The organism is Amycolatopsis sp. NPDC006125 (assembly GCF_040614195.1).
Classification (GTDB): domain Bacteria; phylum Actinomycetota; class Actinomycetes; order Mycobacteriales; family Pseudonocardiaceae; genus Amycolatopsis_E; species Amycolatopsis_E tucumanensis.
Genome location: NZ_JBEXTZ010000057.1, coordinates 1 through 53,195, shown reverse-complemented (window position 1 = coordinate 53,195; position 53,195 = coordinate 1). Strand labels below are relative to the sequence as shown.

Here is a 53,195-nt window from a genome sequence, read left to right as displayed (position 1 = left end):
CGAGCAGGCGTGTCAAGGCGGGAAAGAGTACCTTGACACGCCTGATCGGCGACTAAAGATCGGCTGTGGATCGGGGGCGGGGGAGGTCTGGTTGGAGTGGTCGGCTGCTTTGCGTTGCCGGGCGGCGGTTTGCTACGAGTAGATGGCTCGATGTGCTGCTTGGATCGCACTTCCGTATAGGCCGCCGGTGATTCTGTTGCGCGCCAAGGCTGCTCGTGCTGCGTTGGCTCCTGGGGCGCCGTGCACCGCGCCTCCCGGGTGGGCCGAAGCTCCGGCCAGGTAGAGCCTGTCGATGGGGGTGTCGGCCCGCGACAGGCCTGGCACTGGGCGGAACACGAACTGCTGGTGGATCGCCGCTGTACCGGCGTTGATCGCGCCCTGCACGAGGCTCGGGTTGAGCGCCTCCAGCTCCGCCGGCCCCTGCGGGCACCGCGCCTTGATCAGGCTCCGGAAGCCGGGTGCGCGGCGCTCGATGACCTCTTCCATCCGGTCGGCGTAGCGCTCCAGCCGGTCCCTGTCCCAACGCTCGCCGCGCGGGACGTGCGTGTACGCCCACACCGACTCGGTGCCCGCCGGGGAGCGGGACGGGTCCGTCGTCGTCATCTGGCCCAGCAACAGGAACGGCCGCTCGGGCACCCGGCTGCACGCCAGGTCCGCGCCGTACGCGGTCAGTCCATCGAGGTCCGCGTCCAGGTGCACCACGCCCGACCGGCGCGCCTCTTCGGCCGTCCACGGGATCTTCCCATCCAACGCCCAGTCGACCTTGATCGTCGCGTTGTCCCAGTGGAAACGGTCCAGGTCGGACACCAACCTGGCGGGCAGGTGTTCCTCCCCGACCAGCTCCCGGTACAGCGCCGGGGCGGGCACGTCCGCCAGCACCGCCCGCTTGGCCCGCACCAGTTCACCGTGCTCGTCCCGCACACCCATCGCCCGGTTGCCCGCGATCAACACGTCCCGCACCCGGCGGTTGCACTCGACCCGGCCACCACGATCCGCGAGACGACGCACCAGCGCGGTGATGATCCGGTCCGCGCCGCCCTCAGGCACCGGGAAACCCACGTCCTGCCCGGCCATCCCCAGCAGCCACCCGAACACACCGCTGCCCGCGTTGTCCGGACCGAGATCCGTGTGCAGGGCGTTGCCGGCGAACAACAACCGCGCGCCCTCGCCGTCGAACAGCTCCTCGCCCAGCCGCCGCACCGGCAGCGTCACCATCCGCACCAGCCGCAGGGTCTCCGCGACCCCGATCCGGCGCACCAGCCTCGCCGCCGACCGCACCGGCGGGAACGGGCGCAGCACCGATTCCAGCAGGTCGTCCCGCACCCTCTGCCACTGCGCGAACGCGTCACGCCAGGCGTCGCCGTCCTTGGCGGCGAACGTGGACACCGAGGCGGCCGTCTCGTCGAGATCCCGCGACAACGCCACGCACCGGTCGTCGTGCAGGACGTGGGCCAGCACCAGCGGCGCGTGCTTCCACACCAGGCCGTAGGAGTCCAGCCCCAGCTCACGCAGCACCGGCGACGCGTAACCGAGCGGGTAGAACGCGCTGCACAGGTCGCTGCGGAACCCGGGCGCGGTGACCTCGGCACTGCGCACCGCGCCGCCGGGCTCCGGCGCGGCTTCGAGCACGAGCACGCTCCACCCGGCGTCGGCGAGCACGTTCGCCGCCACGAGGCCGTTCTGGCCCGCCCCCACGACGACCGCGTCGACAGTTTCGGTCACGACGCTCCCTTCTAGGCCTGCGTCTGACGACTGGGCCGCCCCAGCCTGATCCCAGCCAACCGCTCCAGCCACGATTCCGCACCCCGCGGCGCGAGCGGTCCACTGCCCGTGCCGCTGCCGTCGCGCATCCCGGCGACCAGTTCGGCCAGCGCCTCCTTCGCGTCGTACCGCGGTTCCCAGCCGAGGTGGGCGCGGGCGCGAGTGGTGTCGATCAGCGGGGCCTTGTCGGCGAGGCTGAGCCAGCCCGGGTGCATCGGCTGCAACCCGAGCCGCCACGTCGGCAGGGCCAGGGTGGTGACCAGCCGCCGCGGCACCGGGACGCGGAAACCGCCGAACAGTTCGGCGAGGTCGTTGACGCCGAGCACCGGTTCGGAAGCGAGGTTGAAGGCACCCTCCGCGCGCTGGTCGAGCATGCGGCAGATCGCGTCGGCGACGTCGTCGGCGTGCACGACCTGGCCACGCAGACCACTCCACAGCGGCACCGGCAGCAGGCGGTTGCCGATCAACGCGGTCGGCAGGAGCGGGCTCAGCGTCCACCGCGCGAGCTGCGCACCGGAGTCGTACTGGGCGACGGCGCACGGCCGGAACACCGCGACCCGCACGTCCGGGTGCTGCCGGGCGAACAGTTCGACGAGGCGTTCCAGGCGCGCCTTGTCGCGGCTGTAGGCGCTGCCCGGGACGCCGGTGCGCGGCCAGTCCTCGTCGACGCGGGTCCAGCGCGGGGCCGGAGTGTAGGCGGCGACGGAGGACGCGCAGACCAGCTGCGGCACCCCGGCCTCGGCGACGGCGGCCAGGACCTCCTGCGAACCCTCGATGTTGGTCCGGTTGCGGGGCGGCTCGTCGACACCCGGGTGGATGGCCCAGGCGAGGTGGACGACGGCGTCCGCGCCCGCGAAGACCTTCGGCAGGACGTCCGGGGCGGAGTCGGAGTCGAGGTCGCAGTCGACCCACTGGGCGCTGTCATACGGTGGACGAGCGTCCGGAATCCGCCGCGCCAGCCCCACGACCTCCCAGCCCGGCCTGCGCGCGGCCGCGCGCAGGAACGCGGTGCCGATGCTGCCGGACGCCCCGGTGACCACGACCTTCATGCCGGACGTGTTCCACCGGGGCGGGTTCGCTAACCGCCGGGCACGGAACTTCTCAGTCCACCGGCAGGGCGGGCGCGTCCGGCGTCGCCACCGCCGCCAGCCGCGCGCGGACCGCCGTGCGGGCGTAGTCGTAGCGGGACGGGTCGTCGTGCAGGAGGGCGTCCTCGGCGGCGGCCCTGGTGAGCGCGTCCAGCTCGAAGGCCAGCTGCGCCGGGTCCACGTCCGGGTCGATCTCGCCGAGCTCCTGCGCCTCGGCGATCGTCGTGCGGTACAGCGTCTGCCAGTCCCGCCGACCGGCGGCTATCGCGTCGCGCACGCGGCCGGGGCGCGCGTCGAACTCGGCCGCGGTCGCGACGAAGAAACACCCGCCCGCGAACACCGGCTGCCGCACGTACGCCAGCCACGACTCGGCCAGCGCCCACACCCGCCGCAGCCCCGCCGGCGCCTTCCGCGCGGGCTTCACGACCTTGCCGACGAACACCTCGACGGCCGCGCGCACCGTCGCCAGCTGCAGCTCCTCCTTCGAGCCGAACTGGGCGAACACCCCGCTCTTGCTCACGTCCAGCTCGGTCGCCAGCCGGCGCACGGACAGGCTCTCCAGCCCCTCCACGGACGCGATGTCCATCGCCCGGTCCAGGATCGCGCGCCGCGAGCGCAGCCCGCGCTGCACCCGCTTGTCCACGTGCACGTCAGCCACCCGGCCAGTCTATCCCGGACAGCCGTCCACCGCCTGCTCGATTCCCTGCGGAGAATTGCCGCCTACAACCGCGCGAACTTACCGTACGGGTGTCCACCAACTTGGAGGAGACGACATGCGAGCGGTACTGCAGCGGGCGTGGGGCGACCCGCTCGAAGTGGCCGAGGTGCCCGCACCGCGGCCCGCCCCCGGCGACGTCCTGGTCCGGGTCTTCGCGGCGGGCGTCAACCCCGTCGACCACTACACCGCGATCGGCCAGGCCTACAACATGGTCCTGTCGCTGCCCCACACCCACGGCTGGGACGTCACGGGGGCGGTCGAGCAGGTCGGCTACGGCGTGACGCGGTTCGCGCCCGGCGACCGCGTCTACGGCATGCCGTGGTTCCCGCGCGCGGCGGGCGCGTTCGCCGACTACCTGACCGCCCCGGCCCGCCACCTCGCGCCGATGCCGGAGGGGCTCGGCTTCACCGACGCCGCCGCCCTGCCGCTCGCCGGGCTGACGGCGTGGCAGATCCTCACCGAAGTGGCCGGCGTGTCGGCCGGGCAACGTGTCCTGGTCTCGGGCGCGGCCGGCGGCGTCGGGCATCTCGCCGTGCAGATCGCCAAGGCCCGCGGCGCGTACGTGATCGGCACGGCGAGCCCGCCGAAGCACGAGTTCGTACGCGCGCTGGGCGCCGACGAGGTGACCGACCACCGGACCGGGCCGCCCGCGCGGGACGTGGACGTGGTGGTCCAGATGTTCGGCGGCGAGCACGGCCTGACCGCGCTGCGCGCCCTCCGGCCGGGCGGACTGCTGGTCAGCGGCCAGTCCGCGTGGACGCCGGGCCTGCACGAGCGGGCCGCGGAACTCGGCGTGCGCGCGGTCGGCTACCTCGTCGACCCGGACGCGGCCGGGCTCGCCGCGCTCACCGATCTGGTCCACAAGGGACAGTTGTCGCCGCACGTCAGCGAAACCTTGCCGCTTGCCGAGGCCCAGCGCGCCTTGAACCTGCTCGCCGAGGGTCGCACCACCGGCAAGCTCGTCCTGACCGTCACCGACTGAGGAGGAACCGTGGAAAGCACAGTCCGCACCTACGCCGAAGCCAAGAGCCGCGCCGACACCGGCGCCGCGCTCGCCCAGTGCCACCCCGGCGTGGTCATCGAAACCGTCCCCTTCCGGGCCGTCGCGCACGGCACCGCGGAGGCCGAGCGCCAGTTCGCCGGGTTCTTCCGCGCGTTCCCCGACTACCGCGTGCGCGCCGACTACCTGCGCACGGCCGGGGGCCTCGTGGTCGGCTCGGGCACGATCAGCGCCACGATGCGCGGCGCGCTGGCCGGGATCGAACCGACCGGGAAGTCGTTCGAGCTGCCGTTCGCCTGCCACTGGCAGGTGCGTGGCGGCCTGATCGCCCACGAGCGGTTCTTCTTCGACTTCCACTGGATGTGCGAGCAGCTGGGCCTGTCCACCGACGAGGCGGGCAAGCGGTTCACCGAGTGGCGGGAGGCGGCATGAGCACGTACGTCCTCGTGGCCGGCGCGTGGCACGGCGGCTGGTGCTGGGACCGCGTGGCGGCCCGGCTGCGCGAACGGGGTCACCGCGTGATCGCCCCGGACCTGCCGATGGACGCCGGCGCCGGCCTGCACACGCACGCCGCCGAGGTGGCCGCCCTGCTGACGGACCTGGACGACGTCGTGCTCGTCGGGCACAGCTACGCCGGTTTCGTCGTGCGGGAGGCCGCCGACCGCGTGCCGGAACGCGTCGCGCGGCTGGTGCTCGTCGACGCGTGGTTCGGCGGGGACGGCGAGTCGCTGGACAGCCGCGCGCCGGGGTGGTTCACCGAGTGGGTGGACTCGATGACGGTCGACGGGCTGATCGGCGTGCCACCCGCGGCGGCCGTCGGCGTCACCGACCCCGCCGACGTGAAGTGGCTGGAGGCGAACATGGCCCCGCACCCGCGCCGGTCGTTCGCCGAGCCGACGACGCTGACCGGCGCGGTCGAGTCCATCCCCTGCCACGCCGTGGTGTGCCTGGACAACGAGCGGATGCCGCTGGCCCGCCTGGCGCGGGAAGCCGGGTGGCCGGTCACCGGGCTGCGCACCGGCCACGAGTGCATGGTCACCGCGCCGGACGAGCTCGCCGGGGTGCTCCTGGAGGCGTCCACTCAGGACTGACCGGCGGAACCCGGTTCAGCCATCCGGCGGTGCATCGCCGCCTTCACCGTGTCCGGCACAGCCCGCGCCGCCGCGGCCTGGACCTTGTTGCGCGCCGAACCGGCGACCACCTTGTCCTTGCCTGCCATCATCGCGGCGAACCCCTGCTCGGCGACCTCCGCGGGATCGTCCTTGGGGCCCTGGGCGATCTTGGTGTCGGTCATCCCGGCCCGCTCGAAGAACTCGGTGTCCGTCGGCCCCGGCAGCAGGGCGGTGACCGTCACACCGCTGTCCTTCAGCTCCTCGCGCAACGCCTCGGCGAACGAGGCCAGGAACGCCTTGCTCGCACCGTAGACGGCCTGGAACGGCCCGGGGGTCATCGCCGCGACCGAGGACGTGAACAACACCCGGCCCGCCGCCTGCTCCACCATTCCCGGCAGCAGGCGGCGGGTCAGGTGCACGGCAGAGGTGACGTTCAGGTGGACCACGTTCAGCTCGTCACGCAGCGAGCCGTCCACGAACGCGCCGCCGACCCCGACCCCGGCGTTGACGGCCAGCGCGGCCAGCGGCCGGTCCACCGACGCGACCGCGGCGACCAGGTTCTCCACCCCGTCGTAACTCGCGAGATCGCCCCGCACGGCCAGGACCTGCGCGCCGAGCGCCAGCAACTCGCGCTGCGCGTCGTCCAGTTCCGCGTTCTCCGCGGCGATCACGAGGTCGTAGCCGTGCGAGGCGAACTGTTTCGCCAGCTCGCGCCCGATCCCGGTGGAGGCACCGGTGACGACCGCGAGCGGTCTGGTTCCTGTGTTCGTCATGGCGGGCGGTTACCCCGATCCGGGCCGCCCACTCGGGCTACGCGTTGCCGCGCGCCGCGCTGATGTCGCCGAGCGCCGACGACGGGTCGCGCTCGATCGCGGCGTCCCCGACCGACACGACGCCGACCGGCTGGTCGTGGTCGACCACCGCGATTCGCCGCACGGCGTGCTGCCGCATCCGCTGGATGGCGGCGTCCGCGGGCTCTTCCGGGCGCGCGGTGACCAGTTCGCCGCTGCACACCTCGCCGAGCGTGCAGCTCCGTGGGTCGTCCTTCTCCGCCAGCGCACGCACCACCAGGTCCCGGTCGGTGACGATTCCGGCCAGGCGGTCGCCGTCGCGCACCAGCACGTTCCCGATGTCCTTCTCCCGCATCGCCTGCGCGGCCTGCCGCACCGGGGTGTCCGCGGACAGCGTCACCGGGTTGCGGGTCATCACGTCGCGCACGAGCTGCGCCATCGGTTTCCGACCTCCTCGCAGTCGTTGTCACACCTTCACCACAGGCCGTTCCCCGATCGGGGCCGCCGAAACCGGCTACCGTGTGACGGAGAGCTCCACCGGATCGGAAGGACGTCCCGTGACCGAGGCCTGGCACCGCCCGTTGCGGCACATCAAGGGCGGCGAGCTGACCGGCGACACCGCGCAGACCAGCGGCATGCGGCGGCTGGAGGCGGTGTCCGGCAAGACAGCAGGCTCGGAGAAAGTCTGGATGGGCGAGACGCACGTCGGCCCGCACACCAATTCGGGTGACCACCACCACGGCGAAGCCGAGACGGCGATCTACGTCAAGTCCGGGCACCCGGTGTTCGTGTTCGCCGACGGCGACGAGGAGATCCGGCTGGAGACCGAGCCGGGCGACTACATCTTCGTGCCGCCCTGGGTTCCGCACCGCGAGGAGAACCCCGGCGACGAAGACGCGGTCGTGATCATCGCGCGCAGCAGCCAGGAAGGCATCGTGGTCAACCTGCCGAGCCTGTGGGCGCAGGTGGACCGGCCGGATTCCTGACCGCGAGCCCGATCCCCACTTCTCCGGGCTCTGTTTGTCGCCGTCGCGGGGGCACGTATGATCCTGGCCAGCGTCAAGCAGCCGGCGCCCAACGCCGTCCGAACGGCGGACGGCACCACGAGGCGAAGGGCTTGACGATGAACGACCCCAGGCGGATACGTCCGCATTCATCCCCGCCGTGCTCGAACGTGCTGGGGGGCAGGCTCCGGTTCTGATCCATCCCGGATCCCGGATCACCCACCACATCACGGCACCCGTACACCGCCCGCGTTCCGCGCGGCGGTCCGGCGGTGTGCCCGGCAGCGCACTCGCGGAGAGAACCCACACATGACCAGATCCGAGCGGCCCGAGCCACTGGCCAGACTCGACGACGTCACCCTCGCACTGGAGAACCTGCGGCTCGGCATCGACGAAGAGGAGCCACTCGACGCGGTGCTGCGGCGGCTCGCGGAGACCGCCGTGAACGCGATCGCGGACGCCGACGCCGTCAGCGTCACGCTGCTCGACGACACCGGGCCGCGCACCGCGGCCACCACCGACAACCAGCTGACCGGGATCGACCAGGCCCAGTACGACGCGGGCGACGGCCCCTGCCTGCTGGCCGTCCGCACGCGCGAACCGGTCCGCGCGGTGTCCAAACCGGACAATGGGACCTGGCCCGAGTTCGCCGCCGCCGCGCAGGACCGCGGTGTCCTTGCGTTCCTGGCCGTGCCGCTGATGCTCGGCGCGGGCCGCGACGGCGACGAGCTCGTCGGCTCGCTGAACCTGTACAGCCGGGTGGATGGCGCGTTCGACCCGTTCGACCAGAAGCTGATGCGGTTGTTCACCGGCGCCGCCTCCGCGGCGATCAGCAACGCGCGCCGCTGGTACCACGCGCGCCAGCAGATCCGGCACCTGGAGAGCGCGCTCACCTCGCGCGCCGAGATCGACCAGGCGAAGGGGGTGCTGATGGCGGTGCACGGCATCAGCGCGAGCGAAGCCTTCGACCGGCTGGTGGACCAGTCGCAGCGGCAGAACATCAAACTCCGCCAGGTCGCCATCGACCTGCTGGAGTCCGTGCGCGCACGCTGACGCGCGGGCGGGTTCAGGCGCGGCGCATCGCGACCCGGGGCCAGCGGTCGAGTCCCCGCGCCGCCTCCGCCGCGCGGATCCGGCGCAGCCCGGGCGTCAGCTCGTCCCCGGCCAGGCGGACGAAGCCGCACCGCTCGTAGTACGGCGCGTTCCACGGCACGTCGGCGAACGTGGTCAGCGTCAGCGCCGGGAAACCCGCCCGCGCGGCCTCCTCGATCAGCGCCCGCCCGATCCCGCGCCGCGCCCGGGAGGCGTGCACCGACACCTGCTCGATGTGCAGGGCACCGTCCACCGGCGCCGCGACCAGGTACGCCACCGGTTCCGGGTCGTCGGCCACCCACGCGAAGGGGTAGCTCGCGAGCTCCACGGGTGTCGGCAGCACGTCGTCGGCGATTTCGGGCATCCCGATGTCCCGGAAGCACTCGCCCGCCGACCGTTCGACCTCCGGCAGCCGGTCGAAATCGGCCGCGGTCGCAGTCCTGATGCGCATGCCGGACAGTGTGACCGGGTACCGCCACATCGATGGCACGAATTTTGTCCCCCTGGTGCTGGTTGCGGCGGGCCGCGCGCTTCCCCGGACGGGAGCGCGAGGCCGTGCTGCAGGCGGTCAAGATGGCGCTCGCCGCGGTGCTCGCCTGGCTCGCCGCGCGCGTGGTCATCCCGTCGCCGCAGTCGTTCATGGCGCCGTACGCCGCCGTGTTCCTGATGACCGCGACGGTCTACCGCTCGCTCACCAACGCCGCGCAGCAGACCGCGGCGCTGCTGCTCGGGCTGGCCCTCGCCTACGCCGCCGCCCACCTGATCCCGCAGCCGGCGCTGGCGCTCGCGGCCGCGGTGTTCGTCGGGATGCTGCTCGGCCAGTGGCACCGGTTCGGCGGCAGCGGCATCTGGGTCGGGGTGACCGCGCTGCTGATGATCTCCTACGGCACCGCAGGCAACCTGCTCTACCTGGCCGAACGCATGGGTGAGAGCCTGCTCGGCGCCGCGATCGGGGTGGTGGTGAACACGGTGATCCTGCCGCCGGTGCACCTGCGCCACACACGCGACGCGGTGACCGCGCTCGCGGCCGAGGTGCGCGACCTGTTGCAGTCGATCGCCGGCGACCTGCGCGACGACTGGGACACCGACACCGCCACCCGCTGGCTGCGGCACGCCCGCCGCCTCGATTCGACGGTGGTGCGGGCCGACGAGGCGGTCAGCTGGGGGCGCGAGAGCGTGCGGTTCAACATCCGGTGGCTGGTGCACCGCCGCCGCGGGAGCCTGCCGCTGCCGTCGGCCTTCGAATCGCCGCTGAGCGTGCTCAAGGAGGTCTCCGAGCAGGTCAAGCGCATCACGGAGGCGCTGGTGACCGCCGCCCAGCAGGACGAGGCCGACCCGGAGTTCACCGCGGAGTACGCGCGGTTGCTCGACCAGCTGGCGGGCGCGGTCGCGTGCCTGGACCAGAGCGACGACCGGCTCGCCGACCTGCCCGGCTACCTGGACGAACTGTCCGCACACCACCGTGAGCTGGACGGCAGGCTGCGGTTCGACCGGGTCACGACGGTGATGCGGCAAGCCGAGGACGCGGCGCTGCTCGCGGTGGCCCGCTCGGTGCGGGTGCTGGAGACGGCCGCGCCGCGCTGATCTGTTTGGGCTCGCCGCGGGCGGCAAGCCCACAGGCGGGAAAGGAGGGACGACGATGAACCGCACCACGACCCGGGAGAGCCTGGAGGCCGCGCTGCAGGACCTGGATTTCCCGGCGGAGAAGCCGCGGATCCTGGAGTGCGCGGAACGCAACGGCGCCGACGACGACACGGCCGCCGCGCTGCGCGCGATCCCGCCGGTGAGCTACGGCAGCTGGACCGAGCTGATCTCGGCCGCCCGCGTGGAGTCCGACGACGACCGGAGCTGACGTCGCGGTGGCGCGGCCGCGCGCCGCGCCACGGCGCAGCACCCCGGACGGCGGTGCACAGGCTCACCGGTCGGCGAATGCGCGGCCCACCGCCCGGCCACCGCGCCGAGGCACCGCCCGCTGAGCACCCCGGCTCACCGGCCCGCGAACCCTCGGCCCAACGCCCCACGCGCGCCCCGGCTCACCACCCGGCCGCCACGCCGACGCACCGCCCGGCCGCCGCGCCGACTCGCCGCCCAGGCAAGCGCCCTGGCCCAACCCCCACGCGCGCGCCAGCACACCACCCGGCCCCCGCACCGAGGCACCGCCCCGCGAGCGTGCCGGCTCACCACCGGCCACCGCCTCGGCTCGCCGCCCTGCCAGCACCCCGGCTCCCCGCCCAGCGAGTGCGCCCAGGCCCAACCCCCATGAGCGCCGGCTCACCACCCGGCCACCGCGCCGGCTCCTCGCCCCGCGAGCACCCCGGCTCACCGGCCGGCGAGCAGCTCCTCCAGCTCCCCCAGCACGTCTTCGACCGGGACCGTCGCTACAAACGAGTCGTCGTGCTCGCAGCGGGGCAGGTCCTCCCGCGTGCAGTCGACGCCGCACACCGGGCAGTTCGCCGTCCACGAGATCAGCACCCGGTGCCGCGACCGGCCGAGCGGCCCCGCGTTCACCACGTTGCCCATCCAGTAGACGCTGACCGTCGGCGCGCCGACCGCCGCCGCCAGGTGCCGCGGGCCGCTGTCGTTGCCGGCGAACGCCGAGCACCGGTCCAGCACCCCCACCAGCGCGGACATGCTCAGCGACGTCAGCGCGCGCACCGGCGGCCCGGCAAGTCCGGCCACCCGCTCGACCAGTTCACGTTCGTCCGGCGCCCCGATCACCACCACACCGCGCCCGCCCGCCGCGAGCTTGGCCGCGATCTCGGCGAACCGCTCCGCGGGCCAGCGGCGGCGCGGGTCGCCGGCGCCGGGGTGCACCACGACCAGCGGCTCCGGCAGTCCCTCCAGCACCTGGTCCGCCGCCGCGCGATCGGCGTCGGTCACCGTGATGGACGGTTCCAGCTCCACCGGCCGCGCCCCGGCCAGCCCGGCGACCTCCAGCGCGCGCAGCACCTCGTGCTGGTAGTACCGGAACGGTAGCCACCGGTCGGCCTCCCCGGCGTCCGGCGTCCGCGCGCCGACCAGGTACCGCGGTTCCAGCCTGCGCAGGAACGGGTTGGAGTTGCGCCCGCCGCCGTGCAGCTGCACGGCCAGGTCGACCGGCTTCAGCGCGTCGAACCAGGCCTGCTGCTCCGCCGCGTCGAACGGCTTCCCGGCCGGCTCGTGCACGTTCTCGTACGGCGGCATCGGACGCACCTCGGTCACCGGCGACGGGCGCCCGGCGAACAGCTCACGGTGCAGTTCCGTGCCCAGCAACACGATCTCGGCGTCCGGGTAGGCCGCCCGCAGCGCGGCCATCGCCGGCACCGCGAACAGCAGATCCCCCAGACCACCACCGCGCAGCACGGCGATCCTGCGCACGTCCGGCCACTTCGCTTCGATCGGGCCGACCGCGGGCCCTGCGTCGGAATTCACCACGCGCTCAAGGTGCCCGTTTCCGCAGGCAGCAAACGGAAATGTTTGTTCGCCCAAGATCCGGCTACTGGTGGAGCAGGAGAAGGAGTGGAGGTGGACATGGCAGGCGAGACCAAGGACGTGGCCCCCATCACGCCGGACCTCGTCCGGCTGCTGTCGGAGACCGCGCCCACGGTCGTGGTGCTCGGCGACGCGATCCTCGACGTGTGGCTGTCCGGCCACTGCGAGCGAATCTGCCGCGAGGCCCCGGCGCCCGTCGTCGACGTGGGCGCGCGCGCCCTGTCGCCCGGCGGGGCGGCGAACACCGCGGCGAACCTCGCCGCGCTCGGCGCGCGGGCCCGGTTCGTCAGCGTCGTCGGCGACGACGAACCCGGCCGGGAACTGGCCGCGCTGCTGGACTCCCACGGCGTCGACACCGAGAACCTGCTCACCGCGCCGTCGCGGCGCAGCACCAGCAAGCAGCGCGTGGTCGCCGACGACCAGGTGCTGCTGCGGTTCGACGAGGGCGACCGCGACGACCTGCCCGCGGTGCAGACCAACCGCCTCACCAAGGCACTGGAAAAGGCGCTCGCCGGCGCGGACGCGCTGATGGTGTGCGACTACGGCAACGGCCTCCTCGGCAAACCGCTGCGGGACGCGGTGGCGCGGCTGCGGACGGACATCCCGCTGCTGGTCGTCGACGCGCACGACTTCGAGCACTGGCAGCAGGCCCGGCCCGACCTCGTCACCCCGAACGCCGCGGAGGCGGCGAACCTGCTCGGCGCCGACCTGCCGGAGCCGGGCGAGGAACGCGCGCGCCTGTTCGAGGACGAGCGGCGGACACTGCTGGACAAGACCGGCGCCGCGGCCGCGGTCGTGACGATGGACCGGCACGGCGCGATGCTGCTCACCGGCGAGGGCCGCGGCTACCGCACGTGGGCCGATCCCGCGCCGGAGAGCCAGGCCAGCGGCGCCGGCGACACGTTCGCGGCGGCGCTCGTGCTGGCGCGGGCCGCCGGCCTGCCGACCACGAGCTGCATGGAGCTGGCGCAGGCGGCGGCGAACGTCGTGGTGCACCAGGACGGCACCGCGATCTGCACCCAGGCGCAGCTGTCCCTGGCGCTGAGCCGGGAACGCGAGGCCGCGGTGCCCGCCGCCGAACTCGCCCGCGCGGTCGCCGCGCACCGCGAGGCCGGGCGACGGGTGGTGTTCACCAACGGCTGCTTCGACGTGCTGCACCGCGGGCACATCACCTACCTCAACGAAGCCAAGCGGCTCGGCGACGTGCTGATCGTCGCCGTCAACTCCGACGAGAGCGTGCGACGGCTGAAGGGCCCGGACCGGCCGGTGAACACCGCGCAGGACCGCGCCGCCGTGCTGTCCGCGCTCAGCTGCGTGGACCACGTGGCGGTGTTCGACGAGGACACCCCGGTCGAACTGCTCAAGCTGCTGGAGCCGCAGCTCTACGTCAAGGGCGGCGACTACACCGAGAACATGCTGCCGGAGGCGCCGACCGTGCGTTCCTACGGCGGCGAGGTCCGCGTGCTCGGGTACGTCGCCGACCACTCGACGACGTCGGTGATCGAGAAGATCCGCACTTCCGCGCCGGTCGGGGAGGGCGCGTGAGGGTCGACGTCCTCATCCCCACCCGCAACCGTCCCGCCGAACTCGCCGTTACCCTGTCCAGCCTGGCCGCGCAGGACTTCCCGGACTTCGCGGTGCACGTGGCCGACCAGTCCGACGGGGACGCGTCCTACGAGTCTCCGGCCGCCGAGGCGATGGTCCGGGTGCTGCGGCACCAGGGCCACCCGGTCCAGCTGAGCCGGAACCTGCCCCGGCGCGGGCTGGCGCAGCAGCGCAACCACCTGCTGGACCAATCCAAAGCGGACTACGTCTTGTTCCTCGACGACGACGTGTGGCTCGAACCCGGCGCGATCACCCGCCTGCACTCGGCGATCAGCGAGCTGGGCTGCGGGATGGTCGGCAACGCCGTCACCGGACTGTCCTATCTGGACGACCGGCGGCCGCACGAGCTGGAGCCGTACGAAGAGTGGGAGGACAGGCCGGAGCCGGAGCAGATCACGCCCGGCACGCGTGAGTGGCGGCGCTGGACCCTGCACAACGCGGCCAACCCGACGCACCTGTCGGAGCGGGTCCGGCACCGTCCGAAGTGGACCGCGTACAAGGTCGCCTGGGTCGGCGGTTGCGTGATGTTCGACCGCGAGGCGCTGGTCAACGTCGGCGGGTTCGAGTTCTGGCAGGAACTGCCGCCGGAGCACTGCGGCGAGGACGTGCTGGCGCAGATGAAGGTCGCCGCCAAGTACGGCGCGGCGGGCATCCTGCCCACCGGGGCCGTGCACCTGGAGTCACCGACTACGGTGGTGAACCGGGACACCGAAGCCTACGACGTCGTTCCCCCGTGAGGATCATGACCGAGCCCGTTTCCCAGCAGCGCCTCCGGCTCCGGGACGAGTTCCTGGGCCGGGCGGCGGACGAGTTGTTCAAGTACGACGAGCGGTTGCGTGGACTCGACCTGGAGGTCCGCTTCGACCGCGGCGTCGCGCACCTGACCGGCGAGGTCGGCGAGCGGGCGCACCTGGACACCGCGCGTGATCTGATCGGGCGGCTGGACGGGGTGTTCGGCGTGTGGGACCGCGTCCGGGTCGGCGGGCGGGACCCGCTGATCCTCGACCTCGGCTGCGGCGGCCAGAAGCAGTACCCGGGCAACCTCGGCGTGGACCTGATGACCACCGGCGAGGTGGACGTGGTCGCCGACCTGTCCGGGCCGCTGCCGTTCGCGGACTCGTGCGCGGACCGGGTGTTCCTGGTGCACATCCTGGAGCACCTGATCGACTTCCTGCCGCTGGTGGACGAGGTGCACCGGGTGCTGCGCCCGGACGGCATCGCCTACGTGCTGTCACCGTGGTGGCGCTACGTGAACGCGGTGGCCGACCCGACGCACGTGCGGATGCTGGACGTGCAGACGATCAAGGGCATCTGCCGCAGGCCCGGCTCGCCGCGCACCTGGTTCCCGCTGCACGCGGGCTGTGACGGGGCCAGCATCTTCGCCGAGCTGCGGCCGGTCAAGGACGGTTCGGCGGAGGCGCCGGGCGCGGCGCACCTCGCCCGGTTCTTCGACTAGTGACCTGACTCGCACCTGCGCGGTCCCGGCAACGGGGGTGAAACACGTGGTGCATACCGTGAACCGCATGACGACCCACCGGATTCCGGCCGGCGCCATCAACCTGTGGCCGGAGCAGCCCGAGAGCACGACCCGGACCGGCGGCACGGAGAACCGCGGCCTGGTGTGGTCGGCGCTCTGGCAGCACGACGAGACCGAGCCGCCCGCCGCCGACGCGCAGTCCTAAGCCGCGAGGCCGAGCCGCGTCAGGTATGCGGACAGCTCCGGTGGCGTGTGGAACGCGCTGCGGATCGCCAGTGCGGCGTCGCAGCCGAAGGCGATTTCGTCCCTGCTGATGGCGTGGCCTTCGGCGCGCAGGCCGTCCCGGTAGGCGTCGAGGACCAGCTCGCGCAGCGCGGGCAGGGCGGCGACCGGCAACTCGCCCTCGTCGGCCAGCCCGACGAGGAGCTGGCCCAGGTCGGAGCCGACCGGGAGCGGGCACTGCCAGCCGACGTCGATCACCACCAATGTGTCCGGCTCGTCCCGCGGCACCAGGAGGTTCTGCGGGCAGGCGTCGTGGTGCCCGAGGGTCTGCGGCAGCGCGTCGAGGCGGTCGAGCAGGTCCGGCACCCGGCGTGCGAGCGCGCGCTGGTCGTCGCGGGTCATGGCGTCCAGGTGGAGCCGGCCTTCGGCGAGGATACGGAGCGCCGGCCCGGGCGGGCCGCCGAGCCGACGCCCGGCCCAGCGGCCGAGCAGGTGCGCGGCGCGCTCGAACCGGGGCGGGTCCCAGGGGAGGTCCGCGCACTGGACGTCTTCCAGCCACATCGCCACGCGGTCGTCGCCCAGCTCGTCGATGCGGAAGACGGCGGGGGTGCGCAGGCCGGGCGGCAGCCGGAAGCCGGACCGGAGGAAGTCCGCCTCACCGCGCCAGGGGAACTCGCGCGCGAACCGCTCCCGGAGGCAGGCGGGGATGGTCGCGAACACCGCGGAATGCCGTGGGGCCTGGAGGATCTTGACGAACGCCGGCTGTGGCCCGGTGACGCGGTAGACCGCAGCCGTCGAGGGTGCGGTGGGGGTGAACCGCACGGGCACGATGCGGGTCGGCTGGCCCGCACCGCGCCGCCGTGTTCCTGGTGACCGCGTCGAGCTGGCGCCGCGTCGCGGAGCTTTTCGTGGCAGCGCCGAGCCGGCGCCGCGCCGCCACGGAGCTCGTTTCAGCGGTGCCGCCTCAGCGGTAGGGATCGGTGATCTCACAGAGCTTCTCCAACGTCTCCCGCAACTGCACCATCCGGCGCTTGCCCACGTGCTGCTCCCACTCCGCCTCGATGCGGGCGATCTCGGCCTCCGCGACGGGCGCCGCCTCGCGGGCCTTGTCCGTGGCGTGGATCAGGCGCGCCCGGCCGTCCCGCGGGTCCGGCACCCGCTGCACGTAACCGGCCTTCTCCAGCTGGTCGACCAGGAACCCGGCGGTCTGCTTCGTCACCTGCGCCGCCTCGGCCAGCTCGGTCAGCCTGCTGCCGGCCGGGTTGAGCCGCTGCAGCAGCCGCGCCTGCGCGAGCGTCACCTCGAACCCGGCGGCGCGGATCGCGTCCATCACCCGGTTCTCCAGGTGGCGGTACGGGATGTAGAGCAGCAGTCCGGTGTTCACGCGGGCTCCTTGACGATAGTCAGAGAACTTGCCTAAACTAGTCAGACCATCTTACCACTTTCGGGCGAGGTTCCCATGGAACAGAACGACAAGTGGCTGGCGATCGACGCGGAACGCGCGCGGATCGCCGACCTCTACGAGACCCTCACCGACGTCGAGCGGACGTACCCGTCGCTGTGCGACGGCTGGACGGTCCACGACGTCGCGACGCACGTGGCACTCGCACCGCACGTCGGAGTGGGCACGGTCCTCAAGGCGGCGCTGCGGGCGCGCGGGAACTTCAACCGCATGGTCTACGACCTGACCAAGCGGGAGTCGGCGCGGCTCTCGCCGCCGGAGGTGGTGGAACTGCTGCGCACGGCGGTCGGCATGCGCCGTCTCGCGCCGCGGCAGAGTCTCGACAACGCGTTGATGGACGTGCACGTCCACGCGCAGGACATCGCGATGCCGCTCGGCCGGCGGCTGCCGATGCCGGCCGAGGCGGCGGTCGCGTCCGCGGACCACCTGTGGGAGATCGGTTTCCCGTTCCACGCCCGCAAACGCCTGGCGGGTCACCGTCTGATCGCGACGGACGCCGACTGGCGCGCGGGCGAGGGCACGGAGGTCCGCGGCCCGATCCAGGCCCTGGTCATGCTGCTGGCCGGCCGCACCGCGACCATCCCGCAGCTGACCGGGATCTAGGCCGCGCGGTTCTCGCGGCCGCGCTCGACGGCGGTCAGACCCCAGCCGAGCGCGATCATGCCGACGCCGAGGCCCAGGTGCAGCCAGTTGTCGGCGTTGTTCAGCGGCACGAAGTTGGCGCCGCTGTCCTGGTCGATGACCAGTCCGTAGACCCACAGCAGCAGGTAGACGAAACCACCCAGCACGAGGAACCCGCGGGCGCCGCCCGGGGTGCGGGCCAGCGCCAGGCCCACGACGCCGAACAGCAGGTGCACGATGTTGTGCAGGATGGACACGGCGAAGACCCCGAGCAGCATCGCGCCGGAGTGGTGGCCGGCGAAGGTGAGGTCGTCGTAGTTCGTGGTGATCCCCGGGATGAACCCGAGGATCCCGACGAGCAGGAACACGGCGGCGACGATGGTCGCTGCGGTTTGCACGGGTCTGCGGACCCTGGTCGCGGTTGCGGAACGCCCGGTCATGACTACTCCTTTGGGACGAATTGCCCCCGGATAGCCCCGCCGAGCGTTCCGAAACCCCGTTCAGGGACGGCGTCCGACGAGATTCATCGCGACGAGGCTCAACACGACCTGGTCGTCCTGGTTGAGCAGCTCGCCACGCGTGTGGACGAGCCCGCGGTCCGGCTTGGAGCGGGACGCCCGCGCGGACACGACGGTGGCACGCAGCCGCAGCGAGTCGCCCGGCCGGACCGGCGCGGGCCAGCGCAGCTCGTCCACGCCCGGCGAGGCGAGGCTGGCGTTGCGGGAGAGGTAGTGGTCGGCGAACAGGCGCATCATGAGGCCGGTCGTGTGCCAGCCACTGGCGATGAGCCCACCGAACGGCCCGGTGTTCGCCCACTCCGGCCGGGTGTGGATCGGCTGCGGGTCGAACTGGGTGGCGAAGTCGAGGATCTCCTTCTCGGTGACCGAGAGGTGCCCGTACTCGTAGACCGCGCCCGGCTCGTAGTCCTCGAAGAAGCGCTGGTCGATCGGCGCGGCGAAGTCCGCCTCACTGAGGGTCATCGTCATGGCGCCAGCATCGCACGGACTTCGCCACCCACCTCGGCGCGCGCCGCCCCCGTGGCGGCGGTGGGCACGGGGGCGGCGAGTCGGTCAGCGTGGCGCGAGTTGACCGCTGGTGGCGGCGGCAGATTGGCACGGGCAGCGAGCCAACCGCCCGCCGCGGGCAGTGCCACCGGCGGTGGTCAGCGCGCCGAGCTGCTCAAGTTGTGCGCCGCCGCCAGGGCGTCCGCCGTCTCAGCCGCCATGCGACGCACGTCGAAGTCTTGCTCAGCCTTCTCCCGGGCGGCGTGGGCGAGTTTGCGGCGCAGCGCGATGTCCGTGCAGACCCGGTCCAGCGCCGCGGCCAGTGCCGGTCCGTCGCCGGGTGCGACGATCATCGCCGCGCCCGCCAGTTCGTCCACCACCTCCCCCACCGCGGTCGTCACGCACGGCACCCCGTGCGCCATCGCCTCCAGCACCGCCAGCGACAACGTGTCCCGCCGCGACGGCAGGCAGAACACGTCCAGCCCGCGCAGGAAAGCGCTCACGTCCCGCAGCCGCCCCAGGAACCGCACCGGCAGGCCCCGCGCCCGCTCCGCCAGATCCCGCCCGTCCCCGGCGACCAGCACCCGCACCACACGGCCCCGCCGCCGCAGCGTCGCCACCGCGGACAGCAGGTCCGGGCCGGTCGCCCCGCCGATCGCGCCGATCACGACGGGCGTCCGGTCCGACGGCTCGACCGGCGAGGCCGGGATGTCCACACCAGGCCGGATGCGCGTCACCCGCTCGGCGGGCGTGCCCAGGTCCCGCAGCCGCGCCTCGACGATCCGCGACGGCGCCAGCGCCCCGGCCAGCCGCCGGTAGCAGTCCCAGACCGCGCTCGACTGCGGCGCGCCACCGACCCGGTGCAGCGTCGCCACGGTCGGCGCCACCGACTCCGCGGCCTGCACGGCGGCCAGGTTCGCCCCGGCGTCGGCCAGGTTGACCTGCACGACGTCCGGCGAAAGCGCTCGCAGCGCGTTCTCCACCTGCGGGGCCCACACGCTCCGCACCGCCGACGCCACGATCTGCTTCGGCACACGCTCCGGGAACGCGCCGGCGAGCGGCTCCCCCACGACGAGGCTCGGCGCGACCCACGACGGCAGGCACCGCAGCAGCCGCCGGACGTAGACCTCCGCGCCGCCGAACGCCTCGTTGTCCACCACCAGCGCCACGTTCAGGCGTTCCATCGCCACCTCACGTAGTCGGCATACCGGACACAGCTACCCGTTCCGCGATCACCCAACACCTAACCGGTCGGTCAGACCCCTGACCGATCGGTTAGCATCGTCCGCATGGAACACGTGACGTGCTGCGTTGTTGGCGGGGGCCCGGCCGGGGTGATGCTCAGCGTCCTGCTGGCCAGGGCCGGAGTCAAGGTGGCCGTGCTGGAGAAGCACCGGGATTTCCTGCGCGACTTCCGCGGGGACACCGTTCATCCGTCCACTCTGCGCCTTCTGGACGAGCTGGGCCTGGGCCGGAAGTTCGCCGAGCTGCCCGGCCCGGAGCTGACCGAGATGCGGATGCGGGTGGCCGGGGAAACCGTGGTCGCGGCGAACTTCGGCCGTCTGCCCGGACGGCACAAGCACATCCGGATGGTCCCGCAGTGGGACTTCCTCGACCTGCTGGCCGCCGCCGAGCCGCTGGACCTGCGGATGGGCACCGAGGTGACCGGTCTGCGCAGGACGGACGGCCGCGTGACCGGGGTGACCTACCGGGACTCCGACGGCGAGGGCGAGCTGTCCGCGGACCTGGTCGTCGCCTGCGACGGGCGGGATTCGGTGGTGCGCCAGGCTGCCGGGCTGCAGCCCGACGAGTTCCCGCTGCCGATGGACGTGTGGCAGGTGCGGATTCCCGCGCCCCCGAACGACGAACGCGACGGCCGGGTGTTCGGCGTGTTCGGCAACGGGCAGGTCGCGGTGACGATGGACCGCGGCGACTACCACCAGACCTCGTACCTCATCCCGAAGGGCGAGGACGCCCGGCTGCGTGCCCGCGGCCTCGACTGGTTCCGCGGGCGGCTCGCGGAACTGTTCGGCTGGGACAGTGAGGTGCTGGCTGAGATCCGGTCGTGGGACGACGTCAAGCTGCTGGAAACCTCGATGGGCCGGCTTCCGCAGTGGCATGTGGACGGTCTGCTGTGCCTCGGCGACGCCGCGCACACCATGTCACCGGTCGGCGGGGTGGGCGTGAACCTGGCGGTCCAGGACGCCGTCGCGGCCGCCCGGATCCTCGCCGGCCCGTTGTCCGAGGGCCGGGTGTCCACACAGGATCTGGCGAAGGTCCAAAAGCGACGCGAGTGGCCGACACGGGTGGCGCAGCGGGCGCAGCTGGGCGAGCACGAGATGCTGCTGAAGCCGGCACTCGAGGGCACCCTGACCCGCGTGCCGCCCCCGCTGCGCGCGGTGCAGCGGTTCCCGCTCCTCGCGGTGGTCTCGGCCTACCTCGGCGGGATCGGCGTCCGGCCGGAACACGCGCCGGCCTTCGCGCGGCGTTAGGTGATCGCCGCCAGCACGAAGCGCTCCACCTCGTCGGCGGCCGCGTCCAGGTCCAGTTCCGGGTGCGCGAGCCAGTGCGACACCACACCGTCGATCGCGCCGCCGATCGCCAGCGCGACCGTCGTGGTGTCGAATTCGCGCAGCTCCCCGGCGCGCTGGCCGTCCTCCAGCAGGGCGGCCAGCCCCTGCCAGCGGCCGCCGGCGTCGTGCGAGCCGGGCGCCTTGAGCTTCGTCCCGTTCGCGTCGTCGAGCAGCACCTCGGTGATGAGCCGGACGTGCCGCCGGTGGGCCGACTGGTAGCTGATCATGGCGCGCACGTAGGCGGTGACCGCGGACGTGGCGTCGGGCTGGCGGTCGACCCTGGCCCGGACGTAGTCGCCGAACTGCTCGAACACCTGCTCCAGCGCCGCCTGCGCGAGGTTCTCCTTGGACGCGAAGTGGTACAGCACCGCGGCCTTCGAGATCCCGGCCGCCTCGGCGATCGCGGACAGCGACGTGCCGCGGTAGCCCTTGGTCGAGATGAGGTCGATGGTGCACTCGATGATCTGCTCCCGGCGGGCACGCTCGGTGAAGGTCGTCGGCCGGGACATGCCCCGATCCTAGAGGTTGCCCTCCCGGCGGCCGGGTATCCGCCCGGAATGCTGTCTTCGATCCTGCGGGGCGCCGCCGCCGGGGCGGCCGGGGCCACCGCCCTCAACGCCGTGACCTACGTCGACATGGCCGTCCGCGGGCGGCCGGCGAGCTCGACCCCGGAGCAGACGGTCCAGAAGGTCGCGCACGCCGTCGGCGTCGAGATCCCCGGCGACGAGCAGCGGAAACAGGCTCGGGCGAGCGGCATCGGCGCGCTGCTCGGGCTGCTCACCGGGACCGCGGTCGGCGCCGCCTACGGTGCCGCGCACGGCGCGGGGTGGCGGCCCGGCACGGTCACCGGCGGCCTCGCGGCGACCGGCGCCGCGCTGGTCGCCGCCAACGGGCCGATGACCGTTCTGCGCATCACCGACCCGCGCCGCTGGAGCTTCGCCGACTGGGCCAGCGACGTGGTCCCGCACGTCGCCTACGGCTTCGTCACCGCCGCGACCTTCGCCGCCACCGTGCGGAAACGCCGCCGCTGACCACCCGTGAGGGGGAGGTGTATGCGGAACGGCCAGGGGGTATCCCGGCGTCAGTGCTCGATCGGGGAGGGAAACCATGGGCAGGCACCGCATCGACGACGCGGGCACGGACCTGAAGTGGGGCGGTCCGGCTCTCGTCACCGAAGCCAGGCACGCCGCCCGCGGCCGGCACGCGCGACCCGAGGACGAACAGACGACGCAGCCGCTGGAAGGCGCTCTCACCGGCGAGGTCGCCGTCGCGCCCTGACGGGCCGGAAAGCGCAGGTCAGCGCGTCGCGAACGGGTGCCGCCCGTTCGGGTTGATTAGTGCGAATCGGTATCGGGTACTGCTCCCGCCGTGACACCAGAGGTGGTCGTGGTCGGGCAGATCGCCCGTGACCTCGTCCTGCGCGTGGGTGACGCCCCGGAGGCCGGGACGTCGGCCACGGTGCGCTCCCGCGACGAGATCCTCGGCGGGAAGGGCGCGAACCAGGCCGTCGGCGTCGCCCAGCTCGGTGTGCCGGTCGCGTTGCTCGCGGTGGTCGGCGACGACCGCGCCGGACACGACCTGCTGACCCACGCCGCCGGCGACGGCATCGACGTCTCGCACTGTGTGGTGCGGGAACACGCCCGCTCGGCGCTCATCGTGAACGTCGTCGACGACCACGGCCAGTGGCGCTACCTGGAGGACATCCCCGAAGACGTCCAGGTGGCCGAACACGACGTGCTCTCCTCGGCCGCACTGCTCCGGGACGCGTCATCGGTCATCGTCCAATTGCAGCAACCGGCCCGCACGGCGATGGCCGCGGCCCGGCTCGCCCGCGAAGCCGGCGCCCGGGTGGTGCTGGACGGTGTGCCCGCGGACAAAGAGGTGCTGGCGTGCGCCGACGTCCTCCGCGCCGACGCCAGGGAAGCGGAAATTCTCACCGGACAGCCCGTCGGAAATGTGGCCGAAGGGGTCAAAGCGGGCGTTATGCTGCTCGCGCACGGGCTCGACTTGGCAGTACTTGAGGTGGCCGGCCACGGCAACGTGTTCGTCAGCCGGGCCGGCTACGAGTTCCTCCCGCACGGCGACGCGCACGTCGTCGACACCACCGGTGCGGGAGATGCCCTGGTCGCGACCCTGACCTGCGCGTTGTCGCGGGGGCAGGACCTGCGCACCGCCGCACGAGCGGCGGTCGAGGCAGCGGCGAGCACAACCGAACACGCCGGGGGCCGACCCCGGCTGAACCCCGGCATCCTCGAGTCGCGGAAGCAGTCATGACCCTCAGCCAGCCCAAACCGGCAACCCGGATACTGATAGCCCCGGACCGCGCGGCGCCACCCGTGCCGTGCGAAGAATGCGGTTACTCCGCCCTGCGCATCGCCAAGCTCGTCAACGAGGCGGATGAGCCGCTGGCGACCCTGCTGGTGTGCACCAACTGCCGGGCGCACACTCCACTGCCGGAGTTGCCTGCTCCTCGGCGGCCTTAGGCGCCTGCCGCTACGCGGGTATCTACTGCGCCGGCTTCGCTTCGCTACGCCCGGATCTGCCCCTCCCGAACCCGATCTCTCAGTGTTCGGTTGCCGAGAAGTCGCGTCAAGGCGGGAAAGCGTACCTTGACCCGACTGCTCGGCAACCGATTTGGCTGGGGATCGGGTTGCGGGAGGGGACTGCCTCGTGGAGTGGTTCCTTTTCGTTGCCGGCTTGCGGACCGGATTCCTAAGAAGAAACCCCCACCGGGGCGTGCAGAGGCACCACGGCGCTGGAGAAATCACAGAACAAGAACGCGTCGTACCGGCGCGGAAGCATCGTCGGCACGTAATTCCCCCGCCACTCCAATCGCGGGTCGTACACCACACCGACCGCTCGGTGTCCCCGGACTTGCGAGGCCCACTCGCCCACCTCGTCGAGCAGGAAGAGCGAATCGGCGTCGGGGACGGCCGCGTGCAGCATCGACTCCAGGCTGTCCTCCCGCGCGGGCGGCACCGGCATGTCCTCCGGCGGCGCGCCCCACCGCGAGCCGGCCATCACCGTGCCCCGGTGCGTGCCGAAGCCCACCGTGAACGACTCGCCGGGGTGGCGTTCCCGCACCAGCTGCCCCACGTTCAGCATCCCGGCCGCGGCCATGTCCGTGGCCCGCGCGTCGCCGATGTGCGTGTTGTGCGCCCACACCACGGCCTTCGCCGACGGGCCGTACGCCTCCAGCAGCCGGTCGAGCGTGTCGGTCATGTGCTCGTCCCGCACGTTCCACGATTCGACGTCACCGCGGACCATCGTCCGGTAGTAGCGCTCCGCCCCGGCGACCACCTCGGCGTTCTGCTGCGCCACGAAACCGGCGTCCAAGCCGGGCACGTCGCCGGTCTCCCGCAGCGAAGCGAGCAGCCGCAGCACGTCGCTTTCGCAGTTTTCCGGCACGAGCCGCGTCGAGTACGCGTAGTCGTGCGGGTCCTCGGCGAACGGCTCGAAGCAGCGCATCGCGGAAAGCGCCGTCTCCACCTGGCCCGGCTGGTGCTCGCGCAGGTACCCCAGGATCTCCCGCAGCGAATCCCACAGGCTGTAGACGTCCAGACCATGGAAACCCACCGGGCGGTCGCCGAACCGCGCCGCGTTGTACGCCGTCAGCCACCGGGCGAATTCCACCACGTCGTCGTTGGCCCACATCCAGCGCGGCCACCGGTCGAAACCGGACAGCACCGCCTCCGGATCACCGCGCCCGCCCGCCACGCAGCAGTGCACGCGGTGGCAGTCCGGCCAGTCGGCCTCCACGGCGACGAACGAGAAGCCCCGCTCCACGATCAGCCGCTTGGTGATCTCCGCGCGCCACCGGTGAAAGTCGGCGGTGCCGTGCGAGGCCTCCCCCAGCAGGACGAAACGCGCGTCGCCGATGCGGTCGATCAGCGGGTCGAGGTCCTCCACCCGGCGCAGCCCGATGGCGTCCTCGCGCGGGGTCAATACGAGAGCTCCTTGGCCGCGGCCTGCGCGGTGGCGAGCTCCTGGCACAGCCGCACCGTGACCTCCTGCGCCCTGGCCAGCGCGGCCGTGGCGTCGAAGACCGACGTGATCAGCGTTTCGTACCCGCCCTGATCACCCGGCACGTCCAGGTTCCCCAGCCACAGCTGCCGTTCCAGCCACGTGCCCAGTTCGGGCAGGCTGCGCGCGACGTTCTGGGAGAGCAACTTGAGCGATCCGAGCACCTGGTAGATCTCCGCGGCGCCGTCGATGCCGGTTTCGCCGTCCACACCGGAGGCGCGGTGGTACAAGCCGCGCGTCGCCAGCTGGGCCTGTTCCGCCAGCCCGCCGCAGCTGGCCGCCACCTCGCTGTTCCGTGACACGTCCATCTTCGCCGGTCCCCTGTCTGACGCCGGTCGTACTGGTTCAGCTTTCCCGTTCCGCGCCGAAACCAAACCGTGCCGGGCGAAACGTTCAACGGAGGATCAACGCGGGTAGAGGTGTCACGGGGACTTACGCGCGAGAGGGGAGTGGGCGATGGCGACGACCGTGTGGCTGGGCCGGTTCGAAGGCATCCGGGTGGGTCTGCATTGGAGTGTCTTCGCGATGGCCGGGGTGCTGGTCGTGGCACTGCCGTTCACCCAGTGGGCGCCGCTCGCGCCGGTGCAGGGGGTGTTCGCCTACATCGTGGCGAGCCTGATCACCGCCGCGCTGTTCGTGGTGTCGCTGTGCGCCCACGAACTCCCGCACGCACTCGTCGCGCGACGATCGGGACTCGAGGTCCGCGAGGTGACCCTGTGGTCGCTCGGCGGCGTCACGCGGCTGCGCGGCGAACCGCGGTCGCCCGGCGTGGAGTTCCGCGTGGCGTTCGCCGGGCCGCTGATGAGCCTGCTGCTGGCGGCGATCTTCGGCTTCGCCACCTGGATGACGTCGCCGATCGGCGATTCGCTGTCCGGCGCGGTGCTCGGCTACCTCGCGGTGCTGAACCTCGTGCTGGGTGTGTTCAACCTGATCCCGGTGGCGCCACTGGACGGTTGCCGCGTGCTGCGGTCGATCCTGTGGGCGGCGTGGAACGACCGGCACCGCGCCACGCTCGGCAGCGCACGCGCCGCCCGCGTCCTCGGCTTCGCCGTGTGCGCGCTCGGCGTGGTGACCCTGCTCCGCGGGCCGATCGGGCTCGGCGTGTGGCCGTTGCTGGTCGGCCTGTTCATCGTCAACCTGGCGCTGGCCGAGGAACGCGACGCCGAACTCGGCACCAGCCTCGCCGCGATGCGGGTGCGGGACGTGATGACCATGCGCCCGGCCACCGCGCCCGCCGCCACCACCGTGGCGACCTTCCTGCGGGACAACGCCATGCTGCGCCAGCACTCGGCCTACCCGCTCGTCGACCCGGTCGGCCGGTTCGCCGGGCTGGTCACGCTGACCCGCATGCGGGCCGTGCCGCCGGAGCAGCGCCCGAACACCCTGCTCGGGGAAATCGCCTGCCCGCCAACGGAAATCCCGCGCGCCACCCCGGACGAGCCGCTGCTGGCGTTGCTGCCGCGGATGTCCGGGTGCGCCGACGGCCGGGCCCTGGTGTTCGACGCCGACCGGCTCGTCGGGATCGTGTCGCCGTCCGACATCAGCCGCGCGGTGACGCTGCGCGGTCTCGGCGTGGACTGGCACGGCGGCGCGGACGTCGCGGTCGCGCGCAGCCCGTCCAGCCCGCCGCTGGGCCGTCCGGCCGCCCAGCGCTGGCCGTGAGTTTCGGCACCTCCGGGCAGGGGAATCCTCGCTTCCGATGAGCCACGAAAACACCCAGCGAGACGTGCGGCGCCTGGCCGATCAGCTCGTGGACGGCCTCGACCGGGAAGACCTGGACTCCGTGTCCCGCGTGCTGCCCAGGATGATCGGCGCCGACGCGCCGGACGCCGGCCTGCTCCGGCCCCTGTGCGCGGAGCTGGTCACGGTGATCGCCCGCGAAGTGCGGGCCCGCGCCGCACCGGAGGGCGCGGACCTGTTCACCATCGCGCTGTCCGACGAGACCGACGAGGCCGTGCCGATCGACGACCTCCAGCCGGCGCTGCGGGCCGTCCTGCGCGCCGTGCTCGCCGAGCTCAACCAGGACAGCGCGGGGCTGGCGGCGCAGCTGGAGTTCATCGCGGGGGACCCGGATCCGTGCGGGCAGATCGACGCGCTGATCCACCTGGTGTCCTGGGCCCACGACCTGCCGCAGACGTGAGCGGCCAGTGGTGGCGGGACGCCGTCATCTACCAGGTCTACATCCGCAGCTTCGCGGACGGCACCGGCGACGGCGTCGGGGACCTGGCCGGCCTCCGCGCGAAACTCCCCTACCTGTCCGGCCTCGGCGTGGACGCGCTCTGGATCACCCCGTGGTACCCGTCGCCGATGGCCGACGGCGGCTACGACGTGGCCGACTACCGCGACATCGACCCGGTGTTCGGCACGCTCGCCGACGCCGAGGCCCTGATCGCCGAGGCGCACCGGCACGGCCTGCGGATCATCGTCGACATCGTGCCCAACCACACCAGCGACCGGCACCCGTGGTTCCAGGCCGCGCTGGCCGCCGGGCGCGGCTCGCCGGAGCGGGAGCGGTACGTGTTCCGCGACGAGCCCAACGACTGGCGCAGCGTCTTCGGCGGGTCCGCGTGGAGCCGGGCCGGCGACGGCCAGTGGTACCTGCACCTGTTCGACAGCACGCAACCGGACCTGAACTGGGACCACCCGGAGGTGCGCGCGGAGTTCCTTGACGTCCTGCGGTTCTGGCTCGACCGCGGGGTGGACGGGTTTCGCATCGACGTCGCGCACGGCATGGTCAAGGACCCGGCGCTGCCCGACCTCGGCCTGGACCACGAGGGCCTGGTCGAGCCGCCGGACCGCAGCGACCACCCGCACTGGGACCGGCCCGGCGTGCACGAGATCTTCCGGTCCTGGCGCGAGCTCGCCCGCCACTACGGCGACGACCGGATCTTCGTGGCCGAAGCGTGGGTGGACAGCCCCCAGCGGCTGGCCCGGTACGTGCGGCCGGACGAGCTGCACACCGCGTTCAACTTCGACTTCCTGCGCTGCCCGTGGGACGCGGGGAAGCTGCGGTCGGTGATCGACTCCAGCATCGCCGCGCTCGCCGCGGTGGGCGCGCCTGCCACCTGGGTGCTGTCCAACCACGACGTCAAACGGCACGTCACCCGGTACGGCGGCGGGCTGCCGCGGGCGCGGGCCGCGTTGCTGCTGATGCTCGCGCTGCCCGGCGGCGCGTACCTCTACCAGGGCGAGGAGCTGGGGCTGGAGGAGGTCGAAGACCTGCCGGAGGAGGTGCTGCAGGACCCGACGTGGGAGCGGTCCGGGCACACCAAGCGCGGCCGCGACGGGTGCCGGGTGCCGCTGCCGTGGTCCGGCTCGGCGCCGCCGTTCGGGTTCTCGGCCGGCACGCCGTGGCTGCCGCAGCCCCCGCACTGGGCCGCGAAGACGGTCGCCGCGCAGGAGGACGACCCGGGCTCCACGCTGTGCCTCTACCGGGACGCGCTGCGGATCCGCAAGGAACACCCCGCACTCGGGGACGGGGAACTGTCGTGGTTGGACAGTGCGCCGGACGTGCTGGCGTTCCGGCGCGAGCCGGGGGTGGTGTGCGTGGTCAACCTCGGCTCGGAGCCGATCGCGCTGCCGCCGCACCGGAAGATCCTGCTGGCCAGCGCCGAACCGGCGGACGAACTCGCCCCCGACTCCGCCGTGTGGCTGTCAGCCTAGGTGCTGGCGCAGCTGCTGGCAGGCGTCCTCGCAGCTGCGGCAGGCCTCGGCGCACACCGCGCAGTGCTCGTGGTGCCCGGCGTGCTTCTCGCACTCCTCGGCGCACGCCCGGCAGGCCTTCTCGCACAGCGCGAGCAGCTCGGAGACGATCCCGGCGGGGTCGCCGCGGCGGGACAGCACCTGCGCGGTCGCGGCGCACACGGCGGCGCAGTCCTGGTCGAGCTTGATGCACCGCACCATCGGGCCCGGATCCGGTTCGGACAGGCAGGCGTCGGCACAGGCCGTGCAGGTCTGGGCGCAGGACACGCACTCCTGCAGGCACGCGGCGATGGCCTCCGGGTCGAGGCCGCCGAGGTCGGCGGGGTGGGTCTGCACCATGCGCAGGGCGTTGGTCATGACGTCCTCCTCTCCCCCGGCGCATACCCGGCCCGGCCGGGTCCAACCGTTTGCCCGGCCGCCGCCCGGGTAGGCCTTGGCACATGTCCGAACTACCGCTGCCCGAGTACGACGAGCTGCCACTGGCCTCGCTGCAGCACCGCATCCGGTCGCTCGACGAGGAGCAGCTCGACCAGCTGATGTCCTACGAGCTGAAGCACGCCAACCGGCTGCCGGTGCTGGAGCTGATGCGCGTGCGCAAGCGCCAGCTCCACGAGGGCGCCGAGCCGTCGCACGGCGAGCACACCAAGATCCCCGAGGTGACCGGCCACGCCGGCGGCTCACCCGCCAAGCAGCAGACGGCGGCCGAGCCGAACACCCCGCTGCGCCACGGCGTCGCCGACCAGACCCCGCACCGGGGACGTTCCTAGATCCGCTGTCCGGGGACGTTGGTGACTGGCTGACACGCTGAGGACGGTCTTGATAGGGGTGAGGCCTCCGGGTTCGGTGTGGCTTGCGGCAACAACGCCGATCACCAGGAGGTCCTCGATGGCGCACCGGAACGCGCCATTGACCCCCACCGTGTGATCGGGCCACCGGCGAGCCGATCCGCCGCTACCAAGGCGACCGCCGGGGCGAGCTGATCCACGTCGATGTCGCAAAGCTCGGCCGCATCCCCGACGACCACTCCCGCCTGGCCTGCACCGAAACCCTGCCCGACGAGAAAGCCATCACCTGCGCCGCGCCCACGCCTGGTTCGCCGAACACGACATCGGCATCGGCGGCCACACCCCCGAACCAACCTGACCAAAAACACACCTAGAGCCGCTCCTGAACGCGGCGCAGCGTCTCGCGCAGGTTGTCCTCCGAGACGGCGTCGATCGCTTCGTCGAGCGGGAGCCACTTCAGCGGCGCGTCCGGCTTCTCCGGCCGCGCCGCTTCCGGCTGCCCGGTCGCCAGCACGTACCGCAGGTCCGCGTGTTCGTGCGCGGGCTCGGCGCCCTTCGCGGGCACCGGGACGACCACCGCGTGCAGCAGGTCCGCGGTCGGCCACGGCCGCAGATCGGTCAGCCCGGTCTCCTCGCGCCCTTCGCGCAGCGCGATCACCAGCGGGTCCGTCTCACCCGGGTCGCCGTGCCCGCCGACCTGCAGCCACGCCTGCTGACGCTGGTGCCACCGCAGCAGCACGCGGCGGCTCTCCGGGTGCACGATCACGGCGGAACCGGTGACGTGCAAGGGAATCTCCCGCGAGAACGGGTCCGCCGCGGTGGCCAGCACCTCCTGGATCCGCGCCACATCGGCGTTCTCGGTCTCGTCCCGTGCGGTGTAGGCCTCCAGCATGCCCGCAGCCTACGACGTTTCCGCCCCACGGATGGGGGAACACCCCGCCGGTGTCCAGACACGACGAACTCCGCCGGACCGCACGCGACACCTTCGGCTGGGCGGAACTGCGCGACGATCAGCTGACGGCGATGGCAGCGCTGCTCGACGGGCACGACGTGCTCGCCGTCATGCCGACCGGGTCCGGCAAGTCCGCGATCTACCAGATCCCCGCGCTGCTGATGGACGGGCCGACGCTCGTCGTGTCGCCATTGACCGCGTTGCAGCGGGACCAGGTGGGGCAGATCGAGGACAGCGACGCCCCGGACGCGGTCGCGGTCAACTCCGCGCAGCCCGCGCGCACCACGAGCAAGGCCTGGGACGCGGTCACCCGCGGCGACGCCGAGTACCTGTTCCTCGCGCCGGAGCAGCTGGCCAAGGACGAGGTCCTGGAGCAGCTCGACGAGATCCGGCCGAGCCTGTTCGTCGTCGACGAGGCGCACTGCGTGTCCGCGTGGGGCCACGACTTCCGGCCGGACTACCTCCGGCTCGGGCACGCCATCGAGCGGCTCGGGCACCCGCGCGTGCTGGCGCTGACCGCGACCGCGGGCGGGCCGGTGCGGGACGACATCGTCGAGCACCTCGGCCTGCGCGACCCGGTGCGCGTGGTGTCCGGGTTCGACCGGCCGAACCTCCACCTCGCGGTGCACCGCGCCACCACCGAGGAGGACAAGCGCGCCGCCCTGCTGAAGTGGGTGCGGGACGCGGAGAAGCCCGGCCTCGTGTACGCCGCGACGCGCAAGGACAGCGAACGCTACGCCGAGGAACTGGGCGCGGTGGCCTACCACGCCGGGATGAAGGCGGCCGACCGCAAACGCGTGCACGAAGACTTCCTCGCCGACCGGGTGGACGTCGTCGTCGCCACGTCGGCGTTCGGCATGGGCATCGACAAGCCGAACGTGCGGTTCGTCGTGCACGCGTCGGTTCCGGAGTCGGTCGACTCGTACTACCAGCAGATCGGCCGCGCGGGCCGGGACGGCGAGCGCGCCGACGCGATGCTGTTCTACCGGCCGGAGGACCTGGGCCTGCAGAAGTTCCTCACCGCGCGGCGCTTCGACGACGAGGGCATCGCCGAGCTCGCCGAGTCCCTGCGCGAGCAGGACGGCCCGGCCAGCCCGCAGGAGATCGACGGCGAGGTGGACCAGTCGCACCGCCGGGCGATGAACAACCTGAACCTGCTGGAGCAGACCGGCCTGGTCGAGGAGACCGGGCAGGGGAAGTTCAGCTACGCCGACACCGACCCGGAGGAGGCGACCGAGCGCGCCGCCGAGGTGTCCGAGCAGCGCAAGAAGCTCGACCGGTCCCGCGTCGAGGTGATGCGCGAGTACGCCGAGACGTCCGCGTGCCGCCGCCAGTTCCTGCTCGGCTACTTCGGCGAGACGCTGGACGAACCGTGCGGGTTCTGCGACACCTGTGACGCGGGCACGGCGGCCGAGCTGACCCCGTCCGACGGGGAGTTCCAGCCGGGCGCGTCGGTGCGCCACGCGGAGTGGGGCACCGGCCAGGTCGTGCGCCGGGAGGCCGAGAAGGTGACCGTGCTGTTCGACAAGGCCGGCTACCGCTCCCTGTCGCTGCCCGCGGTCCGCGAGAAGCACCTGCTGACCGAGGAGTGAGTCCCCGGCTCAGGGCGCGTAGGCGTCCAGGCCGAACAGGTCGAACAGCTTCTGCTGCACCGCGTCCCGGCAGGTCAGCAGCCGCCGGGTGCGCGGGCGGCCCCCGGTCGACGGGTACCGCAGCACCGTCTCCCCGATCCGCGACAGCAGGTCCAGCAGCTCACGCACCGACAAGTCCAGCCCGGCCCGGTCGGCCTCCTGCCGCATCACGTGCGTCACCGCCGTCGCCAGCACGCTCACCAGCGAGTGCACCGCGATCCGGTGCTCGGTCCAGTGCCGCCGCGGCGCGGACGCGGCCACGAACGGGCCGTTGAGCTGCCGGAACGTCGAGTCCAGGTGGTAGCGCGCCCGGTACGCGGTGATCACGTCGGCGACCGGCCAGTCGTGGTCGGTCACGAGCAGCTGCTTGCCGAAGTACTCCTCGTCCAGGCGCGACCGGGCGTTCTCGTCGACCCGCCACTCCAGCCGCAGCTCGGCCGGGCGCGTGCCGGTCAGCCGCGTGGACAGCACGCGGTCGACCCACCGCACCCGGGTGATCCGCGCGATCTCGGTCAGCACCTGCTCGCGGGGCCGTCGGTTGGTGCCCGCCGCCAGCGCCAGGGCGAGACCGTCGAGCTGCCGCGTGGCGCTGCTCAACGCCTGGGCGAACCCCCGCGCCTGCGCGGCGTGCAGCTTCGCCGAGTGCGTGAGCACCACCCGCCGGGTCGTGCCGGACACCACGGCGTGCGTGTCCAGCGCCGTCACCCCGGCGAAGCGGTCCGGGCCGACCGACCGGCGCGCCGACGCCGGGCGCGCCAGCAGCTCGGGGTAGTCGCCCAGCGGCAACGCGCCGACGAAGTGCCTGCCGTCGTCGAGGTCGAGCTGCGCGTGCTGGCCCGTCTCGAACACCAGCGTCACCGGGCCGGCCACCCGCGACGCCAGCCGGTCGGCCGACACCCCGAACGGGACCGCGCCCTCCCGCCGGTACACGCTCGACGCCAGCGGGATCGCGCCGTCCCGCGTGACCACCGTGCTCAACCCGGCCGGGGAGGCCGCCGCGGTTTCCGATTCCGCGTAGGTCGCGAAGTTCGGCACGTCCACCGCGAGCAGGATCGGCTCCGGCAGGTGTTCCCGCACGCGCGCGGACACCGCCTCCTCGATCCGCTCCAGCTGCGCCCGCGTCAGCCGCCGCGTGGCGCGCCAGAACTCGTCGTCCTGCACGGCGGCCGCGGCGATCCGTGGCCGCACGAACCGGCTCGCCGCGCTGTCCGCCCACCACTGCGCCAGATCCGTGCCCGGCGCGGTCGCGCGGTGCAGCACCGACAACGCGAAGTACGTCCCGATCGACACTTTCGCCTTGCGCGAGCCGAGCACGTCGTCGATCGCCGAGCGCACCTGGAGCCGCTCCAGGGTGGACCAGACGGCGGCGACGTCACCGAAAGCCAAGTGCCGCGTACCGTCGGGTGAACCGGCTGCACCGTCCAGAGCTGCTGCGATGTCTTCGGCGGTGCCGAGATAACGCTGCGACGTGATCCGCGGCGCGCCGTTCACCCGCCCGGTGTGCGCGAGGTAGTAGTAGGTCTTGCCGCCGACCCGCTTGCCGATCACCGAAGCCACACTTTAGGTAATACGCCCGCACCGGCCGCGGCGCAACGACCACGGCCGTGGTGAGCAGCGGAAACAGGGTTCCCGCCACCCGGTGTGGCCGATCTTGCGCGGTCTGGTCCTGGCACCGCGGGCCGGGCCGGTCCTAGCGTTTCCGGTATGGCATCCGCTCCCACCGCCTCCGCGATGCGCCGCGCGCTGGCCCGTGCCCGCGACGGCAAGACCCTCGACATCACCGAGGCGACCGTGCTGTTGCACGCGCGCGACGAAGACCTCGAAACGCTGTCCGAGCACGCCTCCCGCATCCGCGACGCCGGACTGGCCGAAGCCGGCCGCGAAGGCGTCATCACCTACAGCCGCAAGGTGTTCATCCCACTCACCCGGCTGTGCCGCGACCGCTGCGGGTACTGCACTTTCGCGACGGTTCCGGGCAAACTGGACGCCCCGTTCCTGTCGCCGGACGAGGTGCTGGAGATCGCGCGGCAGGGCGCGGCGATGGGCTGCAAGGAAGCCCTGTTCACCCTCGGCGACCGCCCCGAGGACCGCTGGAAGCAGGCCCGCGAGTGGCTGGACGCGCACGGCTACGACGACACGCTGTCCTACGTGCGCGCGATGGCGATCCTGGTGCTGGAGCAGACCGGTCTGCTGCCGCACCTCAACCCCGGCGTCCTGACCTGGCAGGACCTGCAGCGCCTCAAGCCGGTCGCGCCGTCGATGGGCATGATGCTGGAGACCACCGCGACCCGGCTGTGGAGCGAGCGCGGCGGCCCGCACTACGGCTCGCCGGACAAGGACCCGGCAGTGCGGCTGCGGGTGCTGGAGGACGCCGGCCGGACGTCCGTGCCGTTCACCACCGGCATCCTGATCGGTATCGGCGAGAACTACGAAGAGCGCGCGGACGCCCTGTTCGCGATCCGCAAGGTGGCGCGCCAGTACGGCGGTATCCAGGAAGTCATCGTGCAGAACTTCCGAGCCAAGCCGGACACCAAGATGCGCGCCACGCCGGACGCCGACCTGCAGGAGCTGGCCGCGACGATCGCCGTCGCGCGGCTCGTGTTCGGCCCGAAGATGCGCATCCAGGCGCCGCCGAACCTGATCGGCAGCCAGTACGACCTCATGGTGCGCGCCGGGATCGACGACTGGGGCGGGGTTTCGCCGCTCACGCCCGACCACGTCAACCCCGAGCGCGCCTGGCCGCAGATCGACGAGCTGGCCCGGCAGACCGAGAAGGCCGGTTACACGCTGCGCGAGCGGCTGACGATCTACCCCGAGTACCTGCTCGCCGGTGAGCCGTGGCTGGATCCGCGCGTCGCCGGGCACGTCGCCGCGCTGGCCGACCCGGAGACCGGCCTGGCGCGGGAGGACGCGGTCCTGGAGGGCCGCCCGTGGCAGGAGCCGGACGGCGGCTGGCAGGACCAGGCCGGCACCGGGCGCACCGACCTGCACGTCGAGGTCGACACCACCGGCCGCACCGAGGACCGGCGCAGCGACTTCGACTCCGTGTACGGCGACTGGAAGGAACTCGCTTCGCAGGTTCCGACCGCGCCGCGCCGGATGGACACCGACATCGCGGAAGCGTTGCGCCGCGCGGAACGCGACCCGGCCGGTCTGTCCGATGCGGACGCTCTCGCGTTGTTGCACGCGGACGGCGCGGAGCTGGAAGCGCTGGCGTCGCTGGCGGACGGGTTGCGTCGCGACGTCAACGGCGACGACGTCACGTTCGTGGTCACGCGGAACATCAACTTCACCAACGTCTGCTACACCGGCTGCCGGTTCTGCGCGTTCGCGCAGCGTCGCACGGACGCCGACGCCTACACGCTGTCGCTGTCGCAGGTCGGCGACCGCGTCGATCAGGCGTGGGAGGCCGGGGCGACGGAGATCTGCATGCAGGGCGGCATCCACCCGGACATGCCCGGCACGGCGTACTTCGACCTGGCGGCCGAGGTGAAGCGGCGGCAGCCGGACATCCACCTGCACTCCTACAGCCCGATGGAGGTCGTGAACGGCGCGTCCCGGACGAACATGTCCATCCGGGACTGGCTGACGCGCGCGCACGAGTCCGGTGTGGACTCCCTGCCGGGCACGGCGGCGGAGATCCTGGACGACGACGTGCGGTGGGTGCTCACCAAGGGCAAGCTGCCGACGTCGAGCTGGATCGAGGTGGTGTCCACGGCGCACGAGCTTGGCATCCCGACGACCTCGACGATGATGTACGGGCACGTCGACACGCCCGCCCACTGGGTCGGGCACATCAAGCTGATCGCCGACCTGCAGCGGCGGGCGCTGGAGAAGACCGGGCGGCGCGGGTTCACCGAGTTCGTGCTGCTGCCGTTCATCCACCAGAACGCGCCGATTTATCTGGCGGGGCTGTCCCGCCCTGGCCCGACGAAGCGCGAGAACCGGGCGGTGCACGCGCTGGCGCGGATCCTGCTGCACGGCCTGATCGACAACATCCAGTGCTCGTGGGTGAAGCTGGGCGAGGACACCTGCCGGGACGTGTTGAACGGCGGCGTGAACGACCTCGGCGGCACGCTGATGGAGGAGACGATCAGCCGCATGGCGGGCGCGGACAACGGCTCGTACAAGACGATCAGCGAGCTGGAGAAGATGGTCGCACCGATCGGACGCCCACTGGTCCAGCGCACGACCACGTACGGCCGCCCGTCGCCGGACCGCGTGGCGGCGGCACTGGCCTCCGACGGAGTCGCCCAGGCCGTCCGACGGCCGCTGTCACTGCCGATCGTCAGCTGAGAGGCGGCGCCCGGGGCGGCGAACACGGCCGTGTTCGCCGCTCCGGGTTCGCCCCTCCACCCGCTGCGTCGAGTCCACCCTCCCGCCACCGCGTACGCCCCTCCGCGCGGCGTGTTCGCCAGTTGGCGCGGGTTCGCCCTCGACCGCGCATTCGCCCACCGGACGGCGCGTTCGCCACTCAGCGCGCCCAGTTCGCCGTCTGTGTCCCGCGTCCGGCTGATTCGCCTCTCCGGGCGCCTTGTCGCCTTCACGGGCACCGATCAGCCGGCCGCCGAGTCCACCCCTCCAGCCACCGAGTCGGCCCTCCGCGCGTGGCGAGTTCCCACTCGTGTCAGAGGTTCCACACTCGCGGTGGTTCACCCTTTCCGGGCGGCGAGCCAAGCGCGGCGTCAGCCGACGTTGTCGGTGGTCACCTCGTCCAGGAAGCGCGCCACGTTGGCGAGCATCCGCTCCACCCGCTCCTCGAGCGGCGCGCGGTCCACCGGGTTGTGCACCGCCGGGCGGCGCTTGCCCCGCAGGTACAGCCCGCAGGCCAGGTCGGCGCACACGTACGTCCCGACGGTGTTGCCCTGCTTCCCCGCCGCGCCGACCCGCCGCGCGGCGAACAACGAGACGTCCGTCGCCGCGTGGATCGTGCCGCAGAAGGCGCACAGCGAGGACTTCAGGGAGCTCCGGTGCTTCGCCGCGGCCCGCAGCGCGACTCCGACCACCTCGTCCCCGTAGGGCGCCACGAGGTAGGCGTTCTGCGCCGCACGCGGGTCCCGCCAGCCGAGGAAGTCCACTTCGGACCAGTCGAGACCGGACAGTCCCGGCGGCAGCGCCAGCCGTTGCGCCTCCCCCTTCGAGCAGTTCACGAACGACTTGCGGATGCGGTTCTCGTCAAGGGGTTGCACGGCCGGAATGATCCGTCGCAACGCCGCGAGCGGGCAAGTCATTTAGGATCGACTGTGATGAGCACGAAAATCGCGTGGCCGGTGCCCGCCCCGGGACTTCCCGAGAACGTCCACCCCGCACTCGCCGCGATGGCCCGCGCCGCCAGCGCCGCCTACGGGGACGCCCGCCGCAGGCACACCCGCGCGGAGCTGGCCGAGAAGGTCGCCGACGGCGCGGACGGCACCCCGACCATGCGCGTGGACGAGATCGTCGAGGCCGCGATCGCCGAGGAGGCGGACCGGCACCGCGTCAACCTGCTCAGCGAAGAGGTCGGTTTCGTCGACAACGGCTCCGCGGTGACGCTCGTCGTCGACCCGGTCGACGGCTCCAACAACGCCGCCAACGGGGTGCCGCTGAGCTGCTTCGGCGGCACGGTCGCGGTCGACGGCCAGGCGACCGAGGCGCTCACCGTGTGGCTGGACACCGGCCGCGCCTGGCACGCCCGCGCCGGCGAGCCGGTCCCGTTCCGCACCACCGGCCGCACCACGCTCACCGGCGCGACGGTCAACCTGCTCCGCCCGCACAAGCGCAACGCCGAAGCCTGGATGCGCGTCGCGGACAAGGCCCAGCGCGTGCGGATCCTGTCCACCACGGTGCTGGAGTGCGCGCTGGTCGCCGAAGGCTCGGTCGACGCGTTCTGCGACCCGGGTTCGGACACCCACCGGCTGGTCGACCTCGCAACGGCGATGGTCACGGTGCCCGCGGCCGGCGGCGCGGTGATCGACGTGCGCGGCCGCCCGCTGGAGATCGACCCGGACCTGACGCGCCGCTGGTCCGGAATCGCCGCCGCGAGCCGCGCCCTGGCCGACGACCTCGCCGCGACCGTCCTCGGCTGAGCCGGATCCGCAAACCCGCGGCCACCGCCGGTGAACAACCCAGGCCTCACCCGCCGCCGGTCCGGAGCGCCGCCGCAACCCGCGCCCAGCCCTTGTGAACAAGCCGGTGTTCACCCACTGCCGCTCCGGCATCGCCGCCACAACCCTGTCCCCACCCACTGCCGCGCCAACACCGCCGCCACAACCCGCGCCCACCCCACACCGCCACCACAACCCTGCCCTCACCCACCGCCGCTCCAGCATCGCCGCCGCAACCCGCTGGCCCCACACCGCCACCGCAACCCAGTCCTCACCCACCGCCGCGCCAACACCGCCGCCACAACCCGCGCCCACCCACCGCTCACCCCGCACCCCCACCACAACCCCGTCCCCACCCACCGCCGCGCCAACACCGCCGCCACAACCCGCGCCCACCCACCGCTCACCCCGCACCCCCACCACAACCCCGCCCTCACCCACCGCCGCGCCAACACCGCCGCCACAACCCGCGCCCACCCACCGCTGACCCCCCACCCCCAGCCCAACCGGCCGCCGCGACCATCCCCAGCCGCCCCGGATCCCCCGGGTCCAATGGCCCTACCGGCCACCACCGGCCGGGGTGATCGTGGTGGCCGTGACGTTCCCCGCGCGCGAAAGACCGGTCGCTCCGATGCTCGATCCGTTCGGACTGGAAGTGCTGGGGCGGGAGCAATGCCTGGAGCTGCTCGCCACCGCCGGGATCGGGCGCGTCGTGTTCACCACGCGCGGTCTGCCCGCCGTCCAGCCGGTCCGGTTCGTGCTGGCGGACGACGCGGTCAACTTCGGCGCGCCGGCCGCCAGTCCGCTGTTCGTCGCCGCGCACGACGGGGTGGTCGCGTTCGAGGCGGACGCCTTCGCCCCGGACCTCGGGTCCGGCTGGTGGGTGACGGTGCTCGGCCGGGCCCGGGCCACCCGCGAACGCGCCAGGGCGTGGCCGGCGAGCACCGCCGATGACCGTTGGATCCGCATCCCGCTGGAAGTAGTCTCGGGTCGGCGGCTCGTGGGGTAGGGCTGCCGGAAGGGCAGTGGTGATCGGACCGGGCGTTCGCGGACTTGTCGAGGCCGTCGTCGGGGTCGCGGCTGACCTCAGCCTGCCCGAGATCCTGTCCAAGATCGTCACCAGCGCGTGCGGCCTCACCGGCGCCGCGCACGCCGTGATCCAGGTGCCGGACGCCGCGCCCGTGCGCACCGGCGACCCGGCCGCGCCCGGCTCGTCGCTGACGATGCCGCTGCACGCGCGTGGCGGGCGGTTCGGCGAGCTGCGGCTCACCGGCAAGGAGGGCAGGTTCACCGGCGCCGACCGGGAAGCCGTCGTCACGCTCGTCGCTGCGGCCGGCATGGCCATCGACAACGCCACCCTGTACGAGCGGACGCGCAGCCGCGAGCGCTGGCTGGAGGCCTCGCACGAGGTCACCGCGGCCCTGCTGACCGGCGAGGACCCGCAGCGCACGCTGCGCCTGATCGCCGAGCACGCCCGGGCGGTCGCGGGCGCCACGGCCGCCGCGGTCGCCGTCCCGCGCGAGGACGACCCCGGCACGCTGGTGTTCGAGGTCGTCGCCGCGGGCGAGGACGCCCCGCCCGGCCTGGCCGGGTTGACGGTGCCGGTCGACGGCACGGCGAGCGGTGCGGCGTTCCGCTCCGGTGAAGCGGTGGTCGTGCGCAACTACGGCCGCTACGCCGCCAAGGAGCAGGCCAAGGTCAACATCCGGATGCCGGATCAGATCACCGGGCTGGACTCGGCGGTCGCCGTGCCGTTGGTCGTCGGCGGGGAGACCCTGGGCGTGCTGCTGGTCGCGAAGTTCGGCGGCACCGCGCCGTTCACCGACGACGAGGTCGGGCTGGCCCGCACGTTCGCCGGGCACGCGGCGCTGGCGATGGAGTTCGCCCGCGCCGAGGAGGACCGGCAGCGGCTCGCCGTGTTCACCGAACGCGACCGCATCGCCCGCGACCTGCACGACCTGGTCATCCAGCGGCTGTTCGCGACCGGGCTGGGGCTGGAGGCGCTGCGGCCGCTCGTCACGCAGCCCGAGGTCGCGGACCGGCTGACAGGTTTCGTGCAGGAGCTGGACCGCACGATCCGCGAGATCCGCAACAGCATCTTCTCGCTGACCCAGCCCGACGAGGCCGCCGAAGGTGTGCGCGCGGAGCTGCTGCGGCTGGCGCAGGACTGCACCCCCGCGCTGGGGTTCACGCCCCGGCTGGGGTTCACCGGCCCGGTCGATTCGGCGGTGCCTGCCCCGGTGCGCGCCGATCTCACGGCGACGGTGCGGGAAGCGTTGTCGAACGTCGCCCGCCACGCGAAGGCGGACGCGGTGTCGGTGGAGGTGGCGGTGGACGTGGCCGGCCGGTCGCTGACGCTGACCGTCACCGACGACGGTGTCGGAATTCCGGACGAGCCCGGGCGGCGCAGCGGGCTGGTCAACCTGGGCGAGCGGGCGGCGCGGTGGCGTGGCAGCTGTTCGGTCGGCCGGAGCGGCGAGCGCGGGACGAAGCTCGTGTGGACGGCCGAGCTCAACGGCGCGGGGAGGGTGCGATGACGGTCTCGGTGTTCGTGCTCGACGACCACGAGCTGGTGCGGACGGGTTTGCGGACCGTGCTGGAGTCCGAAGGCGACATCCGGGTGGTCGGCGAGGCGAGCACCGTCGCCGAGGCCCTGCACCGGATTCCGCAGCTCGCACCGGACGTGGCGATCCTCGACGTGCGCCTGCCGGACGGCGAGGGCATCGGGGTGTGCCGGGAGATCCGGTCGTCGGTGGATCCGGCGCCGGCGTGCCTGATGCTGACGTCGTACTCGGACGACGAGGCCCTGTTCGGGGCGATCATGGCTGGTGCCGCTGGGTATCTGCTGAAGCAGGTGTCCGGGATGAACCTGGTGGACGCGGTGCGGCGGGTGGCGGCGGGCGCGTCCTTGCTGGACCCGGAGCTGACCGCCAAGGTGCTGAACCGGATGCGCGGCGAGGGTCAGGCGGATCCGGGGTACGCGCAGCTCAGCCCGCAGGAGCGGCGGGTGCTGGAGCTGATCGCGGACGGGCTGACCAACCGGCAGATCGGGGAGCACCTGCACCTGGCCGAGAAGACGGTCAAGAACTACGTGTCGTCGGTGCTGCACAAACTCGGCTTCGAGCGGCGTACCGAAGCCGCCGTGTACGCCACCCGGCGGCGTGACATTTCCCGTCGGCAAACAGGGCCATTGGACCCTGTTCGCGGCGCTCGTGATCGGCGAAGGTGAAGAGGTCAAAACAGAAGATTCTCGGCCGCGCCGGTCGCCGCGAGCTGAGATAACCGGCCGGAGCAGCGGCCTCCCACCCCTCCCGCTGCTCCGGTCAACTATTGTCTGTTGTGGACGGTGGGGGTAGGTTGCACCCGATGGGGCTAACTGGGGCGGAGATCTCGGAAGCGGTGCACGACGCCGGCTGGCGGTACGTGCTGACGGGTTTGTCGACCGCGGTTTCGGTGCCGTCGGCGCGGGACGCGGGGGTTGTGGCGCAGCGGGTGCTGTCGGTGGCGGACGAGGTCGCGGTGGACATCCGGCCGGGTCGCGTGCGGCTGGTGCTCGCCCCGGTGACCGCGAGGGAGATCGACCTGGCCCGGCGCATCTCCGAGCTGGTGCGGGAGCTGGGACACGAGCCGTCGCCGGGGGACGCGCAGGTGCTGGAAATCGCGATCGACACGCTCGACGCTTCGCGGATCGCGCCGTTCTGGCGGGCGGTGATGGACTACGTCGACGGCCCGCGGCCGCCCGAGGTGGTCGACCCGCGGGGTCAGGGGCCGTCGATCTGGTTCCAGCAAATGGACGCCCCGCGCCCCCAGCGCAACCGGATCCACATCGACGTGTCGGTGCCGCACGACGAGGCGCAGCGCCGGATCGAAGGCGCGCTGGCCGCCGGGGGCGTCCTCCGATCCGCCGAGGCCGCCCCGGCATTCTGGGTACTGGCCGACGCCGAGGGAAACGAAGCGTGTGTGACGACCTGGCAGGGGCGGGACTAACGCTTCGGCGCCGCGCTGGCTTGTCCGCACTACCTCGCCGCGGCCAGCCTCGCCGGACTGCCTTGCTGCGGTGCCGACCCACCTGCGCGCCACGCTGCCTCACCGTGCTGCCGCGCGGCACTGCCACGCTGGCTTGCCGCACTGTCTCAGCTGCGATGCCGAGCCGCCTGCACGCCCAACCCGCACTCCGCACGCGCTTGAAAGGACCGTTCAACCGCCACGGCCCACCCAATCGCCCGTCGCACCGCGTTGAAATGCCCGTTCAACCCCGCACGACTGGGCACCTCACCGACCACCACGAATCACCCCCGCCCAGAAAACCACCAACCACCGGCCGCGCAGAACCCCACCACCCAGACAACCCCAAACCCCTACCGCAACCCACTCAACTCCTCCGCCGCCCGCAGCACATCCACGTACCGCACGTACAACCCGGCCAACCCGAACCGCAGCACTTCGGGCGGCCGGAAGTCCCCGATGACCCCGCGCGCGATCAGCTTCCCCATCGCCCCCTTGGCGTCCGGCCACGCGACCGACACCTGGTTCCCCCGCGCGTGCGACCGCGGCGTCACCACGCGCGCGCCAGGCACCAGCGTGTCCAGGCACCGCAGGAAGAAGTCCCCCAGGGCGAGCCCCTTCGCGCGGACCTGGTCGATCGTCACGTCGCGCCACACGTCCAGCGCGGCGTCCAGCGCCAGCATCGACAGGATGTCCGGCGTCCCGGTGCGGCCGCGGCTGATTCCCGCCCGCCCGGCATAGTCCGGAGTCATGCCGAACGGATCCGCATGCCCGGCCCACCCGGTCAGCGGCTGGTCGAAGTCGTCGAGCCACTTCCGCGCCACATAAAGGAACGCCGGCGCCCCGGGCCCGCCGTTGAGGAACTTGTACGTGCACCCCACCGCCAGGTCGACACCGGCGGCATCCAGCGGCACCGGCACCGCCCCCACCGAATGGCACAGGTCCCACACCACGACCGCGCCGGCCGCGTGCACCGCCGCCGTGATGCCCGGCAGGTCGTGCAGCTCCCCCGTCACGTAGTCGACGTGGTTGACCAGCACCACGGCCGTCCGCGGACCGACCTCCGACGCCAGCGTCCCGACCGGCACCCGCCGCACGGAGTGACCGGTCATGCGCGCCGCGCTTTCGGCGATGTAGCCGTCCGTGGGGAAAGTGCCCGCGTCGACCAGGATCTCCGGCCGTCCCGGGTTCAGCCGCGCCGCCGCGACCACCGCCTTGAACAGGTTCACCGTCGTCGAGTCGCCGACCACCACCTGGCCCGGCCCCGCCCCGATCAGCGGCGCGACGCGGTCGCCGATCCGCTCCGGCGCGTCCCACCAGCCTTCGTCCCAGGACCGGATCAGCCGCCCGGCCCACTGCTCGCCGACCACCTCCGCGAGCCGCGGCGCGACCCCGCGCGGCGGGGCGCCCAGTGAATTTCCGTCCAGATAGGACACGTCCGGGTCGAGATCGAACTCCGCCCGCTTGCCCGCCAGCGGGTCCAGCGCGTCGAGTTCGGCCGCTTCGTCTCGCAGCGACATCGTGTCCCTTTCTCTCTATCGCCCTGTGTTGGCGGTCACATAGGGTGGTGTCTCCGCCAGCTGATCACGAGGAGGTCGCAGTTGACCAGCCAACCGTCCGTCGCTGAGCAGGCCGAGGGCTTGACCATTCCCATGCTCCTCCGTCGCAACGCCGCGGAGTACGGCGACCTGCCGGCGCTCACGTCGCTGGACGACCCGGACCGCCCGACGCTGACCTGGTCGGCGTTCCGCGACGAGATCGCCGCGGTCTCCCGCGGCCTGGCCGACCTCGGCCTGCGCCGCGGTGAGCGGATGCTGATCATGGCGCCGAGCACCCCGGACCACCTGATCGCCGACCTCGCCGCCACGCACCTTGGCGCCATCTCGTGCACCGCGTACGCGACGCTGAGCCCGGAGCAGATTTCCTACGTCGCCCGCCACAGCGGCACCCCGATCGTGGTGCTCCAGGGCACCGACGAGCTCAAGCGCTGGCAGCAGGTCCTGCACGAGCTGCCCGCGCTACGCCGCATCGTGATGATCGACGCGGACGCCGTCCCCGCAGGCGACGAGCGGTTCGTCAGCCTCGCCGAGCTGCGCGCCCGCGGCGCCGAACTGCACCAGGCCGACCCGCAGGCGTTCGAGGACAGCTGGGCGGACCTGCGCCCGGAGGACCCGATCGCGATGATCTACACGTCGGGCACCACCGGCGACCCGAAGGGCGTGGTGCTGTCCCACCACAACGTGATCTTCGAGGCCTACGCCGTGCACGCGCTGCACGAGTCGCCGATGCACCTGTCGAACATCGCGTACTTGCCGCTCGCGCACATCGCCGAGCGGGAGATCTCGATCTACATGCCGATCGTCTACGCCGGCCACGTGCACACGCTCGCCGATCCGACGCAGGTCGCCGGCGCGCTCGGCCGGGTCCACCCGCAGGGCTTCTTCGGGGTGCCGCGAGTGTGGGAGAAGATCGCCGCTGGGCTCAAGGCGATGCTGCCCAGCCTGCCCGAGGACCGCCGCGAAGCGCTGCTCTCCGCCAGCGACCTGCTGCAGCAGGGCTACAAGCTGCGCAACGCCGGCCAGGACGTGCCCGCCGACCTCGCCGAGAAGATCGCCGAAGCCGACCGCACGGTGCTGGCCCCGGTGCGCGCGCTGCTCGGGTTCGACAAGCTGCACTTCTGCTCCAGCGGCGCGGCCGCGCTGCCGGTCGAGGTGCTGTACTTCCTCGCCGGGCTGGGTGTGGAAATCCACGAGGTGTGGGGCCTGTCGGAGACCTCCGGCGCGATCACGTCGAACTCGGCGAAGGCGTTCCGCGCCGGCAGCGTGGGTCGCGCGCTGGCCGACACCGAGATCAAGGTCGACGCCGACGGCGAGCTGCTGGTGCGCGGGCCGCTGGTGTTCATGGGCTACCTGCAGGAGGACGGCTCGATTGCCTCCGCGCTGGACGAGGAGGGCTGGTTCCACACCGGTGACATCGGGACGATCGACGCCGACGGTTTCGTCACGATCACCGACCGCAAGAAGGAGCTGATCATCACCTCGGGCGGCAAGAACATCGCGCCGACCCGCATCGAGGGGCTGCTCAAGGAGCACCCGCTGATCGGCCAGGCGGTCGCGATCGGCAACGACAAGCCGTACGTGACCGCGCTGATCGTGGTCGACGACGAGTTCCTGCCGGCGTGGGCCGCGCAGCAGGGCATCGAGGGCAGCGACCCGGTGGTGCTGGCCGAGCACCCGGCCGTGCGGGAGGAGATCCAGCGCGCGGTCGAGGCGGCGAACGCGCGGCTGGCCCGCGTCGAGCAGATCAAGAAGTACCAGGTGCTGGCCAAGCCGTGGACGCCGGAGAGCGGCGAGGTCACCCCGACGCTCAAGCTCAAGCGCCGGATCATCAACGACCGCTACGCGAACGACATCGCCGCCCTCTACACGGCGGACCAGTAGCCCCTAGGCCGAACGGAGAGGCGTGGTCCACTTGCGCAAGCGCGGTGGAACACGCTTCTCCAGGCCGTAGGGCTCCAGGTGGGCGCTGAACACCTCGTCGAAAGCCTGCCGCACCGTCTCGGTGTCCCACGTCTGCCGTTCGAGGATGGGCGCCTTCAGGTAGGGCTGCCCGACGATGTGCAGCTGCGGCCCGTTGCACCGCACGAGCTGCCCCGTGATGCCCTCCGCCTCGTCGCTCAGCAGGAACAGCACGACCGGCGCGATGCGGGACGGCGTCCGATCGGGGGGACAGTTGCGCAGCGAGCGCTCCGACTTCCAGACCATCCGGGTGTGGGCCAACGGGCAGACGGCGTTGACCCGGATGCCGGATTCCTCCAGATCGAGCGCCCAGGAGTAGGTGAGCGACGCCACCGCTCCTTTACTCGCCGCGTACACGCCGAGCTTGCGCTGGCCGAGCGAGGCGCCGGAGGAGATGTTGACGATCGAGCCGCCGCGGCCTGCCGCGACCATGGCTTTCACGGCCGCGATCCCGGTGTACATCACGCCGAGGACGTTGACCTCGACCAGCTCCCGGACCTCGTCGAGGTCCTCCTCCCAGGGCAGCGCCTCGTAGTTGAGGCCGGCGTTGTTCACCAGTCCGTCGATCGCGCCGAACTCGGACACGCACAGGTCGACGATCGCCTGTGCCTGCGCCGGGTCGGCCACGCTGTGCCCGCTGGCCACCGCCCGCCCGCCATGCGCGCGGATGTTCGCCGCGGTGCGTTCGGCCAGCTCGGCGTCGACGTCGTTGACCACGACCGCCGCGCCCGCCTGCGCGAGGTGCACCGCGAAGGCCTCGCCGAGGCCACGGCCGGCGCCGGTCACCACGACGGCCCGGTCCTGCATCAGCATGCTCATCGGTTCTCTCCCCACCGGCCAGTCCCCGAGCTCCAGCCCGTCCTCGGCTGTCTCCCTGGCCTGTGGTTCCAGTCTTCGCGCCGGAACTGCCCAACGGTGACCGCGCGCCGACGAACGGTCCGTCCACTGCGCTGAACGAGTGACGTCTGATCGGCCGGGCTTACCGCACCACGGGTCACGCGGCAGGGAAACTTCCACCGTTCGTCGTAACCCGAAGGTTAGAAGGTCTACGACCGTATGGGCCCAATGAGGAGATACGGTCGCGCTGTGGCTGTTCGCCTGCGTGTAGTGAGCGGCATACTGATTGTTGCGGAATGTGTCACTTCGGTGATCGGCGTCACAGGAACCGGGCGGGCAGCGACAGAGTCAGTGAGCGCAGGCAGCCAGCCGACGAGGGGGAAGTGGGGAGAGGTGTGAAGACCACGACTCGCCCATCCATGGGTGCGGCGCTCGCCAACCGCGAGTTCCGCATCGTGTGGCTGGCCGAGGCCCAGTCGGTGCTCGGGGACCAGCTGACCACGGTCGCGCTGGCCCTCACCGTCTACCACCGCACCGGCTCGGCGCTGTGGTCCGCGGTCGCCTACGCCCTCACCTTCCTGCCCGCGCTGGCAGGCGGCCTCGGGCTGGCCCAGCTGGCCGACCGCTACCCGCGCCGCACGATCCTCGTGGTCACCGCGGCGCTGCAGGCGTTCTTCATCGCGATCATGGCCGTGCCGGGCATGCCGGTGGTGTGGTTGTGCGTGCTGGTCATGCTCGCGCGGCTGGCCGGCGCGCCGTCCAACGCCGCGCAGAACGCCCTGACCCGCGAGATCTTCACCGACGACGAGCTGTACCTGCGCAGCCAGGACATCCGCGGCATCACCACGAACACCACGATGCTGGCCGGGCTCGCGCTGGGCGGCGTGATCGTCACCGCCGCGGGCCCGTCACTGGCGCTGGCCCTGGACGCGCTGACGTTCGCGATCAGCGCGGTGGCCCTGCACCACTGGGTGCGCCCGCGCCCGGCAGCGGGCGACGGCGACGGCTCCTGGTTCGGCGCCATCAGCTGGGTCGCCTCCCAGCGCAGGCTGCGCGTGCTGCTCGGCCTGTCCTGGCTGGTCGGGCTCGCCATGGTGCCGGCAGGCCTGGCCGCCCCGCTGGCGCGCGAGATCGGCGCCCCCGACCAGGCCGTCGGGTGGCTGCTGGCCGCGGACCCGCTGGGGTTCGCGCTGGGCGTGTTCGTCCTGTCCCGCTACGTCTCGGCCTCGGCCCGCCGCCGCACGGTCGGCGTGCTCGCGGTCGTGCCGACGGCACTGCTGCTCGCGTTCGGGCTGCGCCCGGACCTGGTACTCGCCCTGGTCGTCCTCGCACTGGCCGGCGCGACGGGCGCGTACATCATCACCGTCGGGGCCACGTTCATCACGTGGGTGCCCAACGAGCTCCGCGGTGGCGCGGGCGGGCTGTACCGGACCGGCCTGCGGGTCGCGCAGGGCGTCGGGGTCGCGCTCGGCGGCGTGCTCGCGCAGTGGTCCGGCGCGGCGACCACCGCGATCATGATCGCGGGCGCGGCCGGGGTGGTCCTCGGTGTACCCCTCGCGGTGGCGTGGGGCCGGGTGCTCGGCACGGACAGCGATGCGACCCGCACCGGCTGACGGCAGCGGCGGCTGCATTCGGAAGATCAGAAGTCACGGTCGCGCACGACGATTCACCTCACGTTATTCGGGCGGAAACAAACACAAATCGAGGGCACCTCAGAAGTCGCGGTCGCGCACGACGAACACCTCTCCCACGGGAACGAAAACGAGCGCTATTCAGACCAGGGGATCAGAAGTCGCGGTCAGACACGAGGAACACCTCCATTCGGTGCCTGTGGCCGGGACGCGTCACGTTCGCGCGGCCGCTCGTGGCGGCGGTACGCGACGCTTCGCGTGCGGTGAGATGATACCTGTTGATGGAAAGTACCCGGCGTCGTTCCGGGCACAGCAAAGTTACCCGGCGGCGGTACGCGATGTCGAGGGAAGGTGAGCCGATGCCTCCGCACCACGCGCGTCGGCGATCGCCTACACTCCACGGCGATCCGGACCTCAGGGAGGGCGTTCAGTCCATCGAGGAGCGAAATTCGGTACCCCGCCAAGCCGCGCCCGAGAGGGCGGAGGCGAACACAAAGCGTGATGCGTCGAGCACGCGCCGCGCCATGTTGCCGCGGAATTGGGCATTGTGGCGGCGGCCGAAGCGTTTCATCGTTTTCCTGCTCGTCACCGAACTGATTGCGGTCGCGTGGCTGGTCGTCGCATTCGTGAACGCGAGCCCGCCGAGCGGTCTCGATTGGCTGCGCTTCGCGATTCTCACCGTGGGCGCGACGGCGCACATTCAACTGACCCGGCGGCAGGAAGAACGTCGGCGAAATGCGGGCGGCCGGGTCCTGATCGACCTGACCGCGGTCTGGGTGGTGCCTGCCGCGATTATTCTCCCGGTGCCGTTGACGATCTTGGTCGTCGGCCTGGTCCGGGTGCAGCGCTGGTTCGTCGCGCGGCGGCCTGCGCACAACTTCGTGTACTCCACGGTGGCCCACATGCTGGCGGCGACGCTCGCCCACCAGGTCTACGTCGAGCTGGGTCCGCACGACTGGGGTTCGCTGGACGTCACGGGCTCGCTCACCGAGTTCGGCTGGATGCTGGTGGCCGGGCTCATCTACGAGGGCGTGCAGATCCTCTACGTCGGATCCGTGATCGCGCTGGCCGCGCCGGAGAAGGCGAACGCGCGGACGGTGCTGGGCAGCCCGGCGGACAACGTGCTGGAGGCGATCACGATCGGCCTCGGCGCGGTGACGGCGATCCTGCTGGTGATCATGCCGCCGACGGTCGCGATCATGGCCGTGGTGACGGTGGTCTTCAACCGGCTCGCCGAGATCGAGCAGCTGCAGGCCGACGTGCGGACCGACCCGAAGACGCAGGTCGCGAACATGCGCGGCTGGACCGAGTCGGCCGAGCGGGCCCTGAACAGGGCGACGAAGGCGGCCGATCCGCTGGCCATCCTGATGATCGACCTGGACCACTTCAAGTGGATCAACGACACGTACGGCCACCCCGCGGGCGACGACGTGCTGCGGAACCTGGCGCAGCTGCTGGACGAGGTGACCCGCCCGAGCGACGTCGTGGGCCGCTTCGGTGGTGAGGAGTTCCTGGTGCTGCTGCCGGACACGGACCAGGCGGCGGCGACGGTCGCCGGGGAGCGCATCCGCTCGGCGGTGGCCGGACTGCAGATCAGGACGACCAACAAGCGCGGTGACCAGACGCTGGTGTCGGAGCGGACGGCCTCGATCGGGGTCGCGGTGTTCCCCGACCACGGCGACACCCTGCCGACGCTGATGCAGGCCGCGGACGCGGCCGTCTACGAGGCGAAGGAGGGCGGCCGCAACCAGGTCCGGATAGCCCGTGCCGCCCGCGATTCCGCGCTGACGCAACCCCCGCGCGAAGCCAAGCACATCACGCACTGAGCGATTGACGGGCGGCCCGGCGAAAGCCCTTCTCGCGCCCGCCGACTTGCACGCGCCCCCGCACCAAGCGATTTCCGCCACGCCGGGGTGCAATTCACCCCGGCCACGCACGGCCACCTCAGACCACGCGCGCCGCCACGTCGATTCCCGCCACCGGAGCCCATTGCGGTCTGGCACCCACGAGAAACCAGCACCGGCGCGGGGGACCGCCGTCATGGCAATTCCGAAGCCCTTCCCACACGGCACCCTCGAGACACGACCCCAACCACTCGGGCCCATCGCTACGGCGATTCCCACCACTGCGTGCCCGGCGCCCGGGCTCCCGTCCCCGACCCGCGCGACGGCATCGCCGAGACTCGACCACCGGCCACGCGACCAGCACAGCGATCCCCACCACGTCGCCCCGCCCCCGACGAGCGGCCCACTCCCCCACCCACGACCGGCCCACCCACAACCCCACGAAAGACCCACTCGCACACCGAGAACGCCCCCATCCCCAGAGCACCCGCCCCCACCAGGGCGTTCGCCCTACCCCGGCCCCCCGACTCCTAAACCTCCCACCCCTCACCCACTAGAGTGGCGCACTCCGGAATCCACGATCAGGGAATTCCCTGGTGGCCGCAGAGGCCGCTCCCCTGCCACTCTGGGAGGCGATGATCACCCCAGCGACCTTCACCGACCACCCGCCACCCGGGCAGGCCACCACACCGGTGCCCCGGGTGCGCCGCCGCCTGGCCACCTCCGCCTGGCTGCTGGTGCTGTCGCTGGCCGTCGTCACCTTCGGGTTCGTCGCGTCGCGGCCGGCCTCCCCGCCGGACGCCGGGCCGCCCACCGGCGGCGCGCTGGCCGCCCAGCAGGCCATCGAGGCGCTCGTCCACCCCGGCCCGCAGGCGACCGCGCTCGCCCTCCTGCCCGCCGACTTCACCCAGGTCACCGGTGTCGTGCCGGGCCAGATGCAGGCGCGGGACGGCACGGTCCGCGCCGTGCACGTCGACGGCGGCTGCTCCACCCCGTGGGGCGACGACAACACGAAGTGGGACTACGCGGTCCCGTGCAAGGCACACGACCTGGGCTACGACCTCCTCCGCTACGCCGCCGCGGTCGGCCACCCCCTCGGCCAGGACGTCCGCGAGGCGCTGGACCAGCGCCTGTCCGACGACATGCACGCGGCCTGCGTCATCAACCCGGTCGACTCGCCACGCACGTGCCGCGTCGTCGCGAGCCTCTACTCCGCCGGGCTCGTCGTGAACTCCTGGCACCAGCGCTGGGGCCCGCCGGTCGGCGACCCGATCGGCCCGCTGCTGGCAGGCGTCGCCGTGATCGGGTGCCTGTTGATCTTCCGGCTCCGCGGCTGGCTGCAGCACCGGCACGCCCGCGTCGCCACGCCCCCGCCGCCGGCCGCCACGAGGCCGCCTGCGCCGCTGTCCCCGTGGGTGACCCTCGGCGTGGGCAGCCTGGTGCTGCTGATCCTCGGGGAATCGGCCATCGCGCTGGCGCGGTGGGCCGGCGTGGGCGCGGACTGGCTGTGGCCGCTCACGTGGGTGGCTCAACTCGCCCCGGTGTTCTTCTTCGCCGGCGGCCGCGCCAACGCGGCGGGCTGGCGCGCCACCAGGGACAGCGGCGGCGGGTACCGCCAGTACCTCGCCCACCGCGCGAGCTGGCTGCTGCGCCCGGCCCTGATCTTCGTCGTGGTGGCGCTGCTCGTCCCGCTGGCGCTCGAACTGCTCGGCATCCCCGAGGGCACGAACGCCGCGATCATGCGCATCGCCCTGCACCCGCTGTGGCTGCTGGGCATCTACCTGCTCACGGTGGTGGCGACCCCGCTGATGCTCGCCCTGCACCGGCGCGCCGCGGCGGCCTCGGTCGCCGGCCTCCTCGCCTTCGTCGTGCTGGCCGAGATGGCGGCACGGGCCATCGGCTCGCCCATCCCGCGCTACCTGGCGGCCTTCGGCCTCGCGCTGCTCGCCCAGCAGGTCGCGTTCGGGCGGATCCGCACGTCCAACCGGCTGCTCCTGGTCGGTGTCACGGCCGCGGGGGTCACCGGTCTCGCCCTGCTCACCACGGTCGGCGGGCTCAGCCGCGACCTGCTCGGCGCGCCGGGCGCGCCGCCCGCGTTGTCCGGGCCCACCCTGCCGGTCCTGCTGCTCGGCGCCGCCCAGATCGGCCTGCTGGGCCTGGCCGCGAAACCGCTCGCCCGGCTGACCACCCGGTGCGCCGCCCTCGCCCGCCTGGCGATGCGCGCGCCGATGAGCCTGTACTTGGGCTTCCTCGCCGCGATGCTGCTCGTCGTCGCGCTGGTCTACCTGCCGGACCACCCGGCAGCGATCTTCGGCTGGGTCCGCGACCCGCGCACGTGGTTCGCGCTGGCGCTGCTCGCGGTCCCCGCGCTGATGGTCTTCTGGTGGTTCGAGCGCCACCCGCGGGAGACGGCTGTCCCGGTCGCGGACCACCCGGCCTCCGACGGCTGGCTCGCCCACGCGGCGACCATGCTCGGGATCGGGTTCGCCGTGGTCGGGCTGTTCGGGTTCGCGCTGACCCGGTTCGGCGGTGACGACGGCTCGATCATGGGACTGCCGGTCGACCCGATCCAGAACCTTATCCAGCTGCTGATCGGGGTATTCCTCCTGCACACGGTGCGGACAGGGCTCAGCGGCGCGCGCAGCACGTGGGTCGTCACGGGGGTCGCGTGCGTTCCGGCGCTGCTGTCGGCGGCCGATCCCGTGACGATGGCGGTGCACGGCGTGACGGCCCTGATCGCGCTGGCGGCGGTGGCCAGCACGCTCGTATCCACCAAGGCGGTGGCGCAAAACACGTAACCGAGTGTTGTGAACCACTTCCGGTTGGCCGTATGCGACGCTACGGCCGAGTAGGTGAACGATAGCGGCGACGAAAGGAGCACCTGGCGTGGACGACCCGCGGAACGATCGTGGGACCGGCCGGCCCGCACGGCCGCGACCGCGCCAGATCGACGCCCGCTACGAAGGCCCGGTCCGGCGCACGCCGGCGGACCGAGCCGGTCGTTCCTCCGCCGACCGCATCCCGCCCGAACGGGTGGGCCGCACCCCGGCCGACCGCGCCGGGCGCACCTCCGCGGGCCGCCCGGCCGTCGACCGCGCAGGTAAACCGGCGGGCAACCGCACCTCGGCAGGCCGCCCACCTGCCGGCCGCGCCGCACGGGGGCCGGCGCCCCGCGACCAGATC

At 72.4% G+C, this 53,195-nt stretch carries 53 protein-coding genes and 2 pseudogenes; 33 read left to right on the top strand and 22 right to left on the bottom strand.

The genetic code is table 11. The features are described 5' to 3' along the window. Positions 1-132: 132 nt before the first annotated feature. Genes ABZ193_RS26575 through ABZ193_RS26565 form a run of 3 tightly spaced genes read right to left on the bottom strand, consistent with a single transcriptional unit; the run spans position 133 to position 3,507 of the window. Complete coding sequence (locus ABZ193_RS26575; RefSeq protein ID WP_354711877.1) at positions 133-1,722, bottom strand: NAD(P)/FAD-dependent oxidoreductase; 1,590 nt, start codon at positions 1,720-1,722, stop codon at positions 133-135. A gap of 11 nt (positions 1,723-1,733) precedes the next feature. Further along, a complete protein-coding gene (locus ABZ193_RS26570; protein WP_354711876.1) occupies positions 1,734-2,810 on the bottom strand; it encodes an NAD-dependent epimerase/dehydratase family protein in 1,077 nt (358 codons plus the stop codon). Between the two features lie 52 nt (positions 2,811-2,862). After that, positions 2,863-3,507, bottom strand: coding sequence for a TetR/AcrR family transcriptional regulator (locus ABZ193_RS26565; protein ID WP_020422982.1), 645 nt, complete (start codon positions 3,505-3,507; stop codon positions 2,863-2,865). Positions 3,508-3,622: 115 nt separating this feature from the next. Between ABZ193_RS26565 and ABZ193_RS26560 the strand changes: the two genes are divergently transcribed. The 3 genes from ABZ193_RS26560 to ABZ193_RS26550 are packed head-to-tail and all read left to right on the top strand — an operon-like array spanning position 3,623 to position 5,658. Continuing rightward, positions 3,623-4,549, top strand: a complete 927-nt coding sequence (locus ABZ193_RS26560; protein WP_354711875.1) for an NADP-dependent oxidoreductase — start codon at positions 3,623-3,625, stop codon at positions 4,547-4,549. Between the two features lie 9 nt (positions 4,550-4,558). Next, positions 4,559-4,999, top strand: coding sequence for an ester cyclase (locus ABZ193_RS26555; protein WP_354711874.1), 441 nt, complete (start codon positions 4,559-4,561; stop codon positions 4,997-4,999). After that, positions 4,996-5,658 (top strand): alpha/beta hydrolase, encoded by a 663-nt coding sequence (locus tag ABZ193_RS26550; protein ID WP_354711872.1) that lies wholly within the window; start codon positions 4,996-4,998, stop codon positions 5,656-5,658. The genes ABZ193_RS26555 and ABZ193_RS26550 overlap by 4 nt, the downstream gene beginning before the upstream one ends. On the opposite strand, the gene ABZ193_RS26545 is transcribed toward ABZ193_RS26550, so the two are convergent. Together ABZ193_RS26545 and ABZ193_RS26540 are read right to left on the bottom strand one after the other, a co-directional pair. Next, a complete protein-coding gene (locus tag ABZ193_RS26545) occupies positions 5,649-6,452 on the bottom strand; it encodes an SDR family NAD(P)-dependent oxidoreductase (protein WP_354711871.1) in 804 nt (267 codons plus the stop codon). The two genes, ABZ193_RS26550 and ABZ193_RS26545, sit on opposite strands and share 10 nt — an antisense overlap. Positions 6,453-6,489: 37 nt before the next feature. Then, entirely contained in the window at positions 6,490-6,909 is a 420-nt protein-coding gene (locus ABZ193_RS26540) for a CBS domain-containing protein (RefSeq protein ID WP_354711870.1), read from the bottom strand. Positions 6,910-7,027: 118 nt separating this feature from the next. Here ABZ193_RS26540 and ABZ193_RS26535 point away from each other — a divergent pair, with 118 nt between their 5' ends. Then, the gene (locus ABZ193_RS26535) at positions 7,028-7,456 is read left to right on the top strand and encodes a cupin domain-containing protein (RefSeq protein ID WP_020422988.1); all 429 of its coding nucleotides are present in this window, start codon (positions 7,028-7,030) and stop codon (positions 7,454-7,456) included. 327 nt (positions 7,457-7,783) lie between these two features. Further along, positions 7,784-8,527 (top strand): GAF and ANTAR domain-containing protein, encoded by a 744-nt coding sequence (locus ABZ193_RS26530; protein WP_354711869.1) that lies wholly within the window; start codon positions 7,784-7,786, stop codon positions 8,525-8,527. A gap of 13 nt (positions 8,528-8,540) precedes the next feature. On the opposite strand, the gene ABZ193_RS26525 is transcribed toward ABZ193_RS26530, so the two are convergent. Then, on the bottom strand, positions 8,541-9,017 hold the full coding sequence (locus ABZ193_RS26525) for a GNAT family N-acetyltransferase (protein WP_354711868.1): 477 nt from the start codon (positions 9,015-9,017) through the stop codon (positions 8,541-8,543). Between the two features lie 32 nt (positions 9,018-9,049). On the opposite strand from ABZ193_RS26525, the gene ABZ193_RS26520 reads away from it, so the two are divergent. Together ABZ193_RS26520 and ABZ193_RS26515 are read left to right on the top strand one after the other, a co-directional pair. Continuing rightward, the gene (locus ABZ193_RS26520) at positions 9,050-10,150 is read left to right on the top strand and encodes an FUSC family protein (RefSeq protein WP_354711867.1); all 1,101 of its coding nucleotides are present in this window, start codon (positions 9,050-9,052) and stop codon (positions 10,148-10,150) included. Between the two features lie 55 nt (positions 10,151-10,205). Continuing rightward, positions 10,206-10,418: a DUF2795 domain-containing protein gene (locus ABZ193_RS26515; RefSeq protein WP_354711866.1), complete on the top strand. Its 213-nt coding sequence runs from the start codon at positions 10,206-10,208 to the stop codon at positions 10,416-10,418. Between the two features lie 467 nt (positions 10,419-10,885). Here the strand turns inward: ABZ193_RS26515 and ABZ193_RS26510 are convergent, their stop codons facing one another. Beyond that, complete coding sequence (locus ABZ193_RS26510; protein ID WP_354711864.1) at positions 10,886-11,980, bottom strand: glycosyltransferase family 9 protein; 1,095 nt, start codon at positions 11,978-11,980, stop codon at positions 10,886-10,888. 96 nt (positions 11,981-12,076) lie between these two features. Between ABZ193_RS26510 and rfaE2 the strand changes: the two genes are divergently transcribed. From rfaE2 to ABZ193_RS26490, 4 genes are all read left to right on the top strand, one after another. Then, positions 12,077-13,582 (top strand): D-glycero-beta-D-manno-heptose 1-phosphate adenylyltransferase, encoded by a 1,506-nt coding sequence (gene rfaE2, locus ABZ193_RS26505; protein ID WP_354711863.1) that lies wholly within the window; start codon positions 12,077-12,079, stop codon positions 13,580-13,582. After that, on the top strand, positions 13,579-14,379 hold the full coding sequence (locus ABZ193_RS26500; RefSeq protein ID WP_354711862.1) for a glycosyltransferase family 2 protein: 801 nt from the start codon (positions 13,579-13,581) through the stop codon (positions 14,377-14,379). The genes rfaE2 and ABZ193_RS26500 overlap by 4 nt, the downstream gene beginning before the upstream one ends. Before the next feature lie 5 nt (positions 14,380-14,384). Continuing rightward, on the top strand, positions 14,385-15,098 hold the full coding sequence (locus tag ABZ193_RS26495; protein WP_020423055.1) for a methyltransferase domain-containing protein: 714 nt from the start codon (positions 14,385-14,387) through the stop codon (positions 15,096-15,098). Positions 15,099-15,165: 67 nt separating this feature from the next. Further along, entirely contained in the window at positions 15,166-15,324 is a 159-nt protein-coding gene (locus ABZ193_RS26490; RefSeq protein WP_017984551.1) for a hypothetical protein, read from the top strand. Here the strand turns inward: ABZ193_RS26490 and ABZ193_RS26485 are convergent. Next, positions 15,321-16,163 (bottom strand): hypothetical protein, encoded by an 843-nt coding sequence (locus ABZ193_RS26485; protein WP_354711860.1) that lies wholly within the window; start codon positions 16,161-16,163, stop codon positions 15,321-15,323. The genes ABZ193_RS26490 and ABZ193_RS26485 overlap by 4 nt on opposite strands. A 142-nt stretch (positions 16,164-16,305) precedes the next feature. Continuing rightward, positions 16,306-16,725 (bottom strand): MarR family transcriptional regulator, encoded by a 420-nt coding sequence (locus tag ABZ193_RS26480; protein WP_354711859.1) that lies wholly within the window; start codon positions 16,723-16,725, stop codon positions 16,306-16,308. A gap of 75 nt (positions 16,726-16,800) precedes the next feature. On the opposite strand from ABZ193_RS26480, the gene ABZ193_RS26475 reads away from it, so the two are divergent. Next, on the top strand, positions 16,801-17,406 hold the full coding sequence (locus ABZ193_RS26475; protein WP_020423058.1) for a maleylpyruvate isomerase family mycothiol-dependent enzyme: 606 nt from the start codon (positions 16,801-16,803) through the stop codon (positions 17,404-17,406). On the opposite strand, the gene ABZ193_RS26470 is transcribed toward ABZ193_RS26475, so the two are convergent. The 3 genes from ABZ193_RS26470 to ABZ193_RS26460 form a co-directional block, all read right to left on the bottom strand. Continuing rightward, on the bottom strand, positions 17,403-17,864 hold the full coding sequence (locus ABZ193_RS26470) for a DUF4383 domain-containing protein (protein WP_020423059.1): 462 nt from the start codon (positions 17,862-17,864) through the stop codon (positions 17,403-17,405). The genes ABZ193_RS26475 and ABZ193_RS26470 overlap by 4 nt on opposite strands. A gap of 60 nt (positions 17,865-17,924) precedes the next feature. After that, complete coding sequence (locus ABZ193_RS26465) at positions 17,925-18,410, bottom strand: MaoC family dehydratase (RefSeq protein WP_020423060.1); 486 nt, start codon at positions 18,408-18,410, stop codon at positions 17,925-17,927. Positions 18,411-18,586: 176 nt separating this feature from the next. Next, entirely contained in the window at positions 18,587-19,612 is a 1,026-nt protein-coding gene (locus ABZ193_RS26460; protein ID WP_354711856.1) for a glycosyltransferase family 4 protein, read from the bottom strand. Positions 19,613-19,717: 105 nt separating this feature from the next. Here ABZ193_RS26460 and ABZ193_RS26455 point away from each other — a divergent pair, with 105 nt between their 5' ends. Further along, on the top strand, positions 19,718-20,920 hold the full coding sequence (locus ABZ193_RS26455; RefSeq protein ID WP_027936624.1) for an FAD-dependent oxidoreductase: 1,203 nt from the start codon (positions 19,718-19,720) through the stop codon (positions 20,918-20,920). On the opposite strand, the gene ABZ193_RS26450 is transcribed toward ABZ193_RS26455, so the two are convergent. Beyond that, entirely contained in the window at positions 20,917-21,510 is a 594-nt protein-coding gene (locus ABZ193_RS26450) for a TetR/AcrR family transcriptional regulator (RefSeq protein WP_020423063.1), read from the bottom strand. The genes ABZ193_RS26455 and ABZ193_RS26450 overlap by 4 nt on opposite strands. 48 nt (positions 21,511-21,558) lie before the next feature. Between ABZ193_RS26450 and ABZ193_RS26445 the strand changes: the two genes are divergently transcribed. The 3 genes from ABZ193_RS26445 (at position 21,559) to ABZ193_RS26435 (ending at position 23,275) form a co-directional block, all read left to right on the top strand. After that, entirely contained in the window at positions 21,559-22,032 is a 474-nt protein-coding gene (locus ABZ193_RS26445; RefSeq protein WP_020423064.1) for a hypothetical protein, read from the top strand. 76 nt (positions 22,033-22,108) lie between these two features. Then, positions 22,109-22,279: a hypothetical protein gene (locus ABZ193_RS26440; RefSeq protein WP_020423065.1), complete on the top strand. Its 171-nt coding sequence runs from the start codon at positions 22,109-22,111 to the stop codon at positions 22,277-22,279. Between the two features lie 90 nt (positions 22,280-22,369). Further along, complete coding sequence (locus ABZ193_RS26435) at positions 22,370-23,275, top strand: PfkB family carbohydrate kinase (RefSeq protein WP_354711855.1); 906 nt, start codon at positions 22,370-22,372, stop codon at positions 23,273-23,275. 438 nt (positions 23,276-23,713) lie between these two features. Here the strand turns inward: ABZ193_RS26435 and ABZ193_RS26430 are convergent, their stop codons facing one another. Together ABZ193_RS26430 and ABZ193_RS26425 are read right to left on the bottom strand one after the other, a co-directional pair. Continuing rightward, positions 23,714-24,946: an erythromycin esterase family protein gene (locus ABZ193_RS26430; RefSeq protein ID WP_354711854.1), complete on the bottom strand. Its 1,233-nt coding sequence runs from the start codon at positions 24,944-24,946 to the stop codon at positions 23,714-23,716. Further along, a complete protein-coding gene (locus tag ABZ193_RS26425) occupies positions 24,943-25,332 on the bottom strand; it encodes a hypothetical protein (RefSeq protein ID WP_354711853.1) in 390 nt (129 codons plus the stop codon). Before ABZ193_RS26425 ends, ABZ193_RS26430 begins: the two co-directional genes overlap by 4 nt. A 148-nt stretch (positions 25,333-25,480) precedes the next feature. On the opposite strand from ABZ193_RS26425, the gene ABZ193_RS26420 reads away from it, so the two are divergent. The 3 genes from ABZ193_RS26420 to ABZ193_RS26410 are packed head-to-tail and all read left to right on the top strand — an operon-like array spanning position 25,481 to position 28,687. Next, a complete protein-coding gene (locus tag ABZ193_RS26420) occupies positions 25,481-26,686 on the top strand; it encodes a site-2 protease family protein (protein ID WP_237338826.1) in 1,206 nt (401 codons plus the stop codon). Positions 26,687-26,723: 37 nt separating this feature from the next. Then, positions 26,724-27,164, top strand: a complete 441-nt coding sequence (locus tag ABZ193_RS26415; protein WP_020423071.1) for a hypothetical protein — start codon at positions 26,724-26,726, stop codon at positions 27,162-27,164. Further along, complete coding sequence (locus ABZ193_RS26410; RefSeq protein ID WP_354711851.1) at positions 27,161-28,687, top strand: glycoside hydrolase family 13 protein; 1,527 nt, start codon at positions 27,161-27,163, stop codon at positions 28,685-28,687. The genes ABZ193_RS26415 and ABZ193_RS26410 overlap by 4 nt, the downstream gene beginning before the upstream one ends. On the opposite strand, the gene ABZ193_RS26405 is transcribed toward ABZ193_RS26410, so the two are convergent. Then, a complete protein-coding gene (locus ABZ193_RS26405) occupies positions 28,679-29,083 on the bottom strand; it encodes a four-helix bundle copper-binding protein (RefSeq protein WP_354711849.1) in 405 nt (134 codons plus the stop codon). The genes ABZ193_RS26410 and ABZ193_RS26405 overlap by 9 nt on opposite strands. A gap of 83 nt (positions 29,084-29,166) precedes the next feature. On the opposite strand from ABZ193_RS26405, the gene ABZ193_RS26400 reads away from it, so the two are divergent. Beyond that, complete coding sequence (locus tag ABZ193_RS26400) at positions 29,167-29,493, top strand: hypothetical protein (RefSeq protein ID WP_020423074.1); 327 nt, start codon at positions 29,167-29,169, stop codon at positions 29,491-29,493. Between the two features lie 155 nt (positions 29,494-29,648). Beyond that, positions 29,649-29,842 (top strand): annotated as a pseudogene (locus ABZ193_RS26395) (IS481 family transposase); the annotation flags it as partial. Positions 29,843-29,881: 39 nt separating this feature from the next. On the opposite strand, the gene ABZ193_RS26390 reads toward ABZ193_RS26395, so the two are convergent. Further along, a complete protein-coding gene (locus ABZ193_RS26390; protein WP_354711848.1) occupies positions 29,882-30,403 on the bottom strand; it encodes an NUDIX domain-containing protein in 522 nt (173 codons plus the stop codon). Between the two features lie 50 nt (positions 30,404-30,453). Here ABZ193_RS26390 and ABZ193_RS26385 point away from each other — a divergent pair, with 50 nt between their 5' ends. Next, positions 30,454-32,055, top strand: coding sequence for a RecQ family ATP-dependent DNA helicase (locus tag ABZ193_RS26385; protein WP_020423076.1), 1,602 nt, complete (start codon positions 30,454-30,456; stop codon positions 32,053-32,055). Between the two features lie 9 nt (positions 32,056-32,064). On the opposite strand, the gene ABZ193_RS26380 is transcribed toward ABZ193_RS26385, so the two are convergent. Further along, positions 32,065-33,651, bottom strand: coding sequence for a transposase (locus ABZ193_RS26380; RefSeq protein WP_354711846.1), 1,587 nt, complete (start codon positions 33,649-33,651; stop codon positions 32,065-32,067). 147 nt (positions 33,652-33,798) lie between these two features. On the opposite strand from ABZ193_RS26380, the gene ABZ193_RS26375 reads away from it, so the two are divergent. Next, positions 33,799-36,390 carry a bifunctional FO biosynthesis protein CofGH gene (locus tag ABZ193_RS26375; protein ID WP_354711845.1) on the top strand — a complete coding sequence of 864 codons (2,592 nt, stop codon included), beginning with the start codon at positions 33,799-33,801 and terminating at the stop codon, positions 36,388-36,390. 389 nt (positions 36,391-36,779) lie between these two features. Here ABZ193_RS26375 and ABZ193_RS26370 read toward each other — a convergent pair whose 3' ends face one another. Continuing rightward, positions 36,780-37,325 carry an FBP domain-containing protein gene (locus tag ABZ193_RS26370; RefSeq protein WP_237338820.1) on the bottom strand — a complete coding sequence of 182 codons (546 nt, stop codon included), beginning with the start codon at positions 37,323-37,325 and terminating at the stop codon, positions 36,780-36,782. A 15-nt stretch (positions 37,326-37,340) separates the two neighbouring features. Here ABZ193_RS26370 and ABZ193_RS26365 point away from each other — a divergent pair, with 15 nt between their 5' ends. The 5 genes from ABZ193_RS26365 (at position 37,341) to ABZ193_RS26345 (ending at position 42,164) form a co-directional block, all read left to right on the top strand. After that, entirely contained in the window at positions 37,341-38,159 is an 819-nt protein-coding gene (locus tag ABZ193_RS26365) for an inositol monophosphatase family protein (RefSeq protein WP_237338819.1), read from the top strand. 613 nt (positions 38,160-38,772) lie between these two features. Continuing rightward, entirely contained in the window at positions 38,773-39,186 is a 414-nt protein-coding gene (locus tag ABZ193_RS26360; RefSeq protein WP_235716254.1) for a pyridoxamine 5'-phosphate oxidase family protein, read from the top strand. 19 nt (positions 39,187-39,205) lie between these two features. Then, complete coding sequence (locus ABZ193_RS26355; protein WP_354711880.1) at positions 39,206-40,714, top strand: GAF domain-containing protein; 1,509 nt, start codon at positions 39,206-39,208, stop codon at positions 40,712-40,714. Beyond that, positions 40,711-41,406 (top strand): response regulator transcription factor, encoded by a 696-nt coding sequence (locus ABZ193_RS26350; RefSeq protein ID WP_237338818.1) that lies wholly within the window; start codon positions 40,711-40,713, stop codon positions 41,404-41,406. The genes ABZ193_RS26355 and ABZ193_RS26350 overlap by 4 nt, the downstream gene beginning before the upstream one ends. A 137-nt stretch (positions 41,407-41,543) precedes the next feature. Continuing rightward, positions 41,544-42,164, top strand: coding sequence for a VOC family protein (locus ABZ193_RS26345; RefSeq protein WP_237338817.1), 621 nt, complete (start codon positions 41,544-41,546; stop codon positions 42,162-42,164). 371 nt (positions 42,165-42,535) lie between these two features. On the opposite strand, the gene kynU is transcribed toward ABZ193_RS26345, so the two are convergent. Continuing rightward, positions 42,536-43,702: a kynureninase gene (kynU, locus tag ABZ193_RS26340; protein ID WP_354711843.1), complete on the bottom strand. Its 1,167-nt coding sequence runs from the start codon at positions 43,700-43,702 to the stop codon at positions 42,536-42,538. Positions 43,703-43,834: 132 nt separating this feature from the next. Between kynU and ABZ193_RS26335 the strand changes: the two genes are divergently transcribed. After that, positions 43,835-45,622 carry an AMP-dependent synthetase/ligase gene (locus ABZ193_RS26335; RefSeq protein WP_354711879.1) on the top strand — a complete coding sequence of 596 codons (1,788 nt, stop codon included), beginning with the start codon at positions 43,835-43,837 and terminating at the stop codon, positions 45,620-45,622. A 3-nt stretch (positions 45,623-45,625) separates the two neighbouring features. On the opposite strand, the gene ABZ193_RS26330 is transcribed toward ABZ193_RS26335, so the two are convergent. Then, positions 45,626-46,519 (bottom strand): SDR family oxidoreductase, encoded by an 894-nt coding sequence (locus ABZ193_RS26330; protein ID WP_020421519.1) that lies wholly within the window; start codon positions 46,517-46,519, stop codon positions 45,626-45,628. 437 nt (positions 46,520-46,956) lie between these two features. Here ABZ193_RS26330 and ABZ193_RS26325 point away from each other — a divergent pair, with 437 nt between their 5' ends. Then, positions 46,957-48,150, top strand: a complete 1,194-nt coding sequence (locus tag ABZ193_RS26325) for an MFS transporter (protein ID WP_354711878.1) — start codon at positions 46,957-46,959, stop codon at positions 48,148-48,150. A gap of 445 nt (positions 48,151-48,595) precedes the next feature. Here the strand turns inward: ABZ193_RS26325 and ABZ193_RS26320 are convergent, their stop codons facing one another. Next, complete coding sequence (locus ABZ193_RS26320; protein ID WP_354711842.1) at positions 48,596-48,868, bottom strand: hypothetical protein; 273 nt, start codon at positions 48,866-48,868, stop codon at positions 48,596-48,598. A gap of 103 nt (positions 48,869-48,971) precedes the next feature. On the opposite strand from ABZ193_RS26320, the gene ABZ193_RS26315 reads away from it, so the two are divergent. The 3 genes and pseudogenes from ABZ193_RS26315 to ABZ193_RS26305 form a co-directional block, all read left to right on the top strand. Continuing rightward, complete coding sequence (locus ABZ193_RS26315) at positions 48,972-49,994, top strand: GGDEF domain-containing protein (RefSeq protein ID WP_354711841.1); 1,023 nt, start codon at positions 48,972-48,974, stop codon at positions 49,992-49,994. A gap of 653 nt (positions 49,995-50,647) precedes the next feature. Then, positions 50,648-52,810: a phospholipase gene (locus ABZ193_RS26310; protein WP_354711840.1), complete on the top strand. Its 2,163-nt coding sequence runs from the start codon at positions 50,648-50,650 to the stop codon at positions 52,808-52,810. Between the two features lie 88 nt (positions 52,811-52,898). Next, positions 52,899-53,195: pseudogene (locus tag ABZ193_RS26305) on the top strand (LytR family transcriptional regulator); the annotation flags it as partial.

Coding starts and splice junctions, on each gene's coding strand:
- ABZ193_RS26570 (WP_354711876.1), bottom strand. CDS start 2,810: ATGAAGGTCGTGGTCACCGGGGCGTCCGGCAGCATCGGCACCGCGTTC.
- ABZ193_RS26560 (WP_354711875.1), top strand. CDS start 3,623: ATGCGAGCGGTACTGCAGCGGGCGTGGGGCGACCCGCTCGAAGTGGCC.
- ABZ193_RS26550 (WP_354711872.1), top strand. CDS start 4,996: ATGAGCACGTACGTCCTCGTGGCCGGCGCGTGGCACGGCGGCTGGTGC.
- ABZ193_RS26545 (WP_354711871.1), bottom strand. CDS start 6,452: ATGACGAACACAGGAACCAGACCGCTCGCGGTCGTCACCGGTGCCTCC.
- ABZ193_RS26540 (WP_354711870.1), bottom strand. CDS start 6,909: ATGGCGCAGCTCGTGCGCGACGTGATGACCCGCAACCCGGTGACGCTG.
- ABZ193_RS26530 (WP_354711869.1), top strand. CDS start 7,784: ATGACCAGATCCGAGCGGCCCGAGCCACTGGCCAGACTCGACGACGTC.
- ABZ193_RS26525 (WP_354711868.1), bottom strand. CDS start 9,017: ATGCGCATCAGGACTGCGACCGCGGCCGATTTCGACCGGCTGCCGGAG.
- ABZ193_RS26520 (WP_354711867.1), top strand. CDS start 9,050: ATGGCACGAATTTTGTCCCCCTGGTGCTGGTTGCGGCGGGCCGCGCGC.
- ABZ193_RS26515 (WP_354711866.1), top strand. CDS start 10,206: ATGAACCGCACCACGACCCGGGAGAGCCTGGAGGCCGCGCTGCAGGAC.
- rfaE2 (WP_354711863.1), top strand. CDS start 12,077: ATGGCAGGCGAGACCAAGGACGTGGCCCCCATCACGCCGGACCTCGTC.
- ABZ193_RS26495 (WP_020423055.1), top strand. CDS start 14,385: ATGACCGAGCCCGTTTCCCAGCAGCGCCTCCGGCTCCGGGACGAGTTC.
- ABZ193_RS26490 (WP_017984551.1), top strand. CDS start 15,166: ATGACGACCCACCGGATTCCGGCCGGCGCCATCAACCTGTGGCCGGAG.
- ABZ193_RS26475 (WP_020423058.1), top strand. CDS start 16,801: ATGGAACAGAACGACAAGTGGCTGGCGATCGACGCGGAACGCGCGCGG.
- ABZ193_RS26470 (WP_020423059.1), bottom strand. CDS start 17,864: ATGACCGGGCGTTCCGCAACCGCGACCAGGGTCCGCAGACCCGTGCAA.
- ABZ193_RS26465 (WP_020423060.1), bottom strand. CDS start 18,410: ATGACGATGACCCTCAGTGAGGCGGACTTCGCCGCGCCGATCGACCAG.
- ABZ193_RS26460 (WP_354711856.1), bottom strand. CDS start 19,612: ATGGAACGCCTGAACGTGGCGCTGGTGGTGGACAACGAGGCGTTCGGC.
- ABZ193_RS26455 (WP_027936624.1), top strand. CDS start 19,718: ATGGAACACGTGACGTGCTGCGTTGTTGGCGGGGGCCCGGCCGGGGTG.
- ABZ193_RS26450 (WP_020423063.1), bottom strand. CDS start 21,510: ATGTCCCGGCCGACGACCTTCACCGAGCGTGCCCGCCGGGAGCAGATC.
- ABZ193_RS26445 (WP_020423064.1), top strand. CDS start 21,559: ATGCTGTCTTCGATCCTGCGGGGCGCCGCCGCCGGGGCGGCCGGGGCC.
- ABZ193_RS26440 (WP_020423065.1), top strand. CDS start 22,109: ATGGGCAGGCACCGCATCGACGACGCGGGCACGGACCTGAAGTGGGGC.
- ABZ193_RS26425 (WP_354711853.1), bottom strand. CDS start 25,332: ATGGACGTGTCACGGAACAGCGAGGTGGCGGCCAGCTGCGGCGGGCTG.
- ABZ193_RS26420 (WP_237338826.1), top strand. CDS start 25,481: ATGGCGACGACCGTGTGGCTGGGCCGGTTCGAAGGCATCCGGGTGGGT.
- ABZ193_RS26415 (WP_020423071.1), top strand. CDS start 26,724: ATGAGCCACGAAAACACCCAGCGAGACGTGCGGCGCCTGGCCGATCAG.
- ABZ193_RS26405 (WP_354711849.1), bottom strand. CDS start 29,083: ATGACCAACGCCCTGCGCATGGTGCAGACCCACCCCGCCGACCTCGGC.
- ABZ193_RS26400 (WP_020423074.1), top strand. CDS start 29,167: ATGTCCGAACTACCGCTGCCCGAGTACGACGAGCTGCCACTGGCCTCG.
- ABZ193_RS26390 (WP_354711848.1), bottom strand. CDS start 30,403: ATGCTGGAGGCCTACACCGCACGGGACGAGACCGAGAACGCCGATGTG.
- ABZ193_RS26375 (WP_354711845.1), top strand. CDS start 33,799: ATGGCATCCGCTCCCACCGCCTCCGCGATGCGCCGCGCGCTGGCCCGT.
- ABZ193_RS26370 (WP_237338820.1), bottom strand. CDS start 37,325: ATGACTTGCCCGCTCGCGGCGTTGCGACGGATCATTCCGGCCGTGCAA.
- ABZ193_RS26365 (WP_237338819.1), top strand. CDS start 37,341: ATGAGCACGAAAATCGCGTGGCCGGTGCCCGCCCCGGGACTTCCCGAG.
- ABZ193_RS26350 (WP_237338818.1), top strand. CDS start 40,711: ATGACGGTCTCGGTGTTCGTGCTCGACGACCACGAGCTGGTGCGGACG.
- ABZ193_RS26345 (WP_237338817.1), top strand. CDS start 41,544: ATGGGGCTAACTGGGGCGGAGATCTCGGAAGCGGTGCACGACGCCGGC.
- kynU (WP_354711843.1), bottom strand. CDS start 43,702: ATGTCGCTGCGAGACGAAGCGGCCGAACTCGACGCGCTGGACCCGCTG.
- ABZ193_RS26335 (WP_354711879.1), top strand. CDS start 43,835: ATGCTCCTCCGTCGCAACGCCGCGGAGTACGGCGACCTGCCGGCGCTC.
- ABZ193_RS26330 (WP_020421519.1), bottom strand. CDS start 46,519: ATGAGCATGCTGATGCAGGACCGGGCCGTCGTGGTGACCGGCGCCGGC.
- ABZ193_RS26325 (WP_354711878.1), top strand. CDS start 46,957: ATGGGTGCGGCGCTCGCCAACCGCGAGTTCCGCATCGTGTGGCTGGCC.
- ABZ193_RS26320 (WP_354711842.1), bottom strand. CDS start 48,868: ATGTGCGCCGTCGCGCCCACGGTGAGAATCGCGAAGCGCAGCCAATCG.
- ABZ193_RS26310 (WP_354711840.1), top strand. CDS start 50,648: ATGATCACCCCAGCGACCTTCACCGACCACCCGCCACCCGGGCAGGCC.